61 protein-coding genes are annotated in these 57671 nt (G+C 36.9%); 46 read left to right on the top strand and 15 right to left on the bottom strand.

The genetic code is table 11. The features are described 5' to 3' along the window. Positions 1–49: 49 nt before the first annotated feature. The 26 genes from BMX83_RS02705 (at position 50) to BMX83_RS11100 (ending at position 23231) form a co-directional block, all read left to right on the top strand. Entirely contained in the window at positions 50–220 is a 171-nt protein-coding gene (locus tag BMX83_RS02705; protein ID WP_177170472.1) for a hypothetical protein, read from the top strand. After that, positions 192–395: a hypothetical protein gene (locus tag BMX83_RS02700; RefSeq protein WP_091632981.1), complete on the top strand. Its 204-nt coding sequence runs from the start codon at positions 192–194 to the stop codon at positions 393–395. Before BMX83_RS02705 ends, BMX83_RS02700 begins: the two co-directional genes overlap by 29 nt. 2 nt (positions 396–397) lie before the next feature. Beyond that, complete coding sequence (locus tag BMX83_RS10880) at positions 398–547, top strand: hypothetical protein (RefSeq protein WP_177170471.1); 150 nt, start codon at positions 398–400, stop codon at positions 545–547. An 88-nt stretch (positions 548–635) separates the two neighbouring features. Further along, positions 636–926 carry a hypothetical protein gene (locus BMX83_RS02695; protein ID WP_091632978.1) on the top strand — a complete coding sequence of 97 codons (291 nt, stop codon included), beginning with the start codon at positions 636–638 and terminating at the stop codon, positions 924–926. After that, positions 923–1807 (top strand): primase alpha helix C-terminal domain-containing protein, encoded by an 885-nt coding sequence (locus BMX83_RS02690; protein ID WP_091632975.1) that lies wholly within the window; start codon positions 923–925, stop codon positions 1805–1807. Before BMX83_RS02695 ends, BMX83_RS02690 begins: the two co-directional genes overlap by 4 nt. Continuing rightward, entirely contained in the window at positions 1808–3154 is a 1347-nt protein-coding gene (locus tag BMX83_RS02685; RefSeq protein WP_091632972.1) for a virulence-associated E family protein, read from the top strand. It begins immediately after the preceding gene. A gap of 224 nt (positions 3155–3378) precedes the next feature. After that, a complete protein-coding gene (locus tag BMX83_RS02680) occupies positions 3379–3633 on the top strand; it encodes a YozE family protein (RefSeq protein ID WP_091632970.1) in 255 nt (84 codons plus the stop codon). Continuing rightward, positions 3620–3844, top strand: a complete 225-nt coding sequence (locus BMX83_RS02675; RefSeq protein ID WP_091632967.1) for a hypothetical protein — start codon at positions 3620–3622, stop codon at positions 3842–3844. The genes BMX83_RS02680 and BMX83_RS02675 overlap by 14 nt, the downstream gene beginning before the upstream one ends. After that, positions 3828–4028 carry a hypothetical protein gene (locus tag BMX83_RS02670; RefSeq protein ID WP_091632964.1) on the top strand — a complete coding sequence of 67 codons (201 nt, stop codon included), beginning with the start codon at positions 3828–3830 and terminating at the stop codon, positions 4026–4028. The genes BMX83_RS02675 and BMX83_RS02670 overlap by 17 nt, the downstream gene beginning before the upstream one ends. A gap of 27 nt (positions 4029–4055) precedes the next feature. After that, positions 4056–4436 carry a replication protein gene (locus BMX83_RS02665; RefSeq protein ID WP_143059475.1) on the top strand — a complete coding sequence of 127 codons (381 nt, stop codon included), beginning with the start codon at positions 4056–4058 and terminating at the stop codon, positions 4434–4436. Further along, positions 4429–4617 (top strand): hypothetical protein, encoded by a 189-nt coding sequence (locus BMX83_RS02660; protein ID WP_091632959.1) that lies wholly within the window; start codon positions 4429–4431, stop codon positions 4615–4617. The genes BMX83_RS02665 and BMX83_RS02660 overlap by 8 nt, the downstream gene beginning before the upstream one ends. Before the next feature lie 192 nt (positions 4618–4809). Further along, the gene (locus tag BMX83_RS02655; RefSeq protein ID WP_091632957.1) at positions 4810–5232 is read left to right on the top strand and encodes a hypothetical protein; all 423 of its coding nucleotides are present in this window, start codon (positions 4810–4812) and stop codon (positions 5230–5232) included. A gap of 2 nt (positions 5233–5234) precedes the next feature. Next, a complete protein-coding gene (locus BMX83_RS02650) occupies positions 5235–5561 on the top strand; it encodes a hypothetical protein (protein ID WP_091632956.1) in 327 nt (108 codons plus the stop codon). Next, positions 5551–5811 carry a hypothetical protein gene (locus tag BMX83_RS02645; RefSeq protein ID WP_091632953.1) on the top strand — a complete coding sequence of 87 codons (261 nt, stop codon included), beginning with the start codon at positions 5551–5553 and terminating at the stop codon, positions 5809–5811. Before BMX83_RS02650 ends, BMX83_RS02645 begins: the two co-directional genes overlap by 11 nt. Further along, entirely contained in the window at positions 5811–6449 is a 639-nt protein-coding gene (locus BMX83_RS02640; protein WP_091632951.1) for a hypothetical protein, read from the top strand. Before BMX83_RS02645 ends, BMX83_RS02640 begins: the two co-directional genes overlap by 1 nt. Positions 6450–7060: 611 nt before the next feature. Then, positions 7061–8395 (top strand): FAD-dependent oxidoreductase, encoded by a 1335-nt coding sequence (locus BMX83_RS02635; protein ID WP_091632948.1) that lies wholly within the window; start codon positions 7061–7063, stop codon positions 8393–8395. Further along, positions 8385–9854, top strand: coding sequence for an AcpB/EbpR/MafR family transcriptional regulator (locus BMX83_RS02630; RefSeq protein WP_091632945.1), 1470 nt, complete (start codon positions 8385–8387; stop codon positions 9852–9854). The genes BMX83_RS02635 and BMX83_RS02630 overlap by 11 nt, the downstream gene beginning before the upstream one ends. A 208-nt stretch (positions 9855–10062) precedes the next feature. Continuing rightward, entirely contained in the window at positions 10063–11568 is a 1506-nt protein-coding gene (gene glpK, locus BMX83_RS02625) for a glycerol kinase GlpK (protein ID WP_091632942.1), read from the top strand. A gap of 24 nt (positions 11569–11592) precedes the next feature. Continuing rightward, entirely contained in the window at positions 11593–13428 is a 1836-nt protein-coding gene (glpO, locus tag BMX83_RS02620; protein ID WP_091632940.1) for a type 1 glycerol-3-phosphate oxidase, read from the top strand. Continuing rightward, positions 13429–14145 (top strand): MIP/aquaporin family protein, encoded by a 717-nt coding sequence (locus BMX83_RS02615; RefSeq protein ID WP_091632937.1) that lies wholly within the window; start codon positions 13429–13431, stop codon positions 14143–14145. A 1256-nt stretch (positions 14146–15401) separates the two neighbouring features. Continuing rightward, positions 15402–17063, top strand: a complete 1662-nt coding sequence (locus tag BMX83_RS02610; protein ID WP_091632935.1) for an ABC transporter substrate-binding protein — start codon at positions 15402–15404, stop codon at positions 17061–17063. A gap of 116 nt (positions 17064–17179) precedes the next feature. Beyond that, complete coding sequence (locus BMX83_RS02605; protein ID WP_091632932.1) at positions 17180–18121, top strand: ABC transporter permease; 942 nt, start codon at positions 17180–17182, stop codon at positions 18119–18121. After that, complete coding sequence (locus BMX83_RS10875; RefSeq protein WP_177170470.1) at positions 18114–19163, top strand: ABC transporter permease; 1050 nt, start codon at positions 18114–18116, stop codon at positions 19161–19163. Before BMX83_RS02605 ends, BMX83_RS10875 begins: the two co-directional genes overlap by 8 nt. 6 nt (positions 19164–19169) lie before the next feature. Further along, positions 19170–20249, top strand: a complete 1080-nt coding sequence (locus BMX83_RS10870; RefSeq protein ID WP_177170469.1) for an ABC transporter ATP-binding protein — start codon at positions 19170–19172, stop codon at positions 20247–20249. Beyond that, a complete protein-coding gene (locus tag BMX83_RS02595) occupies positions 20236–21198 on the top strand; it encodes an ABC transporter ATP-binding protein (protein WP_091632929.1) in 963 nt (320 codons plus the stop codon). Before BMX83_RS10870 ends, BMX83_RS02595 begins: the two co-directional genes overlap by 14 nt. Positions 21199–21596: 398 nt before the next feature. Then, on the top strand, positions 21597–23231 hold the full coding sequence (locus BMX83_RS11100; RefSeq protein ID WP_342707556.1) for an ABC transporter ATP-binding protein: 1635 nt from the start codon (positions 21597–21599) through the stop codon (positions 23229–23231). A 583-nt stretch (positions 23232–23814) separates the two neighbouring features. On the opposite strand, the gene BMX83_RS02585 is transcribed toward BMX83_RS11100, so the two are convergent. The 4 genes from BMX83_RS02585 to BMX83_RS02570 form a co-directional block, all read right to left on the bottom strand. Continuing rightward, positions 23815–24807: an ABC transporter substrate-binding protein gene (locus tag BMX83_RS02585; protein ID WP_091632926.1), complete on the bottom strand. Its 993-nt coding sequence runs from the start codon at positions 24805–24807 to the stop codon at positions 23815–23817. A gap of 691 nt (positions 24808–25498) precedes the next feature. Further along, positions 25499–26302 carry an ABC transporter ATP-binding protein gene (locus tag BMX83_RS02580; RefSeq protein ID WP_091632924.1) on the bottom strand — a complete coding sequence of 268 codons (804 nt, stop codon included), beginning with the start codon at positions 26300–26302 and terminating at the stop codon, positions 25499–25501. Continuing rightward, a complete protein-coding gene (locus tag BMX83_RS02575) occupies positions 26302–27216 on the bottom strand; it encodes an ABC transporter permease (RefSeq protein WP_091632922.1) in 915 nt (304 codons plus the stop codon). Before BMX83_RS02575 ends, BMX83_RS02580 begins: the two co-directional genes overlap by 1 nt. A gap of 13 nt (positions 27217–27229) precedes the next feature. After that, positions 27230–28222, bottom strand: coding sequence for an ABC transporter substrate-binding protein (locus BMX83_RS02570; protein ID WP_091632920.1), 993 nt, complete (start codon positions 28220–28222; stop codon positions 27230–27232). A gap of 612 nt (positions 28223–28834) precedes the next feature. Here BMX83_RS02570 and BMX83_RS02565 point away from each other — a divergent pair. Then, a complete protein-coding gene (locus tag BMX83_RS02565; protein WP_091632917.1) occupies positions 28835–29119 on the top strand; it encodes a hypothetical protein in 285 nt (94 codons plus the stop codon). Positions 29120–29183: 64 nt separating this feature from the next. On the opposite strand, the gene BMX83_RS02560 is transcribed toward BMX83_RS02565, so the two are convergent. The 3 genes from BMX83_RS02560 to BMX83_RS02550 form a co-directional block, all read right to left on the bottom strand. Beyond that, positions 29184–29543 (bottom strand): type II toxin-antitoxin system PemK/MazF family toxin, encoded by a 360-nt coding sequence (locus BMX83_RS02560; protein WP_091632914.1) that lies wholly within the window; start codon positions 29541–29543, stop codon positions 29184–29186. Then, positions 29533–29763, bottom strand: coding sequence for a type II toxin-antitoxin system PemI/MazE family antitoxin (mazE, locus tag BMX83_RS02555; protein WP_091632911.1), 231 nt, complete (start codon positions 29761–29763; stop codon positions 29533–29535). The genes BMX83_RS02560 and mazE overlap by 11 nt, the downstream gene beginning before the upstream one ends. Positions 29764–30032: 269 nt before the next feature. Next, positions 30033–30512 (bottom strand): hypothetical protein, encoded by a 480-nt coding sequence (locus tag BMX83_RS02550; protein WP_091632909.1) that lies wholly within the window; start codon positions 30510–30512, stop codon positions 30033–30035. Positions 30513–30765: 253 nt separating this feature from the next. Here BMX83_RS02550 and BMX83_RS02545 point away from each other — a divergent pair, with 253 nt between their 5' ends. From BMX83_RS02545 to BMX83_RS02530, 4 genes are all read left to right on the top strand, one after another. Next, complete coding sequence (locus BMX83_RS02545) at positions 30766–31131, top strand: DUF488 domain-containing protein (RefSeq protein ID WP_091632906.1); 366 nt, start codon at positions 30766–30768, stop codon at positions 31129–31131. Positions 31132–31677: 546 nt separating this feature from the next. Further along, entirely contained in the window at positions 31678–32634 is a 957-nt protein-coding gene (locus tag BMX83_RS02540; RefSeq protein WP_091632904.1) for a sugar ABC transporter substrate-binding protein, read from the top strand. Positions 32635–32688: 54 nt separating this feature from the next. Continuing rightward, positions 32689–34176: a sugar ABC transporter ATP-binding protein gene (locus BMX83_RS02535; RefSeq protein ID WP_091632901.1), complete on the top strand. Its 1488-nt coding sequence runs from the start codon at positions 32689–32691 to the stop codon at positions 34174–34176. A gap of 10 nt (positions 34177–34186) precedes the next feature. Then, positions 34187–35035, top strand: coding sequence for an ABC transporter permease (locus tag BMX83_RS02530; RefSeq protein WP_091632899.1), 849 nt, complete (start codon positions 34187–34189; stop codon positions 35033–35035). 222 nt (positions 35036–35257) lie between these two features. On the opposite strand, the gene BMX83_RS02525 is transcribed toward BMX83_RS02530, so the two are convergent. The 6 genes from BMX83_RS02525 to BMX83_RS02500 form a co-directional block, all read right to left on the bottom strand. Next, entirely contained in the window at positions 35258–36409 is a 1152-nt protein-coding gene (locus tag BMX83_RS02525) for an iron-containing alcohol dehydrogenase (protein WP_091632896.1), read from the bottom strand. Positions 36410–36422: 13 nt separating this feature from the next. Next, positions 36423–37121: a phosphoribosylanthranilate isomerase gene (locus tag BMX83_RS02520; RefSeq protein ID WP_177170468.1), complete on the bottom strand. Its 699-nt coding sequence runs from the start codon at positions 37119–37121 to the stop codon at positions 36423–36425. Positions 37122–37173: 52 nt separating this feature from the next. Then, a complete protein-coding gene (locus BMX83_RS02515; RefSeq protein WP_091632894.1) occupies positions 37174–38106 on the bottom strand; it encodes a carbohydrate kinase family protein in 933 nt (310 codons plus the stop codon). 386 nt (positions 38107–38492) lie between these two features. Further along, positions 38493–39584, bottom strand: coding sequence for a PfkB family carbohydrate kinase (locus tag BMX83_RS02510; RefSeq protein ID WP_091632891.1), 1092 nt, complete (start codon positions 39582–39584; stop codon positions 38493–38495). Positions 39585–39976: 392 nt separating this feature from the next. After that, positions 39977–40828: an IS3 family transposase gene (locus tag BMX83_RS02505; RefSeq protein ID WP_281242028.1), complete on the bottom strand. Its 852-nt coding sequence runs from the start codon at positions 40826–40828 to the stop codon at positions 39977–39979. Positions 40829–40860: 32 nt separating this feature from the next. Then, complete coding sequence (locus BMX83_RS02500; protein ID WP_080145561.1) at positions 40861–41121, bottom strand: transposase; 261 nt, start codon at positions 41119–41121, stop codon at positions 40861–40863. A gap of 240 nt (positions 41122–41361) precedes the next feature. Here BMX83_RS02500 and BMX83_RS02495 point away from each other — a divergent pair, with 240 nt between their 5' ends. The 14 genes from BMX83_RS02495 (at position 41362) to BMX83_RS02430 (ending at position 54445) form a co-directional block, all read left to right on the top strand. Beyond that, positions 41362–41577 (top strand): hypothetical protein, encoded by a 216-nt coding sequence (locus BMX83_RS02495; RefSeq protein WP_091632885.1) that lies wholly within the window; start codon positions 41362–41364, stop codon positions 41575–41577. A 96-nt stretch (positions 41578–41673) separates the two neighbouring features. Further along, positions 41674–42087 carry a hypothetical protein gene (locus BMX83_RS02490; protein WP_091632883.1) on the top strand — a complete coding sequence of 138 codons (414 nt, stop codon included), beginning with the start codon at positions 41674–41676 and terminating at the stop codon, positions 42085–42087. Between the two features lie 984 nt (positions 42088–43071). Next, on the top strand, positions 43072–43302 hold the full coding sequence (locus tag BMX83_RS02480; protein WP_177170467.1) for a DUF3892 domain-containing protein: 231 nt from the start codon (positions 43072–43074) through the stop codon (positions 43300–43302). 287 nt (positions 43303–43589) lie between these two features. Continuing rightward, entirely contained in the window at positions 43590–44324 is a 735-nt protein-coding gene (locus BMX83_RS02475) for a response regulator transcription factor (RefSeq protein WP_091632875.1), read from the top strand. Continuing rightward, complete coding sequence (locus BMX83_RS02470; protein WP_091632872.1) at positions 44321–45691, top strand: sensor histidine kinase; 1371 nt, start codon at positions 44321–44323, stop codon at positions 45689–45691. Before BMX83_RS02475 ends, BMX83_RS02470 begins: the two co-directional genes overlap by 4 nt. Positions 45692–45978: 287 nt before the next feature. After that, a complete protein-coding gene (locus BMX83_RS02465) occupies positions 45979–46260 on the top strand; it encodes a DUF3892 domain-containing protein (protein WP_091632870.1) in 282 nt (93 codons plus the stop codon). Between the two features lie 142 nt (positions 46261–46402). Next, entirely contained in the window at positions 46403–46972 is a 570-nt protein-coding gene (locus BMX83_RS02460; protein ID WP_091632865.1) for a hypothetical protein, read from the top strand. 11 nt (positions 46973–46983) lie between these two features. Beyond that, complete coding sequence (locus BMX83_RS02455) at positions 46984–49062, top strand: hypothetical protein (protein ID WP_091632862.1); 2079 nt, start codon at positions 46984–46986, stop codon at positions 49060–49062. 11 nt (positions 49063–49073) lie between these two features. Next, entirely contained in the window at positions 49074–49724 is a 651-nt protein-coding gene (locus tag BMX83_RS02450; protein ID WP_091632859.1) for an ATP-binding cassette domain-containing protein, read from the top strand. A gap of 119 nt (positions 49725–49843) precedes the next feature. Next, positions 49844–50053: a hypothetical protein gene (locus BMX83_RS02445; protein WP_091632857.1), complete on the top strand. Its 210-nt coding sequence runs from the start codon at positions 49844–49846 to the stop codon at positions 50051–50053. A gap of 199 nt (positions 50054–50252) precedes the next feature. Beyond that, on the top strand, positions 50253–52634 hold the full coding sequence (locus tag BMX83_RS02440) for a phosphoketolase family protein (RefSeq protein WP_091632854.1): 2382 nt from the start codon (positions 50253–50255) through the stop codon (positions 52632–52634). Between the two features lie 74 nt (positions 52635–52708). After that, positions 52709–53695, top strand: coding sequence for a ribose-phosphate diphosphokinase (locus BMX83_RS02435; RefSeq protein ID WP_091632852.1), 987 nt, complete (start codon positions 52709–52711; stop codon positions 53693–53695). 226 nt (positions 53696–53921) lie between these two features. Continuing rightward, on the top strand, positions 53922–54086 hold the full coding sequence (locus tag BMX83_RS10865; RefSeq protein ID WP_177170466.1) for a hypothetical protein: 165 nt from the start codon (positions 53922–53924) through the stop codon (positions 54084–54086). A 2-nt stretch (positions 54087–54088) separates the two neighbouring features. Further along, the gene (locus BMX83_RS02430; protein ID WP_091632849.1) at positions 54089–54445 is read left to right on the top strand and encodes a hypothetical protein; all 357 of its coding nucleotides are present in this window, start codon (positions 54089–54091) and stop codon (positions 54443–54445) included. A 124-nt stretch (positions 54446–54569) separates the two neighbouring features. Here the strand turns inward: BMX83_RS02430 and BMX83_RS02425 are convergent, their stop codons facing one another. Together BMX83_RS02425 and BMX83_RS02420 are read right to left on the bottom strand one after the other, a co-directional pair. After that, positions 54570–55280 (bottom strand): PspA/IM30 family protein, encoded by a 711-nt coding sequence (locus tag BMX83_RS02425; protein ID WP_091632847.1) that lies wholly within the window; start codon positions 55278–55280, stop codon positions 54570–54572. Positions 55281–55316: 36 nt separating this feature from the next. Further along, positions 55317–56363 carry a hypothetical protein gene (locus BMX83_RS02420; protein ID WP_218141912.1) on the bottom strand — a complete coding sequence of 349 codons (1047 nt, stop codon included), beginning with the start codon at positions 56361–56363 and terminating at the stop codon, positions 55317–55319. A gap of 219 nt (positions 56364–56582) precedes the next feature. Between BMX83_RS02420 and BMX83_RS02415 the strand changes: the two genes are divergently transcribed. After that, entirely contained in the window at positions 56583–57491 is a 909-nt protein-coding gene (locus BMX83_RS02415) for a nuclease-related domain-containing protein (protein ID WP_091632844.1), read from the top strand. Positions 57492–57671 lie beyond the last annotated feature (180 nt).

Here is a 57671-nt window from a genome sequence, read left to right as displayed (position 1 = left end):
GACTATGACTTTTTGGCTGGTACAGGTGCTATGGAAAGGCGGAAAAATAATGAAGAATGATGAAAAGGCCATGATTATATTGGAGCATATGGAAAAGTATCTCCAGATAGATTGGGCATTCGAAGAATTCTATATCAAAGGTATTATGAATGGCTTGAGAAAAATTGACGAAAAGGAGAAAGGAGAATTACATGGCGATAAAGACACAAGAAGAAATTGAAGTCATTGAAGAAACATTACAGAAGTTAATGGTATCAGTATCATTTTTGAAAGCGACAGGGAAAAGCTTCACTTCAGACTGGACTGCATTCCCAGCAGATGAAACAGAACTCCAGTTAGATTACATGATTCAACTTATTCAGAATCTCAATCGAGAATTAAAGGAGGTGCAATAGATATGATCGTTTTTGTATTCGTGGCAGTTGTATTTTTTATCAGTGGCATTTTTGCTAGAGAGATGATGAATGTAGCTATAAAAGAATGGAAATTGGAAACTGAATGCATAAAAAAAGCCAATGACATGGCAGTGTCAAAGGCGGAAAGATAGGTCTGCGATAACCTAAGGTGTAATTACATCTCTTTATAAATTATACCGAAAATATCGCTCAAAATCAACTAAAGGAGCGAATTTTAAAATGAATAAAAAGTCAATAATCAACGAATTAGAAATGGATCAGGTGGAATATTTAGACAGTCTTTTAAGCCAGCTACAAGATAACATAGATGAGCTGGACGATTTATTCATGCAATACGAAAAAACTAAGAACGAGAATGATTTGATGTTCTTCCTTTATGAATTCCAGCGGTTACGTAATCGACAAGAAACGATGTTCAATCTCTCTAAAAGAATGCTTTCAGAAATTAGAGGTAGTGTCGAAAATGCAAAGCGTGACCTCTTCAAACTGAAAGAAGTGAGCGATGATTGATTTATATATCAAAGGGCTATGAAACAAAGAACTTAACGCCAGTAAAATCGGAGTTAGATGACTTCGAAACGATAGTGAACAGCAAAATAACAACGTTTGAAGATGTTTCATCGGTGGACGTTATCAAGCGTCTGAGAGCTTATTATTTCATCTCTGGAGAGCTATCTGAACCGATAAGGAGTAATAAAACACTGTTAAGGAAAACACTCCTGGCCATTGATTATGATGGCCTGGATCTTACAGCAGAAGAGTTTGAATCTCATTTACTAAATAAAATAAACGCTCTGACTTTCTATGCTTATCCATCCATAAGGCATGGCATGGCTGGAACACGTTATCGCTTAATCATTAAGACAGATAGACCATTCACTAAGGAAGAGAACACTCCTCTAATAAAATTCGTTACCGATCATATCGGACTCCCATATGACCAGGCCAGCGAAACATGGAGTCAAGCAATGGGGCTAAAAGTCACGTTTGAAGATGAAGAATCATATCTTGATAAATGTATCTACAACGAGGGTAAAGGTGTTCTGAAAATCGACAACGCCATCGAGAAGATGGCAGAACGGACTGCAAAGAAGAAAGACAGAAGCAAGCCAGCTTTTACGGTGCAATACTCCAGGAAGCGAACCTTTACAGCTGAATTCTTAGAAAGCTTGATTGATCCAGTTGAGAAAGGCTCGAGAAATGTTCATCTTACTAAATTGATCGGCAAGATGTTTTCATTAGGCATGACAGCCGAAGCGGTTTATTCATACGCTTATATCATTAACGAATATAGCTTTGAAGAACCGCTCGATGATGAAGAGGTGAATAAGACTTTTCGAAGCATATTGAAAAAAGACGTTGAGAAAATGGAAAAGGAGGGAGCTGATTAAGTGCAGAAGAAAAAGAAACTTCCGAATGATTTAGCTAAAGAGGCGGAAAAACACAACGAAAAACTGAAAAATGCAAACAAAGTCCATTCTTTATTCAGGCTTAATCAGTATGGCGGAGTGAAGAAGTCCTTTGCTAATTTACAAATAGCCATCGAGAACACGCCTGGCATAGATGTGATTGGCTATGATGAGTTTAGACACCTTATAACATTTGGCGAAGAGAAAGAGCCGATTGATGATTCATTTATCCATTCAGTGAGGCTGAATATAGATAAACAACATGATGTGACTTTCTCAAAAGATGATGTACTGGCCATGCTGGAGTTAGTAAGCCGAAATAAAAAGGCCTACCATCCTGTCAAAGAAAAGATTGAAGCAGAAAAGTGGGATGGCGTGAAGCGAGCCTCTCGTATCTTCATTGATTATTTAGGTGCTGAAAATAATGAATACGTTAAGGAAGTAACTAAAAAATGGCTGGTGGGTGCGATCGCTCGTATTTATGAGCCAGGTGTGAAGTTTGAGATCGTACCAGTGTTAAATGGTAAGCAAGGGCGTGGTAAGTCAACGCTGGCCAGTAAGTTAGGCGGAGAATTCTTCACTGACAGCTTGAACGCTCTAGGTGATTCCAAAGATGATTACCAACAGTTAATTGGTAAATGGATCATTGAGCTGGGCGAACTCTCCAGCATGAAGAAAACAGATAACGACAAAATAAAGAACTTTTTGAGTGCGACAAGCGATGACATCCGACTTCCTTATGATCGTATAACAAAGAAATTCAAGCGTACGAGCGTTTTTATCGGCACAACGAATAACAATGAATATCTTTCCGATCTGACAGGGAGCAGACGCTTTTATCCGATCCCACTTGATAACGAACCAGTAAAAAGTGTGTTTGATATAACTGAATCGGACGTACAGCAGATTTGGGCTGAAGCCAAAACCTATTATGAATTAGGCGAGGAAATATTCATGAGTGGCGATTTTGAAACAATGGCAGAAGATTATAGACGTAATGCCAGCAAACAGGAGCTGTTTTATCAAGACATCGAGGACTATTTAGAAATGTTAGTACCGTTCGACTGGGAGCAAAAAACACTCTACCAGAAGCGAAGTTATTACAACAGGTATGTGAATGACAATGACACTGACAAAGGCACTGATGGCCTGGATAGAACAACAGCCAAAGAGATTGCTCGAGTTGTGTTTGATTTGGATGGTGGCGGTAGAGGAAGTAATGGTGTATTGAGCAAGATTAATCTTTATATGAGTAACTTGCCAGATTGGAAAAAACAATCAGTGAGAATTAACGGAAGAGTCATGAAAGGTTTTAAACGTGTAACCTAGCAGTTACGCAAAAGTTACACCGTTTAGCGTTGGTATGACGGCGTTTGTTGGGGTTTTGTAACTTGTAACCGTAAAATCAAAAGAAAAATAATAGACTGCATACACTGGGGCTGTTTGAAAAGTTTGAGAATATCGGTTACAAATTACAAACCTCTCTTAGCGTTGATATGAAAGCATTTAGGCTGGTTACAAAAGTGTAACTTGTAACCGCTGGAGGAGGAAAAATGGAATATATTCAGTGGCTAGAGAAACAGGAGTATGAATCATCATTAAAAAACATGGCTAAAGATATACAGATGGACTATTCATTCCCTCATGGTAAAGGGTTTGATGAAATGCTGGAATACTTCAAACAGTCGGACGTTGATCCTCGTATCATCTATTTGTTCACATGGTCGTATAGTGTGTATTTGGTGGAATTAAGAAAGAGGGTGGAACAGCTTGAAGAAGAATTTATCAGAGAGATTGAAGAAAATTGAGAAGCACACAATTAAAGCGAATACGCTATGGCTGGTAGACATAAAGAACGATGGCCGATTCATTCCTTATCAAGTTATTTCAGAAACAGGCAAAGAGATTAAACGACTTGAAGCCATGACAGGTGAAGAGTTTCTCCAGTGGCAGATAGATATTGGGAGAAGAGCATTGCCGATATTAGAAGCGGAGGTACTAGATGAGAATCAATCGTAGAATCAAGCGACTTGAGAAAGTGAAAGGCTCGAACGAAGTCAATGTGTACGTTGCATGGCCTGAAGAGGATGGTTACATCGTCAAGCGTAATGGCGAGCCAGACAAAGCGTTCACGTTCAAAGAGTGGGAAGCTTTCAAAGAAGAGAACCCAGAGGCGTACTGCTTAGAAGTTGATTGGACATAATTATTAAAATTTGTGCAGTTTTTAGAAATGGAGGTGAGATTCATAGGCGACTTAACACCGAAACAGGAAAAGTTTTTAATTGCATTGGCGACATCTGATTCCATTGAAGAAGCCAGCAGTGAGGTCGGAATTCATCGAAACACAGCTTACAACTATCTCAAGGATAAAACCTTTGCTGAAGCGAAGAAACGCCTTAGACGGAACACAATGGACGTTGTGAGCGGACGACTGCAACACGAAGCGATGGAGTCGATAAATGTACTTAAAGAGATTCGAGATGATCCAGACGTTTCTCCTCATACACGTTTACAGGCTTCAAAAGAACTGTTAGATAAGGCCTATAAATCATATGAGATTGATGACATCCTCGAACGTGTCGAAATATTGGAGGAGGCACTTGATGAATAGATTTAAAGCACGATTGAAGAAGCTGGAGGCAATCAGACAGCCGAACAATGATATTGCTGAACGAGCTGAAGCCATTGAACGTTATTTGAAAGATGGCACACCGATTCCAGAGTGTTTATTGGAAGATAAACAGCCGATGGGTGAACGCTGGAAGCAGATGATTAAGAAATATTTAGGTTGAGTTGTGTTAACTAAGTACGAACTATTCAGAATGCAAACGTTGTAGGTATAGCATCTATTAAAGGTTTTGAGTGTTCGAATATGGAACTTATGCATGGTTTGTTGATTTTTGACTTGAAAAAGGCGGTGTTTTTTCATAGAAGAGCATGAAGTCATTAAAAAATATTTTAGGTTATCAGATAGAATTCAGCAATTGGAAGAAGAGTTACTTGAATATGAGCGAGGCTTTTATGATCAGACATTCTCCACTCAAGTGCAATATACGTCTTTAGGAATTAATGTTGTAGCTTTCAAGGTGGAGCATGGTGTCTGTGATCATGTAATGGCTGGAGAGGCGAAACAGGAACGACTGAACGCTTTGAAATTCAAGCAGAAACACTTCAAGGAATATCTGAACTCCCTTTCCAGCAAGGAGCTTGAATATCTCGTACAGTATCATCTTGAAGAGTCAACAGCCAGCGAGCAACAAGCCATTGATGTAGCTATACTGGACGAAATAAGCGAGATAGAGGAGGCTTCAAGCTATCGGTACAAAACCACTAGAGCATACATGAAACCTCCTCCAGTCGCTTCAGAATTGACTGATGAGCATATGCTCGAACTATTGGAGGCGTGAAGATGGTGTATGTAGACCTGGATGAACTACCGATTCGGCCGATTTATTACTTGAATCAATGGTACAGGTACAAAGAGAACGTGCAGTATTTGACAGATAATTCAAAGCGTAATGCGATCCGCTTATTAAAAGCCTTGAACGAGCTGGACGAAAAAGAAAAGGAATTCCTTTCCATGAAGTTTGATCGAGAGAAGAGATTGACCGATGTAGAGGCTTCGGAACAATTAGGGCTGGAGCTGAAAGAATACAAGAAATACAAGCAGTATCTTATTAAAAAAGTTGGTAAAAAAATTCAAACATATATAAAGGAGAATGAGAATGGTAGATAAATATGAGATGTTAAAAGAGTATGTAAATGGTGTGGTTAATTATAAGAAAGACGATGGTACATTAAAAGAAATTAAAGATTTGATAGGTAAGTTGGATCAGACAGAAGAGGCGGAGAAAAAGAAAAAGGAGAATCTTATTTCCAAAACAGATTGGCATTCATTAGGATATAGCGAAAAAATCAAGATGAAAGAATCAAACCCAGAACGTTTTAATAATGCTATGGCTGGTAACTTCAAGGAGGAGAAATAATGATAAAAGGTGCAGATAAATTAATTCAGAAAGCAAGCAAACCAATTGCAGACATCTCAAAGAACATTGCTGATTTAGAAGCCGAAAAACAGCGTCTGATGGACTCTTTAGATACATCTGATAATCAGTTTAGCATGGACGTAGTAAAGAAGAATAAGGCAATTGAGGCTGATTTACACTTGATTAATAACACACTGAACAAAGCAAAAAAACGCAAAGAAGAATTACTCCTGGATAACGCTGGGGATGTATATGAAGAATCAAGGCGGTTACTGAATGAGTATAAGAAAGAAATAAATAATCAGCATAAAGTAGATAATCAGCGTATTGTTGAAGCGATTGATGAAGTGCGAACTATATACAGACAATTCAAAGAAGATGATAAGGAGTACACACAAGAAGTGGCTGAATTTGTCGAAGCAATCAAGCCATACTTAGATCCCCGTAATAAAAAAGAATATGGTGCGGTAGGTACACAGGCCAGACAGTTAGAGATGATGAACGAACGATTCAACAGCTCAACGTATCTGATGTGGCTGGAAATTACTAGAGAGGACTTCTTCGGCATTGATGGTCTTATTAAAGACTTCAAGGAAACGCCTATGAGTCAAAAAGAAAGAGCTAAATATAAAGGCTAAAACATGGAGGGTGGTAGTGGTTGGGTAACTTCGTTCTTTCCCTTGCTGGACGATGTAGTTAGTCCATGTTTGTAGTCATGATGGAGAGCTGATATATTCGGCTCTCCATCTCCTTTTTTTACTAACAGCTATTAGATGATTTAATATAGACATATAAAAAAGACCACTCCAAAGAGTGATCTCCATCCCCAGCCTATTGGTGCAATTAGTGTTGCATAGTATGACAGTATAGGTTATTCATTTTGTTTGATACCGATTAAGTGAAAACCATTGTTAAACCTTGATATTATGCTGTTTTTACCTATGTTTGATAGTTGAAAATGCTGGTAGTTGGTAACCAGTAGCGACCATACTATTTTTTATTATAAGCCTTAAAACGTTGATGCGAAAGTAATCTCACAACGTTTTAAGGCTTTTTTTGTATGCCAGTAACGAATACCTGTATATAAAGGGTCAAAATTAGCAAAGTAATTGGGATAACTGTCCTAATTTATTAGTTTTTTCCCTGTTTTTCTGTAATCAACACAATAATAGGGCCATTTCAAAAAGCGTCATAGAGTCCCTATTACTATGTTATACTAAATTAAAATGATTGAAAAAGGGGTAGCAGAATGAAAGTAGTCATTATTGGCGCATCCTTTGCTGGCGTAGCTGCAGCTTTGGAGACACGCAAACGACATCCCAATGCAAGAATCGTTCTTCTAGAGAAGCAAGCAACACTAGCCTATATTCCTAATGGGCTACATTTGTATTGGAAAAAAGAAATTGAGGATTTGAATAAAGCGCGCTTTATTACAGAAGAACAATTAGTGAAAAATCATATTGATTTTCATCTAGGAGCCAACGTTGAGAAAATTAATACGACTCAAAAAACCGTAAACTATAATTATCAAGAAAAAGAAGAGGTTATTACTTATGATAAGTTAATCATTGCGGCAGGATCAAAACAATTATCTGAAAAGATTAATGGCAGTGCGCAAGAGAGTGTACTTAAGTATAAGCGTTATGATGAAGCACAAGCCGCCTTAGCCAAAGTAAAAGAAAGTAATCATGTGACGATTATTGGTGGTGGACAAGTTGGGGTTGAGGCTGCTGATTTGTTGACTAGGCAACAGAAAAAGGTAACGATAATTGAAAGCATGGACTATGTAATGTTTAAATACCTGGATAAAGATATGATACAACCCATTCAACAGGCGATAAGTGACAGTGGGATTGACTTAAAGTTGGGGGAAACAGTTTCTACTATAGAGTCAAAAACAAATCATAAAGTGACTGTTAATTACGGTGAAGAGTCTGTAACGAGTGATGCCGTTATAATGAGTGTTAATGTAAGACCGCATCTCCCTTTTTTAGATGCACATATAAACTTGCATATTGATCAAACGATTGCTGTTGACCGCTATTTAAGAACTTCGGTAAAAGATGTTTTTGCCGTAGGAGATTGTATTCAACTATCTGGGCCAGACAAAGATAATATCTATATCCCTTTAATCAATAATGCTGTGAGAACGGGGATTGTTGCAGCCACTAATTTAAATAAACCTGAGATTGCATTTAAAGGATCGCTACGCACGATTGGGACGAAGATATTTGGCCACTATATTGCCAGTACTGGAATGACTGAGTCTGACAGTGTATTTTCAAATAAAACAGTAAAAAGTTCTCGGCAAAAAATACGATTAACGAGCCTTCCCAGTACTGAGACAGCCATAGTGAAATGGGTCTATGATGCTAAGACTCACGTGGTATTAGGTGCGCAGTTAATATCAACGGCCAACATTTTAGAAAAAGTGAACACACTGGCTTTAGCGATTCAAACAAAGCAAACGATTGAAGATTTGCAGCAAACGGACTACTTTTTCCATCCTTCTTATACCCAGATGATAGCTACAACTAATCTCGTATCCTGGATGGGTGAGGGGCTTTTCGACGATGAAAATTGAAGACTTTCTTGAGAAAAATGAAGTGAGAGAAATAACTATTTTCAAACAGCTTGTCTTAAATAATGGTAAGCTCACTTATTTTGATATGTTGGACTATCTTTCTGTTTCCAAAGCGTCTCTTGAGACAGATTTAGACTCGATTGCTGTTAAAATAGCTGAATGCGACCTGCAGGTTCATATTCATTATGATGGGCAAATCATCGCATTGGAAATGAGTGATACTGTCTCCTTACAGCATATATACCGTCATTATTTAGATCAATCTATTAAAGTAGAGATTATCAAATTTCTTTTTAAACATCAGAAATTTACAATCACTCAATTATCACAAAAATTAGTCATTAGTGAATCTTCTTTGTATCGTAAAATTAAAGAGCTGAACACACATTTAAAAGAGTTTGATATCAAGATTAGAAATGGTCAGTTGAATGGAGAGGAATTGCAGATACGCTACTTCTATTTTCAGTTCTATTATTATATAGAAGATAAAACATATTTACTCTCAAAGTATGCAGGAAAGCAAATGACTCAAGCAGTACAAACTTTGGAGAAGTTTTTAGATGCAGAGATTTCTCCTGAGAATAGGCAAAAGCTTATCATATGGCTAATTATAAGTAAGACACGAATCACAATTAAAGACCAACAAGTAGATAATTTACGCATGCAAATGAAACCTTACTTGAAAGATCCGCTATATCATAAGATACAAGTTATGGTTTTTCGTTACTTCAGTCGGTATTCAATCGAAGTGGACGAAGGGGAGGCAATGATACATTTCGCTTACCTCCTAGCTTTTTCCATACTGTCGGAAAATGACTTCCATGAGTATAGAATGATACGCGACAGGCATGCCCCAATCGCATCAGTAGACACTCAGGTAGCCGAAACGATTATTATTCATTTTAATTTTCGCAGATTACCTTATATGTTGGAGAGGGATATGTATTACCATTTAACTCATATTCACACGCGTTTGTACTTTTTTCAAGGAGACGTTGAAATTTATGAGTACCAAGAAATTTTATCTAATGAAAAACAGATTGTGGGCAGTCATTTGGTTTTCTTTGCTGATGAGTTATTGAAAGTGAGTACTGAAAAATTCAATCGTGAATCAAGTGAGAGTAATAGTCTGTTTAGAACAGAAGTACCGAAATATATCAGTTTACTTATTCTGATTACCTCTAAAACGGCTAAAGTCTTACAGGTTGGTATTGATTTAAAGATAGATGACTTGTATAAGGAAACATTCAGTCAGTTGTTGATGCGTAAAATGCGTCCGCTTAATGGTATTCAAACGGAAGCCTATGAGCCGAATAAAACGTATGATCTAATACTGACCAACGAAAGTCCTGAAAATCAACGTATTTATAAAGAAGCTAGGGTCTATATCCTAGCTAAAATTTTATCAGATTATGATATGGAAAATATTCAGCAAATTATTCTGGAATTAAATACATGAAAAAGCGCAGCTTAATGCTGCTGCTTTTTTTCATCAAATACCTTAATGCTGAGCTTTTTTATACATTTGAATGTGTAAAAAACAAAAAACTATCAAAAAATTTTAAAAATTAAAAAAAGCTGACATTTTTAATTAGAAAAAAACGGTTACAATAAAAGAGTAAAGAAACCGATTACAGATATCGGTTACAAATTAGGAGGAATATATTATGACAGAGAGTAAATACATTATGTCCATTGACCAAGGAACAACAAGCTCACGAGCGATTATTTATGACAAGCAATTAAATACAATTGGTAGTTCTCAAAAAGAATTTACACAAATTTTCCCACAGAGTGGATGGGTTGAACATAATCCTAATGAAATATGGAATTCAGTTCAGTCTGTTATTGCAGGAGCATTTATTGAATCAGGAGTAAAACCCGCAGAAATCGCAGGTATTGGTATTACAAACCAACGTGAAACAACCATTGTTTGGGATAAAGAAACAGGTGCACCTATCTATAACGCTGTTGTATGGCAATCGCGTCAATCAGCAGATATTGCAACGAAGCTGTATGATGAGGGTTATTCAGAAATGATCCATGAAAAAACAGGCCTCCTTATTGACTCATACTTCTCAGCAACTAAAATTCGTTGGATCCTTGATAATGTTGAAGGAGCACAGGAACGTGCTGAAAACGGCGAATTAATGTTTGGAACAGTTGACACTTGGCTCGTATGGAAGTTAACAGGTGGAGAATCATTTGTTACTGACTATTCAAACGCTAGCCGTACAATGCTATATAATATTCACAAATTAGAGTGGGATCAAGAAATTCTAGATTTATTGAACATTCCGCTTGCTATGATGCCAGAAGTTAAATCAAATTCAGAAGTTTACGGAAATACTGCAAACTACCATTTCTATGGAGCGAACACGCCTATCTCAGGAATGGCAGGAGACCAGCAAGCTGCATTGTTTGGGCAGATGGCATTTGAGCCTGGAATGGTTAAAAACACATACGGTACGGGATCATTTATCGTAATGAATACAGGAGAGACACCTCAATTATCAGAAAATAATTTACTGACAACAATTGGTTACGGTATCAATGGTAAAATTTACTATGCTTTAGAAGGAAGTATATTTGTTGCTGGTTCATCTATTCAATGGTTACGTGATGGCCTGCGATTAATCGAGAACTCTTCTGATTCAGAATGGTTAGCTCAAAAATCTGAAAGTGATAACGAGGTTGTTGTAGTTCCAGCTTTCACCGGACTAGGTGCGCCTTACTGGGATTCAGATGCACGAGGATCTGTGTTTGGCTTAACACGAGGAACAACAAAAGAAGACTTTGTAAAAGCAACATTACAGTCTATTGCCTACCAAGCAAGAGATGTTATTGACACAATGAACAAAGATGCTGGAATCGATATACCACTACTAAAAGTAGATGGTGGAGCGGCGAATAATGACTGGTTACTACAATTCCAAGCAGATATTCTAGGTACGAAGGTTCAACGTGCACATAACTTGGAAACAACTGCTTTAGGTGCAGCTTATCTAGCAGGTTTAGGTGTTGGCTTCTGGGAAAGCATGGATGAAATAAAAGACATGTATGAAGAAGGCGGAACGTTTGAACCACAAATGCCAGAAGAAGAAAGACAAAAACTGTATAAAAACTGGAAATTAGCTGTTAAAGCAACGCAAACATATAAACCTGAAGCTTAGGCAATAAATAAGGAGGATTTCGATATGGCTTTCTCAATAGAAACAAGAAAGAAAGATATAGAAGCACTAAAAAATGAAACAGTGGATGTACTGATCATTGGTGGTGGCATTACTGGTGCGGGGGCCGCGTTACAGGCCAGCGCATCAGGTTTAAAGACATGTCTCGTTGAAATGCAAGACTTTTCAGAAGGGACTTCTTCTCGTTCAACAAAACTTGTACATGGCGGCCTACGTTATTTAAAAAACTTTGACGTTGAAGTCGTTGCAGATACGGTACAAGAGCGTGCCGTTGTTCAAGGTATTGCACCACATATTCCAAAGCCAGATCCGATGATTTTACCAATATATGATGAAGCAAATACAACATTCTCCATGTTTTCTCTTAAAGTAGCAATGGATCTATACGATCGCCTAGCTGATGTAACGGGGACAAAGTATGCGAATTATACGTTAACTAAAGAAGAAGTATTGAAACGTCAACCACAATTGAAAAGTGAAGGCCTGTTAGGGGCTGGGGTCTACTTGGACTACCGAAACAATGATGCGCGCTTAGTGATTGAGAATATTAAACAAGCGGCTGAAGATGGCGGTCGTATGCTTAGCCGTACAAAAGTTGTTGGTATTACTCATGACGAAGAAGGTCGAGTATCTGGAGCAAAAGTTCAAGACTTATTAACTGGCGAAATGTTTACAATTAAAGCGCGTACAGTATTGAATACAACGGGGCCGTGGTCAGATACGATACGTCAAATGGACGATAAAACAGAAACAACACCGCAAATGCGTCCGACAAAAGGGGTTCATTTGGTTGTAGATAAAAAGAGACTATCTGTCGAGCAGCCAACCTATTTTGATACAGGTAAGCAGGACGGCAGAATGGTTTTTGTAATACCAAGAGAAGAAAAAACGTACTTTGGTACAACTGATACAGACTATAAAGGTGACTTGAAAAACCCAAAGGTAGAACAAGAAGATGTTGATTACTTACTTGATATTGTAAATAATCGATACCCATCAGTTAATATTACTATCAATGATATTGAAGCAAGCTGGGCTGGTTTACGTCCTTTGATTGCAACAAACAGTGGTTCTGACTACAACGGTTTAAGTAATCAAACCATTTCGGATGAAAGTATCGATACTGTTCTTTCTACTGTTGAACAGTACCAACAAGGTAAGGTTGAACGTTATGAAGTTGCTGATGTATTAAAAAATATCGAAAAATCAAATTCAGAAACTGGAACGGATCCGTCTAGCTTATCTCGAGGAAGTTCTCTTGAAATTGATAATGACGGGCTGATTACGGTAGCTGGTGGGAAAATTACTGATTATCGTAAAATGGCTCTTGGAGCTATCAAGATGGTTATCAAGATACTGGAAAGAGATTTCAATGCATCCTATAAGTTAATTGATTCAGCATCTTATTCCGTTTCTGGTGGAGATATGGATCCGAAAAAAGTAGATGAAGAAACAGAAAAATTAGCACAAATGGGTGTGGAAAAAGGTTTAAGTCCTTCTGAAGCGACGTACTTAGCTCATTTATATGGTACAAACACGCCTAAAGTTTACGCCTTACTGGATGAAGTCGAAAAGATAGACGGATTAACTCTAGCTGATTCTATCAGTCTCCATTACGCTATGCGAGAAGAAATGACCTTGAGTCCGAGTGACTTTATGGTTCGTCGTACAAACCACATGTTGTTTATGCGTGATACATTGGATGAAATAATTGATCCAGTTATTTCAGAAATGGCTAAATATTATAAGTGGTCAGATAAAGATAAAAATCATTATAGAAGAGAATTGGAAGAAGCCATTGCTGAATCTGATTTGAAAACATTAAAGGGAGATGTGAATTAAATGACAGGATCAACGTTAACGCTTTTCAGTGAGTTCTTAGGTACTATGTTTCTTGTTTTACTCGGTAACGGTGTCGTAGCCGCTGTTAGTTTAAAGAAAAGTAAGGCAGAAGGCGCAGGCTGGGTAGCTATTACAATGGGCTGGGGCGCAGCAGTTGCACTCGCCGTATATGTCTCAGGATTTATGGGCCCTGCTCATTTGAACCCTGCTGTGACACTTGGATTTGCCATTATTGGAGATTTAGAATGGGCAATGGTTATTCCATTTATCTTGGCTCAGGTAGCCGGAGGAATTGTGGGCGCAGTATTAGTGTGGTTAACGTATCTAGCGCATTACAAGGAAACAGATGACAAAGACGCTATTCTCGGAACGTTCGCAACGGGAACAGAAATTAGAGACAATACAGCCAATATTTTATCTGAAGTAATTGGTACATTTGTATTGGTATTCGTTATCATGATGTTTGGACAAAATTCCTTTACAGATGGATTGAATCCACTAGTAGTAGGTCTGCTTGTTCTTTCAATCGGCCTTTCATTAGGTGGATCAACCGGATATGCTATTAATCCTGCCCGTGATTTAGGGCCACGTATTGCCCACCAATTTTTACCTATTAAGCATAAAGGCGATTCTCAATGGAGCTACTCTTGGATTCCTGTTATCGCTCCAATGATTGGTGCATCTATTGCAGCATTATTATATATGGTTATTCTTTAAAGAACTTAAATATTTTAATTTGAAAAGAACAAGAGGCACCTCAAGTCATCTATCGTGATGGCTGAGGTGCTTCTTTTTACATTGTGTAAGTAACGTATTAATTTAAAATAGTTTTTATTACCATGAAAATACTTATTGAAAGTGGATGAAGTTGAAATGCGTGCCCTTCAGGAAAAGAGAAGAGTAGCGAAGGGCACGTAAAGTAGAAATGCGTGCCCTACAGGAAGAGAGAGGTTCGACGAAGGGCACGCAAGGTTGAGATGCGTGCCCTTTAGGAGGGGAGAAGAGTAACGAAGGTAACGCAAGGTTGAAATGCGTGCCCTTCAGTAGGAAAGAGGTGCGACAAAGGGCACACAAAGTAGGAATGCGTGCCCTACAGGAAGAGAGAGGTTCGACGAAGGGCACGCAAGGTTGAAATGCGTGCCCTACAGGAAGAGAGAGATGAGACGAAGGTAACACAAAGTTAAAATGCGTGCCCTACAGGAAGAGAGAGGTTCGACGAAGGGCACGTAAGGTTGAAATGCGTGCCCTTCAGGAGAAGAGAGAAGCGACGAAGGGCACGTAAAGTTGAAATGCATGCCCTTCAGGAGAAAAGAGTCTTACAAAGGGCATAAAAATACATAAAGATCATTATAAAAGGAAAAACCAAGTCCTCAGACTTGGTTTACCTCTTAAGCTTGTATGAGTGAAAGGATAAACGACGGGTACTATTAGTACAGTGGTCTTTTAAAGAGCTGTATATGTGGTTCATTATTTTTCTTGAGTAGCTTATAGAATTCATATCGTACTAATCGGTATCTTCTTTAGAATTTATTAAATATGAAACACACACTATTTCATCCCAATCTCCTTTTTCATAAGCATAAACTTTATTAGAATAGAGCAGAATGCTCCTTTTTAGACAAGAGCAATTTTAGCATATTACTGAATCGGCAAACACTTCACGAATTCCTCTGACGGTTGAATAATAAAAGCATATAAAGGTGAAAATAAAAATATGCCTTAAACCGGATACTATATTCTAAAATTAAAAATAGATGAGAAAATAAATCGATTTTTAATAGTAAACACCAATAAACATTATTATAAAATAGGAATAGAAAGAATTTCAAGTAAAAAATATAGCTTGTAAAGCGATTTAATTTCGTTTTTTATAAAAAACCCTTGCTATATAATGAGAATTAAATTATAATTCTATTACATTAGATTAAAAAATACTAATTTTAATCACGTGAACATATCTAGGGGGAGAAAAAATGAAAAAGCTAAATAAGAAATATCTTTGGCTTAGTGGTTTAGCGTCAGTACTACTATTAGGGGCCTGTAGTTCAGAATCGACCGATGAAGTTGAAGAACCTGTTGAAGCTGAAGGAAGCGAAACAGACGAACAGGTATTGAATGTCCAACTGGATGTGGAAGTAGCTTCAATGGATCCGCAGATTGCAACAGATGGTACGTCGTTTGAGGTTATAGCCAATATTATCGAAGGGTTATATCAAACAGATTCTGATGGGAAAGCTATACCAGCACTCGTTGAATCTGCTGAAAAAGGTGAAGATGGATTAAGTTATACATTTAAATTAAGAGAAGATGCAACGTGGTCAAATGGAGATCCTGTTACAGCTAATGACTTTGTTTATGCTTGGCGTCGACTAGCTGATCCTGATACAGGAAGTGAATATAGCTATATCATGGGGATAGCAGGACTTGTTAATGCGAATGAAGTGCTTGATGGGGAGAAAGCACCGGAAGAGCTCGGCGTACAAGCGACGGATGATTACACATTGGAAGTTCAATTGGCTAATCCGGTTCCTTATTTTGAAAGTCTCATGTCTTTCATTCCGTTTTTCCCAATGAATGAAGATTTCATGGATGAGGTAGGCGATTCATATGGAACATCACCAGACACCTTGCTTTCAAACGGTGCATTTACTGTATCAAGTTATGAGCCGGCAGCGACTTCTATTGAATTGGACAAAAATGAAGACTATTTCGATGCAGATAATGTTGTCTTAGACGGTGTTGATTACCAAGTAATTAAAGACTCGCAACAAGCGATGCTTTCTTATCAAAATGGAGAAGTTGATGTCGTAACGCTTGCAGGGGAGCAAGTGGATCTATTTAAAGATGATCCTGAGTTTGTCAATGTTCAAGCCGGATATCTTTGGTACATTTCACCTAATACCTTGGTTGAAGGACTTGAAAATGAGAACTTAAGAAAAGCGTTGGCAACGTCCTTTGATAAACAACAAATCACTGATACGATTTTGAAAGATGGATCGGTGCCCGCTGACTATATCATACCTGATGGCTTAGCTGTTGGTCCTGATGGCAAGGATTTCCGAGAAACGTCAGACACTTATCTGGAGTTTGACCCAGAAGCTGCTAAGGAATCTTTGGAAGCAGCAAAAGCTGAACTAGGGAAAGATACATTCACATTCGGGCTTGTGGTTGAAGATACTGAGAGTGCAATAAACGTTTCTCAAGTGTTGAAATCTCAAATTGAAAGCAACTTAGATGGTGTGACCATTGAAATAGAACAAATGCCTAAGAAAACAAGACTTGAACTTATGAAGCAAGGGGACTACGATTTAGGGTTAACACGTTGGGGACCAGACTATGCCGATCCGATGACTTATGCGGATCTGTGGGTGACAGATGGTAACAACAACGATGGATCATGGTCAAATGCAGAGTATGACGAACTTATCGCTTCTTCTATCAATGGCGAATTATCACTAGATAATGAGGCGCGTTGGGAAGCTTTGAAAGAAACAGAATCTATTTTAATGAATGAAGCAGGTGTTCTTCCGGTATACCAAAAAGGAAATGCAGTAATGATGCAAGACAATGTATCAGGTTTTGATTTCCATGCAGTGGGATTACCGCGTGTATATAAATTTGCTGTAAAAGAGTAAGCATAGTTTAGGAGAAGGCGTATGTGGAAAAAGTAAAGCTATTGGATTGTTTAGCTTTTACTTCTTGTCAGATACGCCTTTTTACTTTAATAAAATGAATTGAAAGGAACGTCGACATGAAGAAATATATTTTAAAACGTATAGGAATGTCTGTAGCTACGTTGTTAGTTATCGTCCTCGTACTTTTTATTTTGATGCAGTTGCTACCAGGTTCTCCTTTTAATGATGAACGACTGAGCATCGAGCAACAGCAAGTATTAATGAGTAAATATGGACTAGATGATTCAGTCCCTGTTCAGTTTTTTCGATATGTAAAAAATATGCTAACAGGTGATTTTGGAAAGTCTTATACGATTTCTAAGAATACAGATGTCTCCTTGCTCTTACAGAATCGCTTACCGACTTCTTTGCTTTTAGGAGGGCTTTCGATTTTACTAGGCTCTGTAGCCGGACTCTTATTAGGGGTAGCTGCAGCTTTGAAGCATAATAGTCTACTTGATTCCATGGCGACCTTTTTTTCAGTCATTGGTGTGTCTATTCCTTCTTATGTTTTTGCGCTTGGATTATCTTACTTATTTGGATTCCAACTGAGCTGGTTACCCATGCTTTATAATGCTGATGACGGGCTAAGAGCCTTTGCTTTGCCAGCAGTAGCGTTAAGTATGACTGTTATGGCAACGGTCGCGAGGTTTACACGTACAGAAATGATTGAGGTTTTAAATTCTGACTACATGCAATTGGTTGAAAGTAAAGGCGTATCGGGCATACAATTAATTTTTAAACATGCTCTGCGAAATGCTTCAATATCAATCATTACAATATTAGGTCCATTGGTTGTTAGTTTGATGACCGGGAGTTTGGTCGTTGAAAAAATATTTTCTATTCCAGGAATAGGGCAATTAATGGTTCAAGCCATTCAGTCCAATGATTATAATGTTATTTTGGCGCTAGCTTTTGTCTACAGTGCCTTGTACATTTTTGTCATGCTGGCCGTGGATATTTTATACGGTGTATTAGATCCGCGTATTCGTTTAGCAAAGGAGGGGGCAAATGGATAAGCCACTCAACCAAATTATTCAAAATAAAGTAGCTGATTTTACCTTTGTTGGTCAAAAGAATATCAAGGTAGTCGATGAAGTATATGAAGAGGATTCATATTGGAAACAGCTATTTAAACGTATAGCTAAGAATAAAGGCTCGGTATTCGGGTTTATAATGATTACACTGATTGCTTTTATGGCTCTACTTGGCCCAGTGATTTCAGGATATGATTTTGATGAACAAATAGCTGGTCACGAAAGCATGGCACCGCGCATTCCTGTGCTTGAAAATTTAGGAGTGTTTGATGGTTCCGAAACACTTAAGACATCAACAGGAGAATTGGTAGTCAATAAATATGAAACAATTGAAGGTGGGGAAGAGGTTTACCACTGGTTTGGAACAGATGTACTAGGGAGAGACCTCTTTACACGGACATGGATCGGGACACGTATTTCACTTTACATTGCTTTAGTAGCCGTAATCGTGGATGTGTTTATTGGTATGTCATATGGGATGATTTCAGGATATTACGGTGGAAAAGTTGATAACATCATGCAGCGAAGTGTTGAAGTTTTGAATGGCATTCCTAATTTGGTGGTTGTTACCTTACTGATTATTGTTTTGAAACCAGGACTTATGAGTATTACGCTGGCCATTGCCATAACGGGTTGGATTGGTATGAGCCGTGTTTCACGAGCCTCCATGTTGAAGTTGAAGGAAAGTGAATATGTGCTCGCCGCCAGAACCATGGGGGCAAAGGATATAAGCATTATGTACAAAGATATTCTTCCAAATATATTTTCGCAACTGTTAATTATGTCAATGTTCTCTATTCCAAGTGCAATCTTTACAGAGGCCTTTCTAGCTTTTGTTGGTATCGGAATTCCAGTACCAATGGCTTCTTTAGGCTCGCTGATTTCTGAAAACTTTAAGTCCTTGACGACGCATTTTTATATGATTGTTCCACCAGTATTGGTATTAGCTTTGTTAATGTTGAGCTTTAACTTGCTGGCTGATGGGCTTAGAGATGCCCTGGATCCAACAATGAAAGAGGTGTAATGAAAGATGAAAGAAAAAGTACTGGAAGTACGTGATCTAGCGATTACCTTCAACACCTCAGCGGGGAAAGTTAAAGCTGTTCGTGGTGTTGATTTGGATCTATACAAAGGAGAAACGGTTGCTATTGTAGGTGAATCGGGTAGTGGCAAGTCAGTAACGACTAAAGCTATTATGGGAATTCTTAGTAATAATGGGACAATTGATAGCGGTGAGATTCATTATACATTTGAAAAAGAGGGAGAAGAGGTAACAGAAAACCTTCTTAACTTCTCAAAAAAGCAGATGCGAAAAACAATTAATGGTAAGCATATTGCCATGATTTTTCAGGATCCTATGACGTCTTTGGATCCAACGATGAGTATTGGAAATCAGATTATCGAGGGCATGCGAACACACTATAAAACCAAGAAAAAGATTGCACAAGCCAAGGCTATTAAGCTTTTGGAACTTGTTGGTATTACAGATCCAAAAAGCCGAATGAAAAACTATCCGCACCAGTTATCTGGAGGCATGCGTCAAAGAATCGTTATAGCGATTGCCCTTGCATGTGATCCGGATGTCCTGATTTGTGACGAGCCGACAACGGCTTTAGATGTAACTATACAAGCTAAAATACTGGAACTAATTCAAGATATACAGAAGAAAATAGGAATATCTGTTATTTATATTACCCATGATTTGGGGGTAGTAGCTAAAGTGGCTGAGTATGTTAATGTCATGTATGCGGGTAAAATTGTAGAAAAAGGAACCGTGGACGATATTTTTTATGAGCCAAAACACCCCTATACTTGGGGGCTGCTGCTTGCTATGCCTGATTTGGAAACAAATACAGAGAAACTTGTCTCCATTCCTGGGAATCCACCCAATATGAGTCATGATATTGTTGGAGATCCCTTTTATCCAAGAAATAAGTACGCATTGCATATCGATAAAGAAATTGAACCACCGCTTATAGCAGTGTCGGAAACCCACTCAGCCGCTACCTGGCTCTTGAGTGAACATGGACCGGAGTACTCGCTACCTACTGAGTTACAAGCACGTATTACCCGTATGAAAGAGGAGGCGAAACATTATGCAGCAGGCTAATGAACCCCTTTTAGAAGTGAAGGATTTAAAACAGCATTTCAAAGTAAGCCGCAAATTTACAGTAAAAGCTGTAGATGGTGTTTCCTTTAAAATTTACCCAGGAGAGACGTACGGTTTAGTTGGTGAATCGGGCAGTGGGAAATCAACAATTGGACGCTCGGTCATTCGCTTGCACGAGCTTACGGATGGAGAAGTACTATTTAAAGGTAAAGACATATCAAAAAAAATGAATAAGGATACGGAAAGAGTATTGCGAACAAATATGCAAATGATTTTTCAAGATCCAATGGCTAGTTTGAACCCACGTAAAAATGTGCTGGATAGCGTTGCACAAGGACTGGATATTCATGGTCTGTATAAAAATCAGGCTGAAAGAAATGAACGGGTACTGGAAATTTTAGAACGTGTAGGCTTATCAAAAGAATTTGCTGGTCGCTATCCCAGTCAGTTTTCTGGAGGTCAGCGTCAGCGTATTGGTATTGCTCGTGCCTTGATTATGAATCCGGATCTCATTATTGCTGATGAAGCAATTAGTGCGCTAGATGTATCCATTCAAGCGCAAATTGTTAATTTAATGAAAGAAATCCAGGAAGAAACAAATGTTGCCTATCTCTTCATAGCACACGACCTGTCAATGGTACGGTATATATCAGACCGTATTGGCGTTTTACATCTTGGGCATATGATTGAAACAGGAACGACAGAAGAAATCTTCTCGAAGCCTTTACATCCATATACCAAGTCTTTACTCTCGGCTATTCCGCACCCGAATCCAATCATCGAGCAGAAGCGAACAGCTTTGAGCTATGACTATGCAACGAGTGGTTTGGATTATTCAGAAGGGTCCTTACACAATGTTGGAGGGACACATGAAGTTTTGGGTACAGATGAAGAAGTGAACAATTGGTTAAACAAGTATTCAATGAAGGAAGTCATTGGAGTGAGGTAATGAAATAAAAAATTTAGAGCTGTATAAATAGCTGCTGTTTCCTTTGTTAAAGTGAAAAAAGGGGATGGGGATAGGTAAAAGAAGCACCTCAGATCATCTGAATGGATGTCTGAGGTGCTTCTTTTTAACAAGATATTGTCAAAAAATTATTGATTCAACGTAACATCTCTTAACATCAAGATGCCAGTTGGGTGTTGCCATAAACCTTCAACATCTTCGCTTACACCAAGCAGGAACTCAGAGTGGTGAACGTAAGACATTGGCGCTTCGTCAACAAGTATTTCTTGTGCTTGACTATATAATTCTAGACGCTCGTCATCGTCTGAACTACGACGTGCATCTTCTAGTAAACCATCAAGCTCATCCGTTGAGAAGAATGTACGGTTACCAGCTGTACCATAGTTATCAGACAGACTTTGGGAATTGTAGGGGAATCAGGAAGTGGGAAAAGTGTTTCTGCCCGTTCGATTATGCAGCTTTTAGGAAAAAATGCCATTGTAGGTGAAAAGAGTAGCATACGATTTAATGGTGAAGAAATCACAGAAAAAACAGAAAAAGAAATGAGAAAGATTAGAGGAAAAGACATTGGTATGATTTTCCAGGATCCGATGACATCCTTGAATCCGACAATGAAAATCGGTGAACAAATTTCAGAATCGATTCAAATTCATGAAGAAGTATCCAAAAAAGAAGCGGCGAAACGTACAAAAGAAATCATGGATTTAGTTGGGATACCGGATGTTAACGAGCGATTCGCACAATACCCCCATGAGTTGTCAGGTGGAATGCGACAGAGAATCGTTATTGCGATTGCTTTAGCGTGTCATCCTAAACTACTAATTGCGGATGAGCCGACTACAGCATTGGATGTAACGATTCAGGCACAAATTTTAGAGTTACTGAAAGATATTCAGGAAAAAACTGGGACATCTATTTTACTGATTACACATGATTTTGGTGTTGTTGCTAATATGTGTGAAAATATTGTTGTTATGAATCAAGGTAAAGTTGTTGAAACGGGTAGTACGAAAGAAATTTTCACTAATCCTAAAGAAGACTACACTAAAAGGTTGCTTGCTGCTATACCAAATCTTCATGAACAGAAAACACGTGAAGCTAAAGAAAAATTAATAAAAATTTATTCTGGTACGCAAGAAAAAATACTGGAAGTTAATGGATTATCTAAGCATTTTCCATTGGGAAGAAACGCGACACTAAAAGCAGTAGATAATATTTCATTTGAAATTTTCCGTGGAGAAACATTGGGACTTGTTGGTGAATCTGGCTCAGGAAAATCAACAACAGGACGTGCTATATTACGTCTTCATGAACCAACGTATGGTGAAACAATTTTCAATGGACTGGATATCAATCGCTTTAAAAACAGACAGATGAAAAACATGCGTAAAAAGGTCCAGTTTGTATTTCAAGATCCCTATTCATCATTGAATCCGCGTCAGAAAGTGGAAGACATTATTGGAGAAGCATTAGATATTCATAAGCTGGCAAAAAGTAAATTGAAGCGTAAACAGCGTGTGGAGGAATTACTTGATTTAGTAGGGTTGGATCGCTCATTCAGCCAACGCTTTCCACATGAGTTTTCTGGTGGGCAACGACAACGCATTGGTATTGCCAGAGCGCTTGCTGTAGAACCTGATTTTATCGTTCTAGATGAACCATTATCTGCATTAGATGCGTCAGTTCAAGCCCAGATTGTTGACTTACTTGAAGATTTACAGAAAAAACTAAACTTAACTTATTTATTTATTGCGCACGACTTAGCAACGGTTAAGAAAATTTCCGATCGTGTAGCTGTTATGTACAAAGGGAATATAGTAGAGTTAACTGATTCAGAGGAACTATTTGAAAATCCTATTCATAACTATACCAAAAAGCTTTTATCAGCGATTCCTGTACCTGATCCACATTATGAAGCTACTGGTGGACAGGTCTCACCTGATGAAGAATTAGAAATCACTATCGAAGGACAAGAACTCACAGAAGTGAAACCAAATCACTGGGTCCTTCAATAAATAAACTCATATATGAAGAAAACACAAAGTCTTTTCGTCCATTTTGACGTAAAAGGCTTTGCGTTTTTCGTATAGAAGTTTATTCTTTTATATATTACGGATAAGTATAAAAAGAGTAATACGTGCCCTTCGCGATGAGGAGATTGAGTTGAAGGTCGCGCAAGTAGAGTATTTGTGCCCTTCGCTGTAAGCAGATTGAGGTGAAGGTCACGCAAGTAGAGTATTTGCGCCCTTCGCTGTAAGGAGATTGAGTTGGAGGTCACACAAGTAGAGTATACGTGCCCTTCGCGATGCGGAGATTGAGCCGAAGGTCACGCAAAACTATATAAAAAACAAAAGATTATAAAATGAAAGATGCTGAGACGAAAAAGTCTCAGCATCTTCTTTATGAGAGTAATAATAACTATTCCGACAGATTACTTTCACAGTTTAATTCGAGTAATTCTATTAAAAATGGAATAGAAAGGTTTCTCATTTTTAGATGTATTATGCGGCGTGCATCTAGTATTCAACACAATTTACTATGCCTTTTATGTTATGCAGACTATGAAAGAGAGGGAGAGTAACCCTGTCCAATTCATTCTTAATCTGTTGAAAGTGATATAGACTCTGGATCAATACCTAGGGCTTCAGCCATATCTTCATTAACAAAAAGTTCCAGTTCTTCGGATGTTTCTACAGCTAGTGTTTCAGGAGATGCACCATTTTCTAGAATTTCCAAAGCCATTTTTGCTGTTTGACGACCTAATGATTCGTAGTCGATACCGTAAGTAGCAAGACCTCCTGCTTCAGTGTGCTCGATTGACCCTGCCACAATCGGCACCTGGTATTCAATAGCAATTTCTCCTACAGTATCCGCTGTACTCGAAAGTGTGTTATCTGTTGGAATGTATAAAGCATCGATATCTGAAATCAAACTGGTAGCGACTTGCTGAACGTCATTCGTTGAGGTCACAGTTGCAGTTTTGGCTTCTACACCAGTAGCTTCTAATTCTTCAATGGCTAAATTAGCTTGTATTTCTGAATTAGGCTCACTTGAGTTGTAAATAATTCCGACAGTTCCAGCATCCGGAACAATCGATAAGAGTAATTGAATCTGTTCTTCAATCGGAACCATGTCACTAGTACCAGTTAAATTCGTTCCCGGTGTATCATTGCTTTCAACTAAACCAGCATCAACAGGATCTGTAACGGCCGTAAATAAAATGGGCTTATCTGGTTCTGTTGTAGCTAATGCTTGTGCCGCGGGTGTTGCGATAGAAAGCATGAGATCATTATTTTCTGACAACTGTTCACTCATAGCTTGAAGATTTGATTGATCGCCCTGTGAATTCATAACGTCGAAATTAATTGATGTATCATCTGCGTAATCAGAATTCTCTATTTCAGAGATAAAGCCGTCTTTTGCAGAGTTCAAAGCATTATGTTCTATAAATTGCAAAATACCAATATTTACATCCTCTTGCTCTCCCGCTTCGCTTTCACCACTATTTTCAGAACCACAGGCTGCTAAAGTCAAACCTACTAGTCCAGTTATTGCTATACTCATTGCTTTCTTTGTCATTGATATTGTCATCTTGTTTTCCTCCTATAATTTCCTTGGTTTTATCGTCCAGCTATTTAACCCTAATCATTCATAGAAAAAGTGATTCACTATCAGCTAATACATGTATTTAGCAAAAGAAGGAAACTTGTGCACTAAGCTCCTCGAGTACTATTCAATCACGTATTAAAATTGATCGCTTTAAAATATTTCTAAGTAAAATAGATTAACGAGATCAAATAGCTTTTTTATAAATAAAAACACCCATCTAGATATAGATAATCTAAATGGGTGTACCCAAAGTTCGCACGTATGTTAGCCACTTAGATTATTTCATCTATGGGCTAAATTTGATCAACTCAAAATTCCTTAGCCATCACAGATACAAAGTCAGTTTTTATGCTGAAGTTTGTATCCACGATGTCAATCATGTGTCTACAAACAGTATCGATAATAGCTAAAGTAGAAGCGATTTAATTGTTTAGTATGAATTGTAGTCATTAACATTTTCGTCACTCCTGTAAAAGTTGATACTCCTAGAATACGAGATAAAGGAGAGAGAGTCAAGAGTAAAATTGAAAATATTAAAATTATACATTGATTACTACGTAAAACATCCAAACCACGTGTTCTTAATAAAAAAATACAGAGCACATAAAATTTATGCAAAAGGAAAAGGGACTTACAAAACAAAAAAACCAAGTCATATGACTTGGTTTTCCTTTTAAGAAAGTAAGAGAGCGTCTTCTGACACTTCGCTACCACTATTCTTTTTAAATAATGTAAGTAAATCGGGAACAGTTAGACTTTCTTTTTCTTCTCCGGATACATCAACAACGATACGTCCGTTATTCATCATGATCAAGCGATTTCCATAGTGTATGGCTTGTTCCATATTGTGTGTAATCATTAAAGTCGTAAGGTTCTTCTCATTAATTATTTGAGCAGTCAAGTCTAGCACCATCTGGCTTGTTTTGGGGTCGAGGGCAGCGGTATGCTCATCTAAAAGGAGCAACTTTGGCGTAACCAAAGAAGCCATGAGTAATGTCAACGCTTGGCGCTGTCCACCAGAAAGTAAACCAACATCCATTTTCAAACGATTTTCCAAACCTAGTCCGAGTTTTTTTAATTCTGATTGATACATATCTTTCTGCTGTTTACGAATACCTCGTCCAAGACCACGCTTTTTACCGCGCTTCCAAGCAATCGCTAGATTTTCTTCGATGCTTAATCGAGAGGCTGACCCCATTTTAGAATCTTGAAAGACTCGACTAATATCAGCCGCACGTTTATAGGCAGAATCCTTTGTAATATCCACACCATCAAGTAAAATCTCACCCTTATCAACAGGGAAACTGCCTGCAATACTATTTAAGAAAGTGGACTTTCCGGCACCATTACCTCCGATAACCGTAATAAAATCACCTTTATTTACTTTAAAGTCAATGCCTTTTAGAACGTGATTCTCATTCACTGAGCCAGCTTCAAATGTTTTATGAATATTCTTAAGTTCTAATGTTTTAGCCATTATAAAAGGCCTCCTTTCTTGGATTTCTTCATTTTACCTTTAGTTTTTTTGGGTTTAGATAAACGATCTTGAACAGCAGGTAGACGTAAAGCCAATGCCAGTAGAATCGCAGAAAATAGTTTCAAGTCCTGTGGATTCACATTCATTTCCAAAACGACTAAGATAAGTAATCTATATATAACTGAACCTAAAACAACGGTCAGTAAACGTTTTGCGATTGATAGGTTTCGGAAGAATACTTCACCTATAATAATCGAAGCTAAACCGATAACGATTGTACCAATACCCATACTGATATCTGCATACCCATTGTTTTGGGCCAATAGCGCACCAGATGTAGCAATCAAACCATTACTTAACATATAACCAATGACTTTCATAGCGTTGGTGCGAATACCATTAGCTTCACTCATTTCATTGTTATCACCTGTTGAGCGAATAGCGAGACCTACTTCAGTATGAAAAAACATGTGTAAGAGTAAAATAACTAAACCAACAGCAAGGGAGCCGACAAGCAGAACAGCATTCGTTTTGTTTAAACCAAAACCTTCGACTGTTCGAATGAGGGTGCCTTCGCCAAGAAGTGAAATGTTCGCTTGACCCATAATGCGCAAGTTAATAGAATATAGACCTGTCATTGTAATGATACCTGAGAGTAAAGCAGGGATTTTCCATTTTGTATATAAAAATCCGGAAACAAGTCCTGCAGCCATTCCGCCAGCTAAAGCGATTAGTACGGATAACCAAGGTGCTACGCCGTTGACGATTAAACTCGTACTAATTGCAGCACCGAGCGGGAAACTACCCTCTGCTGTTAAATCAGCGACATTCAAAATTCTAAATGTTAAGTAAACCCCGATTGCCATAATTGCCCAGAGTAAACCTTGTGAAATACTTGATAATAATAAAGCCATGTAAAAATTCCTCCTACTCTTTTGAAAGCGAAATGCTATCTGGATCAATACCCAGAGCATCAGCCATATCTTCATTGATAAATAGTTCTAAATCATTAGATTGTTCAACAGCCAAGTTATCAGGGGAGGCTTCGTTCTCTAATATGTCCAAAGCCATTTGGGCTGTTTGTCGTCCCAAAGCTTCATAATTAATACCGTAAGTGGCTAAACCTCCTGCTTCAACCTGATCAGTTGCACCGGCAACGACTGGTAGTTGATACTCCATTGCGATTTCACCAACGGTATCTGCTGTACTTGCTAGCGTGTTATCTGTTGGAATGTACAAAGCATCAACATCTGATGCGAGGCTTGTCAAAACTTGCTGGACATCATTGGTCGTTGTCACAGTGGACACCTGGGCAGTGACATCAAGAGCTTTCAGTTCCTCGATTGCCATATCTGCCTGGATTTCTGAATTAGGTTCACTTGAATTGTAAATAATGCCCACTGTTTCAGCATCCGGTACGATGGACAAAAGTAACTGTATTTGTTCTTCAATAGGAACCATATCGCTTGTTCCAGTCAAATTAGCACCTGGTGACTCGTTACTTTCGACTAGACCAGCGTCAACAGCATCAGTGACAGCTGTAAAAAGAATGGGTTTTTCCTGTTCCACTGTAGCCAATGATTGGGCAGCGGGTGTTGCGATAGAAAGCATCAAGTCATTGTTTTCAGATAGTTGCTCACTCATACTTTGAAGATTAGACTGGTCACCTTGGGCGTTCATGACGTCAAAATTGACTGAATCCCCCTCTACATATCCGGCATCTTCTAATTCGGCAATGAACCCGTCCTTGGCAGCGTTTAAAGAGTTATGTTCCATGAATTGTAGAATGCCAATATTAACGACTTCCTCACCATCAGCTGCATTATCTGCAGAATCATCAGAGCCACAGGCAGCTAAAGTTAATCCTAACAGCCCCGTTGCTGCCATACCTATTACTCTCTTTGTTATTGATTTTGTCATCCTTTTCTCCTCCTATGATCTATCTTCTTTTTCTTGTCTAGCTATTTAATCCCGACCGCTCGTGAGAAAAATGAATGAACCCTATGCACAGTAGACAAACTGACGCATGCACTCAACTAGATTGCTAAAGCAATCAGTTTCGGTGTACTTCCTTATTTTTAAAGGAGATCATTCGGGCTTAAACAGTCTTTATCAAAATAAAAACACCCACTTAGATATAAATAATCTAAATGGGTGCACCAAAAGTTCACGCGTATGTTAACCACTTAGATAATTTCATCTATGTGGCTAAATTTGATTAACTCAAATTCTTTTAGCCATCATAGATACAAAACCAGTTTTTATGCTGATGTTTGCATCCACGATGTCAATCATGTCTACAAACAGTATCTAAAGTAGCTAAAATAGAAGTGATTCAATTGTTTATTCTGAAGCTTTGTCATTAACATAATAGTCACTCCTGTAAAAGTTGATAGTCTTACATTACGAGATTGTAAAGAGTAAGTCAAGAGAAATATAAAAAAAATCGTTTTATACGTATGAAAATTATCGAACGAATTGAATTAAATCTAAATAACAAGTAAACTATAGAAAACTAGAGGGGGAATGACTATGTGGCTGTTATTTGGTGGTATCGCTATCATAGCAACGATCACTAATTCATATCTCTACAAGACAGGAAAAGATTACACGTGGGCCATGGATTTAGGGTTATCATTCACTGCACTGACACTGGTGGCGGAGTATAGCATGGTGTCTGATTGGGTCAAAGGAGAAGATTGGGCGGCCCTGCTTGATGTCGTCCCTACAATGACGATGACACTGTGGATTTTAGTTATGGGATCGATCATATTAAACATAGCGCCAGTCTTTTTAGAACGACGAGTCAAAAGTTAAGTCAAAAAATAAAATTAAAAAAAGTCAGCTAACGTATGGTTCATATGGCGTTAGCTGACTTTACTTATAACTGGAAGGCAAAGTTATATAGAAATTTTTGTGCGATACGATAAAATTGTTCTTCTTCTAATGTTTCAACAAACTGAACATTTCTATTCGCACGTTCAGAATAGTCCAAAGAATAAACTTGATTCGTATTTACTTTGCTCTCGTATTTAGCAGATAAACTTTCTACAGTGATTGGGACCAAAAAAGGTTTTTTCTTGTTCGTTGAAGTAATCGGACAGACAATAATCATGTTTGTGGATACATTATATTCATCTCGGCTCAATATAAGTGCTGGTCGCCGTTTTTTTATCTCGTATCCTTTAGATGGTTCAAAGTCGATTATGACAATGTCACGTTGTTTTGGCTCATATTTCATCTAGTTCTTCTCCGCTGGGGACATAACCGGCATCTAATTCAGGTAAATAGTACTCACCTGGTGTAGTATTTTTAAAATGATCATTTTCTTTTGGGATAAGTGTGATTGCACCATTTTCTTTTCTTATAAAGAAAAATTCTGTGCCTGCTTCGACTTCTAAAGAACTAGGGATAGTAATCATAATTGAATTACCTTGTTTTCTTGCCTTAACTGTTGCCATAGTTTAGCCTCCTTTTCTTAATTTATTATATCAGTAATTACTACCCTTTACAAATTGATTGTAGAAAAATAAACCGAACTGAGAGAATAATCAAAGATATAAGACTAATAGATTATGATGATATGCATTAAAAAGTCAGCATAATATATTTAAGTCTAATAAAATGACTGAAAAAGGGCGCTTAGAATATTGGCACTCTTATTTAGTGATGCGTTTTATAGTGTAAACCAATTGAGCAAAACGGTGAAAACAATTCACTATATATTTATCTATTCAGCATTCCAATTTTCAAAATTGGTAGAAGAGTTGATCATGCCACTGATACTCCATTTCCAATTATGTTTATTTTTAAAGAAACGTTGTTGAATTTTTAATACCAGATACCAAAAGATGTATATCACTGCAATAGACAGAAGTATGCTGTAAATATTGGCATAGTAACTGTTCTCAAATGATATACCAATAAAATCCTTCAGTACAGGAGTAATAGCTAGCACTTGTAGACTCGTCAAGGAATATAATATAAGTGAATCCGCTAGCCAGTCAGTGAATGAGTAGTTCTTTTTTTCATTCAATAAACCGTAAAAAAATAAGCTGATAACCGTTGAACTTGCAAAAACAATACAAATGAAAAGATAGTTTACTTCTAGAAGGGTTAATAAAAAAAGCAATACAGAAGAAGGGAAATCCATTGTCCAACGATATCTTCTTCTTTTGTCTTTTGGCAATAATTCATTAAAATTCAACAAATAAAACACCTCTTTTCTTAATTCTATTTTAATAAAAAGGGAATGTAAAGAAGAGAGTATAGTTTTAAAAAATAAAGCTAAATTGGTTCGTAAGGAGAGTAAATACTTTAATGCTAATTTCAATATAAAGATCATGATCAACAAAAAGTATATAACACTGAGGCACAATCTTCCTTTTTGAAAGTTGGTTTTGTAAGCGTTAAAATAATTAGTGAAGATACAAATATCTAAGTGTAGAAAGTGAGTGGTAAGCATGTATAAAATAAAATTGCGCAGAGCCTATGATGAAAAAGGAACGGATGATGGCTATCGCGTATTAGTAGACCGGATGTGGCCACGAGGAATAAAAAAAGAGGATTTAAGCTATAGCTGGTGGCCGAAAGAAATTGCCCCATCCAAAGAATTAATAGAATGGTTTGGTCATGATCCAGATAAGTTTGATTCTTTCAAAAAGGATTACAAAAAAGAGCTGGAAAAGAACGAATTAAAAGACGAATTTATTGATAAAGTTGAAAAGCAATTACAAAAGCACAATGTGACCTTTGTTTTTGGAGCTAAAGATACTGAGCACAATCAGGCAGTCGTTTTAAAAGAGTGGATGAAAGAAAAACTGGGATAGTCGCAACACTATTTTTTTTATTACACTATTTAATTCTTTTAAGATAAATAAAGACACGTGAATATTTCTTTGCTTATTGAAATCTAAATACAGAGAGAACACCATTCTTTTGGCTAAGTTAACCGGTCTAAAATGAAAAGAGAAGGGTGTTCTCTTTTGGTGTTTAAATGATTATAAAAGTAAAAAAAGAGATATAGTGTATACGGATTATGAAAAATAGCTTACAAAAGTAAAGTAACATTTGTTATACTTTACTTATTGGCTGTACTAAAGTAAAATCGGTATGGTTTTTTGAGTTGAATATAGCTCTTAGCTCCAATAAAAAAGAGTAATTATAATTAAAGAGACTTTGAAAGTTATTTTGATGCTGGATTTTATAATGAAAAGACTCAAAAGTTATATGAAACTCAAATTTGCGTAGCCAAGTTGAAAAGAGGAGATAAAGTCATAGATAACGGTTCAGGTATAAGATACGTGCTTTCATAATAAAAAAATATAAGATTTTAGAACAACCTAATTAATTGCACACAGGAAGGGAAATTAAAAATGAAAAAAATACTTTTATTTGTAATAATGCTTTCAGCTTCGCTAGGACTTATTGCGTGCGCGCAAGATGGAGAAGATGGGGCTACAGAAGAGAAAAATGAAAACATTAGAGTGGGATATATCACAATGGATTTAGGGAATCCCTATTTTGTGAAATTAATAGATGGAATGGAAGAAAAAGCTGAAGAGTTAAATATAGATCTCAGCATTCATGACGGAGAAAATGAAGTAGAGCCACAAATCCGAGCGATGGAAGATCTAATAACCCAACAAGTGGATGCTATTGTGCTTAGTACTAATGATTCGGAAGCATTAAACCCTATGGTCAAAAAGGCCAAAGATGCAGGGATAAAAGTTATCGCAGCTAATGCTCCTGTAGAAGAGCCAGATGCATTTATTGGATCTATAGAATATGACAATGGCTTTCAAGCGGGTGAAATAGCCGGTAATTATATAGCCGAACAGCTAAATGGAGAAGCTAAAGTAGCGATCCTCCAACTGTCAACCATACCAGCCGCCCTTGAGCGAACAGAGGGGCAAAAAGAAGGTTTACTATCACTGGCTCCCAATGCGGAAATTATTGCAGAGACCGATGCCAGTACAAGAGAAGGTGGCTTAACTGCTATAGAAACACTCTTGCAGTCTCATCCAGATTTGAATGTCGTACTTGGGATAAACGATGATGCCGTTCTTGGTGCTTATCAAGCAATGAAAGCTGCAGGAAAAGAAGGAGAAGATGTCGCGTTAGTCGGTTTTGATGCGATAGAAGAAGCTTTGTTGAAGGTGAAAGAGGGCGGAATATATAGAGGGACAATTGATATAGCGCCTTTTGAAAGTGGGAAGGTTATTATAGAAACAGCTCAACGAGTATTAGAAGAAGGACCCATTGAAGAACTGATTGAATTCCCGGTTACAAAAGTAACAGAGGAAAATGTAAATGACTTTTTAGAAGAATAACAACAAATTAACCTCCAGTTTAAATGGAGGTTAATTTATAGCTTGGAGGATTAAATGAACGAGTATATTTTGACACTAGAAAATATTACAAAGGAATATCCCGGCGTAACTGCTCTAAACAATATAAATATCTCATTTGAAAAAGGAAAAACACATGGCCTAGTAGGAGAAAACGGAGCGGGAAAGTCAACACTCATCAAATTACTCACGGGGGCTATAGATAATACTACTGGAACTATTTTCTATAAAGGAGAAGAGCTTAAACAAAACAGCCCTATAAAAAGTTTAGATAGGAAAATCATCCCGGTATATCAGGAATTAAACATGATCCCTACACTTTCAATATGCGATAATATCTTTTACGGTCACGAGATGACTAAAGGAGTTGCTTTAGATAAGAAACATATGAGAGAAAAAACCTCCGAATTACTTAAACAAGTCGGCCTAAAAATAACACCTGAAACGAAAGTGAAAGAACTGGGTATCGGCAATCAACAACTGATAGAAATAGCAAAAGCGCTCATAAAAGACGTTGAAGTGTTGATATTGGATGAACCCACAACCTCTCTTACTGATGTAGAAAAAGAGAACCTCTTTAGTATTATAAAGGATTTTAAAAAAAGAGGGATTAGCATTATCTATATTTCACATAGACTGGATGAGGTTCTCCAACTTTCAGACACCATCACAGTTTTAAGAAATGGTGAAGTTATCGATACCAAACCAGCCTATGAACGTAACGAGGAAGAATTAATCAAGAGTATGGTTGGAAGAAATCTATCAAGAAGTGCACGAAGTGAAGAAAATATAATAAAAAAAGAAAAAGTACTTGAATTAAAGAATGTCAGTACGCATAAGATAAAAGAGGTGTCTTTTCACTTATTAGAGGGTGAAATACTTGGTGTTGCAGGTCTCATGGGCTCTGGAAGGACAGAACTTGCCGAAGCAATATTTGGAATAGATCAGAAGATATCTGGGGAAGTTTTTATCAACCAGGCATTAAAGAACATTCATAGCCCTAAAGATGCTGTAGATGAAAACATAGCCTTTATAACAGAAGATAGAAAAAGTCTAGGCCTCATGCTTGATTTATCAGTGCTTGAAAATGTCACGTACGCTTCTTTAGAAGGTGTGACTAAAAAAGGTATTATAAATAAAGATGAAGAAAGACAAGTAGTAAAAGAGATATTGGAAAAATTAAATGTTAAATATGCGTCATTAGATGAAAAAGTTGTAAACTTAAGCGGAGGTAATCAGCAAAAAATTGTTATAGCGAAGTGGTTGCTTACAAATGCATCCATACTTATATTTGACGAACCTACTCGTGGGATAGATATCGGTTCTAAGGAAGAAATATATGGCATATTAAGAGATTTAGCTAAAGAAGGCAAAGCAATTATCTTAATATCTTCAGAAAATGAAGAAATAATGAATATAACAGACAGAGTCTTGATAATGAGTAACGGTAGAATAGCCTCAGAATATAAGTCTGAAGAACTTACCGCAGATACACTTTTTAAAGATTCAGCACGCTTATTATAGGAGAATAAAAATGAATAAAATTAAAAGAACTGGAATTTTCACATATGGCATATTGATATTTTTGATTGGTTTATTTATTATTTTGTCATTTAGTAGTCCCTACTTTTTTACACTAGCTAATTTGACAACCGTCTTACGTCAAGTAGCGGTAGTAGGTATAATTACTGTGAGTATGACAATGATCATATTAACAGGGGGAATTGACCTCTCTGTCGGGTCAATGTTAGGACTTTGTGCCGTTGTGTTAGCTAAACTTATGGTTTCAGGAGTCAACATGGTTCTGGCTATTATTATAACGCTCCTTGTAGGAATGATGCTTGGCATTTTTAATGGTTTCTTGGTGAATGAAATAAAGATATCCCCCCTTATATCTACTCTTGGAACAATGACTATATTCAGTGGTCTTACCTATATGATAACAGAAGGGAAAGGGATTTTTGGATTTCCTGATAATTTTTCTTTTATAGGTCAAGGTTACCTACTAGGAATCCCTGTTCCGATACTTATTCTTGTGGCTGTCTATGCCTTTGGATTCTTTATATTAACTAATACAAGATATGGGAGGTATCTTTACGGCATAGGCGCTAACGAAAAAGCTTCAGTTTTATCTGGTGTAGATGTTAAAAAGGTAAAATACATTGCGTATATGACTTCCGGTCTATTGTCGGCGTTGGCAGCAGTCGTTATGCTCTCAAGGGTGAATAGTGCTCTTCCAAATCTTGGAGAAGGCTTAGAATTTGACGTTGTTACAGCTGTTGTTTTAGGTGGTATCAGTGTAAACGGAGGAGAAGGCAGACTCCAGGGGGTTGTTATCGGTTTACTCATAATCGCTGTATTATCAAATGGAATGGTTTTGTAAGGTGTAGGAAATTACTTCCAGGCTGTAGTAAAAGGACTCGTCCTTCTCATAGCCGTTGGAATAGATAACATATCAAAAAGATAATAAAACAAAAAAAGAAACAACTGGAGAGAACTTATTAAAAAGCAAGACACTCCCACTTTTTGGACGTATAGTCTAATGGTGGGGGGGTCTTGCTTTTTATCATAAGTTTTACATTTTCAAGGTGAGACTACTATTTACTCAACCAAATTGGTTTAATGTAAAAGATACAGCTTTGGGTGTCACGTCAAAAGGACTATTAGCTGCGAAGCGTTCATTCAGAACATTCTCTTTCAGAGCCAGCAGCTGTTCACGTGTAATCTCTTGTTGTTCGAAAGCAGGCAGACCCAGTATCTCATCTCGAAAGTTTTTATATCCTTCAGCCGTGAGGTCGCCAATGTCAGTACGTGTTGCATTTTTTGGAAAAGTGACATTCAAGATATTTCCAATTTCTCTTATCTTTTTGGGATCTACTTCAGCAGTCAATGAAAGCGTAGCGGGTAAAGCATAAGCAGCTGCCATGCCATGGGGAATCCCCATCTTAGCTCCCACTACGTGTGCCAGTGAATGCCCCAGATGTGTCCCGCCATTGTTAAGGACCCAGCCACCTAAGGCAGCAGCGACCATCATACGTTCTCTTGCTTCCAGATTTTCTGGATGATTAACAGCAGCTGGTAAATATTTAACAACAAGGAACATAATTTTCTCACAAATAGCATCGACAACAGGGCTGGAGAGCTTGGATGTATAAGCTTCTGCTGCGTGAGAGAAGACATCCAGTCCGGTTATAATCGTCATGTTCTTAGGAACCGTCGTCACCAAACGAGGATCCAGTACAGCATATTCACTGACAGCATTATCTGCTAATATAGCTAGTTTTTCTTGTGATTTTGTATCGGTCACAACTAAAGCATTAGATAATTCACTACCTGTTCCTGAAGTCGTTGGGACTGAAATCAGGCCTGGGCAAAGCGAAGGGACGTCCTTGTCGTATACATAATCTTTGATGTTTCCGCCAAATAAACGAACGATATTAATTCCTCTTGCCGCATCAATGACACTGCCTCCGCCAATAGCGATGATGGCGTCACAGTTGTTTTGTGCAAACAATTCTGCTCCTTCATCAATTAATTCGATGGGAGGATCAGGCACAATTTTATCGTAAATGTAATAAGAGAAGCCTTTCTCATTCATATTCTTTAAAAAGTTTTGGATAATAGATGAACCCAGCAAGAAGCTATCGACAACGATCATAGGCTTTTTGTAGTTCGTAAGCTGTAATAGATCGACTAAGTGGTTACTGATATCGTGAGTAACGGTTACTTTAACATTCTGTTCTAGTTTAAAATCCACAGTTTTCGCTCCTTTAACTTAAATTCAATTTTTCAGACATCGCATGAGCTTTTTCACAAAACTCTTTTACTTTCGGGATATCTTTCTCGATAACGCCGTCCCTAAATTTCGTAGATGTTTTTGAAAGAGAATCAACACCATACGGTCTGATTTTTTCAATACATTCTTCGACGTTATCCGGGCCAAGACCTCCAGCTATAATGACGGGTATGCTGACTGTTTCTACAATTTCACGGTCAATATTCCAATCATGCGTTTTACCGCTGGCGCCAATCCCTGTGTCCACTGCTAGTCCCGTATCAGTTAAAAGATAATCACAATATTTTGCATATTCTTTGGCTCTTTCTAAAGCACCAGGACCATCGACGAGGACAGCCTGCATAAGTTCAGTACCTGGGCACTCTTTGTGCAAACGGTCTGCAAAAGCTTGATCTGCCGTATAATCCATGCCGGCAATATGAACGATATCAGGGTTCAATCGTTTAATAATAAAGAACATTTCTTCAACATCTTTGTTCAGCATGATGGAAATGGTTTTGACGCCGCGACGCTTTGCTTCTGCGTAGATTTTATCGATAACGTCATAAGGAACACGGTGAGCTGGAATGCCCCCTGTTTGCATAGGTACAAGGCCGATGTGATCTGCGCCTGCATCCATGACCTGCACTGCTTCGTTATAATTTACAATAGAATAAATCTGTGTTTTCACCATTTGTATGTCTCCTCAATATTAGTTTTTGTTTATAGTTTAATACTTTTTTAACTTAGATATTTTCCTGGGCTCTATGCACAACGTTTCTAATACTTAAATCAGGGGATACTGCCGATCGTGATTCGAGAGTGATACTTGCAGCCGCCTGGGTGAGCGCGCCAATTTCTTCTAGAGGCAAGGCATCGCCGTAACTAAATCGTGCCCATACGATCGTTGCCATCGTACAGTCACCTGTACCATTGGTGCTGATAATGGTTTTCGCATAAGGACGAACGATGTGAACTTCCTGGTTTCTGGAACACAAAATACCTTTAGAGCCTAATGATATAAAAACATTTTTAACACCCATCTTATTAAGGGCTTTAGCCGCATCACGCGCGGAATCTTCATTGAACACTTTGATTCCAGTCAGCAGTTCTGTTTCATGCTCATTAGGCTTTAACGTGTCGATTTTATCTAAAATATTTTCTATCCGAGAAACCTTTGCGACGGAAACAGGGTCAATAAAAATAGGAACTGTCAGATGATCAGCGAGCCATTCAATCGATGTCTGTGGAATATTGCAGTCGATCACAACTATTTTAGCTTTATTCATGAAGTCTAATCGTTTTTCAAGAAATTTGGGTGTGATGTTCTCGATAATTTCCATGTCGTTTATAGCTGTAACGAGATCACCTTCGTTATCGTTGACATAAAGGTAAATAGAATGATGTGAATCTTTGATCTGCTTTGAATAGTTGAGTTTTATGCCGTTTTGTTTACATTTATCTTTTGCGATTTCTCCAAAATGATCGTCACCGTAAACACTTATCAAATGTGTCGGCACTTCTAATTTAGTCAAATTATGAGAAATATTCTGTCCCACTCCGCCAACATCAAGTGAAACCTCTCCGATATTCGAATCTTTTTCTCTATATAGAGGTCCAGATAAACCTGCGATGTCTATGTTTAACCCACCCACGACAACCACGTAATCCTCTGACAATTAAACCAGCCCCTTAGGTTTGATACATCTATTATATCGATTGATAATGGTTTAATCAACTATAATCTGTAAACTAAACATATGTTTATATAGATTGATTATCCAAACATAAACCAGCTCGTAAAAAGTATTTTTTAAACAAGTGATTACTTACTGGTACAGTTTGGACTTAAACACGTATGATCAGAATGAAATGAGTCACTGAAAGGAAAAAAACTAGAAATCAGGATATGTCCTAATTTCTAGTGACTGATACTGCCTTATAAAAATAATCGATAAAGCGATAAAAAGATAGCCTAAGCATTAATGTTTTTGTGACTATTTATAAAGAATACGTTTTGTTGCTCATTACTTGATTGGTCGTACAAAGAAAGGAGGGTGTACATTTACTTCTTGAAAAGCCTCTTTTCCTCTGCCATTAATTCTGTAGCCGACAATAACGGACTGACTGGTTCTCTACTCTTAACCGAAAGGATAGCGGCACTATAAGAAAACTTGAGGATCTGATCCCAATCCAAATTATTATGGAGTCCCCACACGACCGTACTTAAAAATACAGCACTCGTTCCGCTAGTATTAATAACCGTGCATGGAATCGTATTTAAACGAATTTTGCCAGACGTATTCATAAAGAAGAGGCCTTCTTTTATGGAAAAAACTATAAGATTAGTGACATTTTTACTTAATATAAATCGGGCGGCTTGCTCTAAATCCGTATAAGGCTCACCGTAAGACGCTAACAATTCTTTTAACTCTACGGATGTGGTGATCAACGTGTGTATGTTTTGATATGGACTTATTAATCGAGCATTTTTATTAATGGATGTCGTTTTAATTAGTATAGGGGCTGTGACATTTTTATAGAGGTACTCAAGACTTTCAGCAGGCAAATTAGTATCAGCTATACAATACTCCGACTGGTTGATTAATTTTAAATAGTTAGCCATAAAATCAGGAGTCATGTTATCAAAGATACCCATATCGTCAATGCCCATTGTTTTAGTTCTACTGATATCATCGATATAAAGGAAAGAGGACGTCCGTTGACCATTAATTCTCTCACAATACTGAATGTCTAACTCTTTTTTATTGCTGTCATTTACAAACTTTTCCCCATTCATGTCATCGCCATACACAGAAATCAAGTAACTGGGAATATTTAATTGTTTCAAAGACAAAGCAATGTTTCTTGCAGCACCACCAATAGTGAAATGGATTTTACCTGGATTTGAGTTGTTGTCGATCAATTCACCATCAGGAATACCTATAATGTCTATGTTGATTCCTCCAACGACAGTGACAAAATTTCTTTCACTCAAAACATAGCCTTTGCCTTTAATGTACCCCTTTTTCATTAAATTATGAATATGTGTCGCTACCCCAGAACGAGATATGCCTAGCATAGCCGCCAGTTCGTCCTGTGAGATCATTGGATCTTCTTTTAAAATATTTAAAATTTCTAATTCCCGATTTGTCATAGTGTCTACCTCGTTTTCTAGAGTTCAGTTTACAAAGTTTAAGTTGTTTACTCTTTTCTAACATCCTCTTCATAGTCATTCTACAAGATATAAAATGTTAAAGATCAATTATATATATAATGAGCATTACTCAGTGAATAAAAGTGGGGGCAAGCAACTTTTATCTATCATAACACGTTTAAGATACCTCTGATAGAATGTAAATAAACTGAATGGTATTACGTCAATATCTTGGACACGATTTAAGAGAATTTCTTAATGAAATATGGACCCGTTTTGAGGCCTCAAGGTTTCGGTAAACGTTCTAACCGCTGACGCTTTTTAGAACATTTACCGAAACCATGAGGAAAGCTAAAGTTTTTCTATTTAACCGTCCTATGATTCCGTCTAACTTAAATGACTGCTTGATCTAAGTATGCTTGCTCAATGGCTAGGGGCGTTCGGTTCCCAAGTGCCGAGTGGATTCTCTTCCGATTGTAGAAGGCTTCAATGTATTGAAATAATTCTCTATAAGACGTATCGAAATCAGGATAATTCTTTTGGTAAACTTCTTCCTTTTTTACGATAGAATGAAAGGGTTCGATTACGGCATTATCGTGAGGACTCCCTTTCCGACTGAAACTATGACGAATCCCTTGTTTTTCCAGCGCAGATTCATACGCTTCACTTGTGTACTGCGAACCAAGATCAGAATGGAGAATGAGGCCTTCGGCCGCACCGTATCGTTGGGTTGCCTTTGTTAAAGTATCTAAGACCAGATCCACAGTCATCTGTCGGCTAAATGACCAAATGGCTTTCCGTGAATATAAATCAATAATCGTAGATAGATAACTCCATTCATCTTTGCCTGTCCAGATATAGGTGATATCCGTTACCCATACTTGGTTCAATCCGGTGGTAGAAAAATCTTGATTTAACAAGTTTACTCGATCGTCTGGCACAGGATCAGCGGACCTGTGTGGCCGCCATTTCTTTTGTGTAATGGAACGAATACCTTGTTTATGCATCAGTTTTTGGACACGTTTGAGACTGCAGTCTTCGTTTTCGTGAGTAACCAAAAGTGCGTGAATTTTCGGGGCACCATACACACGCCCACTTGATTCCCATATGCGTTCAATTTTTTCAAGGATACGCCGATTTTCACGCTCTCTATGCGATTCCTCGCGATTAATACGTTCATAAAAACTTGATCGTGGGATCTCAAACAATTCCAGTGTTCGCTTTAAATTGATGTCGTCTTTGATTGCGTCGAGTTCGAAAATAAAGTCATCGCGGTCTATTTTTGAGTGAACATGGCTAAGACCTTTTTTAGGATATCATTGTCTGTCTTAAGACGGGCATTCTCTGCTTTGATTTTTTCGATATCTGCTTCAGAATACCCGGTTTTTTCATCCGTGGAATATTTTTTGATCCACCGATAAATGGTTTGTTCTGCTATGCCATGTTCCTCACTTAAATTCTTTACTGAATGACCATTTTCGTACAAACTGACTAGCGTTTTCTTATAGTCGACATCATAGGTTCTTCGGTTTGACATCGATAGACACTCCTTTTCGATAGTTTATATTCTATCAAAACGTGTCCAGGATTTTATACTAACATCAGAAGTAGAGTATTAATAAACGATAAATTCTTATGAAAGGCAGTTCGTGTAAAAGTAACGGTGAATATGTGGTATTTCACTCTATTAATTATAGTGAATTGATGCGTATGTAATGTTAATAAGTGAGCAATGAGCTCGAAATTAATGTATACTAAAAATAAAAGGAGTGATTATTTGACATTTTTAGAGCGGTCACTTGAATTAAATTGGCCTTATCTTTTATTCGAATCCATTTTTCTAATTGGGGGGATAGCACTTATTATAGCAGGACATAAAATCAGAATAAAAAGTAAAACGACTAGTGTGGTAAGTATAATTGCGGGAATAATGATCGTTTTGATAGTACTATACGTCATGTATTCAACCTTGGTATTTCGATTGAACTCGTAACGAATGGTGGGAATAGTAAACGGATATTTTCTGGTTTTAGATATACATTGGAAATTTTTAAAAAAATTTCAATGACTCTATATGAGGGGGATGAACGTGTTTGAATCATCAAAAATTATTAGTTCGCTAGTTGTTGCTATACTTTATATTTTGATTGCTTTCAGTCTCAGATTACCTGTCAAATATAAGAAGAAAGTTCGGATATACTCCGTAGCAGTCAGCCTTCTATTCGTGGCACTTGTTGTAGGCTTTTCTCTATACTCGGACTATTCTATAGCCAATCAAGGAATAGCGTTCTACTACGATGGGCTAGCGGCATCATATTTTTCAATGTTTGTGCCTCTCGGTGCGTTAATGATACTAATGTTTAGTAAAGTCGTCATGAATGCAGATATTTATTTGAATAGTTTAAAGTATTCAATTACATTTGGAACTGCTGTTGTAATGTTAGGAGCAATTGTTCTGGGGTATTCCTTATTCATGCTGACTTTCTATGGTTTTGCACCTTAGAATGTGAATAATAAAATGGTCTAAGCAGAAGTGAGAGATAAAGTTTTCCGTCATTTGAATTTCAAGAGATAAAGAAATATTAGATAGTGATACAAAAAACTACTACTAGTCATTATAGAGAGAACAATAGATAAATGGGAGAAGCCACTGATATTATAGTTAATCAGTGGCCTTTTTTCATAATTAAATTATGTTGGATCGATGTATAATTTCATAACGATAACTCTTTAGTGTTTTAATTTATAGCTTTGTCGTTAGCTAAGTTCTATCCTAAAATTGACACATATTTCAATATCAGTGTAATACCAGATATAACTATTATAGAACATATAAGGAAATATTTGGTACAATAACTTCAAAAGGAGGAAAATAAAATGAAAATACTGTTATCATATTTCATCATACTAATTCTTTTCGGTACACTTTTGATCTTTCTAACAAAGAGAATAAAATATTTATCACTTATAAAGAAAAAAGGTGTCCTACACTCTAAAAAATTTGTGTTTAATTTATATTTATCGATAATTGCGCTCATAGTTTTTGTAACGTCATTTATTGTCAATATATTGTTCTACACGAGAATCCTCCAAACTGAAATTGTTACAGGTAATACTGCTTCTATATCGTGTTTCGTATTCCTACTTATTTTCTTAATTTCTAATCGTCAGGTCACAAAAAATAATCACATTTTATTTGAATTGTAACTCCTTAATGGAATCATATAAGTAAAGAATCCTTACAAAATAATTTGTTTTAAACTAAACTCACTCTGATAAGAAGCTGGAGTAAGTTTTACACTAACGTAAAATAGAATGCTAATAATATAATTTTCAAATATGACAATTATCTTAATATAGTTCTATAGTATGCTAACCTAAATGTAGTAGAGTTATTGAAACCAATAGATGACGAAAAAAAGAGTAAGGGTGATCAGTGTTGCTTTATGCTACGAAAATAAAAATGTGTTCAGGATGCGCATACTCTTTGTGCTGCCAAGATATCGAGTCGATTTGTCTCGAAGGAACCGATGGTAAAACTCTTCATTTAAAAGAAACTGTGCATGCTTTACTTAAATATAACCCCAAAACTGTGATAGTGGAGTATGAAGAAATGTTTATACTTGAAGGGGCCACAAGTCCTTCAGGAGAACAATATGTTCGAACAGCAAATTGTCCAAAGAAAACCGATCCCCTTTTGTCTTTACCTCGACTATGAAGTTTAAAATCACAGTGATAACCATGCTCTCTTAATATCAATCAAACTAAAAATAAAGTAAAGGGAACCTCGAATGTGATAAAATCCCTAATGAAAACTCCCTTTTAAAAGGGAGTTTTTATGTATAATAATTGCTAATAAACAAATGACTAAAAAAATTGTATTGGAATTTAGTATGTCAATCTTATAGTATTGAATTAGATAGAATATTTTTTTACAAAAGTATAGGAAACGTTAGCATGAAAAAATGATAGGATGAAATTACGTTAAAATGAGAGGTGAAAACTATGTTGAATCTAAATTCCTCAGAAATGTCAAAAAAAAGAATTTTACTGGTCGACGATGAGGAAGACATCCTTATCTTATTAGAGACAGTTTTAATTAAAGAAGGATTTAAAAATATACATAAAGCCACTAATGGAGTTACAGCTATTAAAGTAGGGAAATCAATTGAGCCAGATATTATTGTACTTGATATTATGTTGCCAGATATGGATGGGTATGAAGTTTGTAAGCAATTGAGAGAATTTACTTATTCTCCAATTATATTTCTTTCAGCAAAATCTGATGATATCGATAAATTATTAGGCTTGAGTGTGGGAGGCGACGACTACGTTACAAAGCCATTCAGTCCCAAAGAAGTTGCTTATCGAATAAAAGCACAGTTTCGAAGAGTTGACCAGATTAAGCAAAATAAAACCAGTGAGGTAAAATTAATCAAATTTGGAGATATAGAAATTGATGAAATTAAAGCGGAAGTCACAAAGAACAATCAATTAATTAATTTGACTGCAAAAGAATATCAACTACTTTTATTTTTAGTTAAGCATCCTAAACAGATTCTGAGTAAAGAGCTTATCTTGGATAGGGTATGGGGCAAAGGCTACGAAGGACATTTGAATGCGCTTATGGTTCATATACACCATTTAAGACAAAAAATTGAGAACGAACCGTCAATGCCAGAATACCTTTTGACTCAAAGAGGATTGGGCTACAAATTTGTTCCCGGTGGAAAATCATGAGAACAAAATTGACTTTTAGATATATTTTAATGATTGCTGTATCTGTTATTATTTTACTGGGTTCTGCGTTTATGATTCTAACTTATGTAGAAAATGAAGTCGATAATAACGATACAGCAATACCAGCTGTTTTTACTTATAATTTTGTGGACGAGATCGAATCGACAGATAACGGAGAAGTCATCATTTCAGAAGACGGGAAAGCAGCTTTACTAGAAGAGAATGGCTGGATACAAATTCTAAATACAGAGGGGTATGTTACTCAAGGATTTAATGAACCAGACAATGCTGCGAAACATTATGCACCCACTGAGCTTATACTTAATTACTTGTTTTCTGGTTATGAAGAGAATTATTTTTTTGATGTTGGAAAAACAGTGGATAACATCGAGTATGTAGTAGCAATGCCAAAAGGAAATTGGAATCGCTATATATTTGAAATGGATCAAGAAATGATTCAAAAGTTTTTATTTATTATGTTTATTCTTGCAGTAATAGTATTTTCTCTCATGGGCTTTATCTTTTCACAAAGAATAGCAAGTCCGGTTGCGGAAGTTATCGGTGGGGTAGAAAGGTTGTCTGCTGGAGATTATAAAATAAATTATAAAGAAAACGGATTATATAAAAAGGTCTTTGCGAGTTTGAATCATTTAGCTGCACGATTAAAAACTAGTGAAACAGAGCGGGAAAAGACGAAAAAACAAAGAGAAAAATGGATTTCAAATATTTCCCATGATTTAAAAACGCCTTTATCAACAATTAAAGGTTATTCAGAGATTTTATCCGACACAGAATATGACCTTTCGCCAGAGGAGATAAAAAAATATTCAGAAATAATCCTGACGAAATCAGTATATATGGAAGATATGATTGAAGAGTTACGTTTAAATGAGAAGCTTATGCATAATGGTATTCATTTGGATAAAGAAGCAGTAAATCTTACAGTTTTTATAAAAGAAATGATTATCGATATATTAAACCATCCAAGTTATTCAGATAGAAACGTTGACTTCCATTCAGACGATAAAAATTTAACCTTTAATTGCGAAAAAGACTTGATGAGACGTGCTATTGAAAATTTAATTTATAATGCTTTAATTCATAACGATAGTGATACAAAATTAGAAATTAGCATATCAGAAGCAAACAGAGATATCTTGATTGACATTAAAGATGACGGTCGAGGTATGTCAGACGAAGAACTAGACAATCTCTTTAATCGTTTTTACAGGGGAACGAATACAAAAGATTACAAAGGTTCTGGTTTAGGTATGTCGATTGCAAAAGAAGTAATTGAAGCTCATTGTGGCGAAATAGAGGTTATAAGTAAATTAGGTAAAGGAACACAAATCAAAATAAAATTATAAATATTTGGAGATAGTATTTTCAGTACTATCTCTTTTTGTATGCAAAACTTAAGGAGAACTTAAGATAGAGAAAAGAAGAGATTAAATGTTGTCTGATAAGCTTTACGAAAGAGAGGAATAGAGATCTTGAAAAAGAGAATCACACTTTCATTACTTGTTACTTTAGGCATATTTTTAATTTTCAAATATGACAATTATCATAGTATGTTCTAATAGTATGCTAAGTTTTATATAGTAGAGTTTTTGAAACCGATAGATGAAGAAAAAAAGAATAGGGGTGATCAGTGTTGCTTTACGCTACAAAAATAAAAATGTGTTCAGGATGCGAAGATTCTTTGTGTTGTCAAGATATCGAGTCGATTTGTCTTGAAGGAAATAATGTTAAGACGCTTCACCTAAAAGAAACCGTGCATGCCCTGCTTAAATATAATCCAAAAACCGTGATGGTACAGGATGACGAAACGTTTATGCTTGAAGCAGCAACAAGTTCTACAGGAGAAACATATGTACGAACAGCAAATTGTCCAAAGAAGACAGATCCCCTTTTATCATTACCTCGACTAAGATAATTAAAATGAAAGTCAAGTTAAAAAAGCTGTCTATAATTTTATGACACTTTATCACATAATATGGTAACCTTTACATAACAAAATCGATAGTATAAAGAATAGCAATTAATATTATAAATATAAATAATGGAGGATGAGATAGATGATTTTAAAAACACTTTTGTGTGTTGCTGTACTTTCATTAACAGCATGCAGTAGTTCAGAACAATCGAGTGAAGGAGAAGAGACTAGTCAAACTGAGGATACAGTTATTGAGTTAGATAGTAATGAAGAAGGAAATGAAAGCGTTAATTTTAATAAGAACAGTAATATCGAATCAAACATATATAGAGACTTCTTTTTTTCGAAAAAGCTCCTGGAAAAAGGTCGAATGGAATCAGATGAAATAGGCAATACAAAAGTGGCTGAAGGAAATCAATTACCTGTTAGTACGGAGAATTTCCCTGAACCTTACTATATGAATTATATGTTCAATACAGTCGAAGAAAAACTGGAACTTGCTCTGATATTGACTGAAGGTTCCGTTGTTAAGGAAGAAGAGTTAACCGAAGATGTTTTTGTTCATTTAGAATACAACATTAAAAATGATTCACTTGTTAATGTTACTAAGGAAAACACGAACGGCAACAATGTAGATCAGTTTGATTTAACAGAGGAAGAATGGGGAGAAGTCGCTAATAGATATATAAGATTTGTAGACTCGATAAATTAGGAGGAAATTTTATGAAAAAAGTTTTTGGAATAATACTCCTTGCAATATTTAGCCTCCTGTTTTTTGTTGTATTAAATATATTCTCAGAAAATGATCACTATAATGTTTATAATGGATTTGGTTTTAATGACCAATATAAAAATCTATCAATTAGCTTTTTAGATCCTCTGCAAGAGGATGAAAAGCTGAAAGTGATTGAACGTGTCGATGAAATGGTCAACGAGAATGAACTAGCTGTAACAGTTACTAACTATATTGAAGAAGATGGACAGATAAAAGGGATGAAAAACTATGTGGCAGGTAAGAATCCTTTCATTTTAGACATGTTACCAAACACTATTAAATTGGAAAAAGATTTTTATAATGGGGAACAATATATCAGTAATGATTCTGAAAAAGATAAAAATAAAATCGATTTGTTCACTTTTTATAAGGGATTAACTTATGAAGTGATTCCTTTTCACTATTTAGAAGATAATTTAGATACACTCAAATATGATTTGAACGTTTATTTCAGTGCAAAAGACCGAGTCCTAGCAGAAAGTGTTATTCGAGATAAGTTTTCAGATGTGAATATAAACGTAAACACTCTATCTCATACTTTTTATGATAGGGATGAAGAGCTAGAAAAGAGTATTATATTTATCTCTGTCATTGCGTTTATTCTTTTTGTTTTGTTCATTCTTTTTACCATATCTTATAGGATAAAGGACATTGCGGTATTAAAACTAAATGGATTTAAAATGACAAATATTCTGTCGTACATATTCAAGGCTGATTTAGTGTATAGCGCACTCGCAGCATTACTCATTCCAATAGTTTTAAGTGCGCTTATATTTAGAACACTTAACTTAAGAATTGTTGCGTTTAATTTTGTTAATATCGTTGTCGGATTTATATTGGTTCTAATTTTTATTGGTCTAATCATCTTGTCAACTCTCGTGATAAGTAGATATCGACTGAGTGATTTCATAAAAAATAAAAACATTAATGCCTCTCTTACAACGATCACTTATGGATTGATAATTCTATCAACACTTGTAATTCTACCAATGATACAAAAGCCTATGAACGAATTAATTGAAACTGTGAGAGTCTATACTCAAATAAAAATAAATGCTAAAAATATAGAACATGTTCAAGAAATTAGATTCAATGATGATTCTAGGCGATGGGAATTTGATCAGTTCGCTCAATTAAATAATGAACAAAATAAAAATAATCAAAAACAAATGGATTTATATGATGATTTAGATCAAATGGATGCAATTTATTATTTTGATCCAACCGTAATCACTCCGCAGAGTATAGATTTTGAAGAATATGAAGATAATCTTTATTCAGCATATAGAATTAATGAAAAGTATTTTGAAGAGTCGAATTTCTTGATCAATAGTGAAAGAATAGAGATAGAGGATAGCAGTCATCTCAATGTTCTGATGGATGTACAAACTTTCGAAAGTTATGACTGGAAAAAAGAAGATTTTTTAAACAATACAGAAGATGCGGTTATTTATCTTTTTGATAGTAGTGATTATTTAAATATTGAAAATGACACAATAGAAGACTATAAAAACAAAAAAGCACCTATCTTCTTATACACTAAAAATGAAAGTCTGTTTATGAAAAATCTCTCTGACGGCGGGTTCTATATTGATGATAGGAATATGGAAGAAGTAAATCAGTACCTTGCTACTGAAAATCTAGAAGATGAGGTTGAATTTAATAAAGTAAATGCTAGAGAGGACCTCTATACAGAAGGATTAATTCTTTCTTTAAGGGATGCTGGAATCCAAGTGTTGCCTCGCTTAATCAGTTTGTTGGCGGTTTTCGTATCATTCACAAATTTTCACAGCTTAGAGAAAAATAGAGAAATGAAAATCCTCAAAAGTATGGGATATAAGACTCTAGCAATTTCCAAAGACTATATTGGAAAAGTTTTTATAGTGAATATTATCTTTATACTGTACTCATTATTGACAAAAAATAACACAAACTTAAGTTTACTACCCTATTTATTTGTCTTGTCGGTTATAATGATAATCGTATATATCCGTAAAATAAAAAGAGCCAGAATCAACAAAATATGAGGAGGTTTAGAATGAAAGTAGAAGCGAGGAATATAATGAAAAAATTTGGGGATAAGACTCTATTTCAAGATTTAAATATTGAAATCAATGGAAAAGACAGCATTGTCATTACAGGAGATTCGGGTTCAGGTAAATCTACACTCTTAAACATTTTAAGTCTAATTGAAGAAACAGATAAAGGGACGATCACTTGGAATGACAACCAAATAGAGAAGATCAATAGCAAAAAAGTAAACAAAATAATTAGAGAAGAGATTGGCTATATTTTCCAAAATTACGCACTAATTGAGAACAAAACAGTCTATGAAAATGTTCTGATTGGTGCAAAATATAATGATTCAATAACTACTAGAAATAAAAAAGAGTATATCTACGATGCAATCAAACGAGTTGGACTCACTGGACTTGAGAACAGAAAAGTATACTCATTGTCTGGAGGAGAACAACAAAGAGTTGCTTTAGCGAGAATAATCGTAAAACCCTGCAGCATCATATTTGCTGATGAACCCACAGGAAATCTGGATGACGAAAACGCGAATAAAATTATTGAAATACTTTTCGATTTAAATAAAGAAGGAAAAACGATTGTCGTAGTCACACACGATCGATCGATTATTTCCAAGTTCGACAAACATGTACACTTAACTGTCAAAGAGAAGTAACGTATAGTTTCCCCCAAATAATAGAGAAGAAAAGCTTGTACCTTATCGTCATCGTTCTTCTAATTTACGTTTATTTAATTCATGGAGATAAAATATCATAATACGAGGGAGGGAAAGTTGTGGTTCAAGATTCAATGAGTTTATACTTTTTATTTAATGTGTTACATAGTATTATTTCTGTATTCTTTAAAGAAACTATTTTGGTTGTTGCGTTCTTTTTCTTGTTGAACAAAACATTCGAGAATGAACATTTGAAAAAAGTATCTGCATGGATGATTGGAATTATTACTTTAATAATACTTGTTTTTGCGGTGATGATTTCTTATTAACTCATATACTAAAAACGTTCTGGTCACTTTTGATCAGAGCGTTTTTACAATATTGGGATCTATTCGAGTCTGATATCAAAACTATCCACTGATAAATTTCAACGATAGCTATTTGTGGAGACAGCCACCTGCTTATGCTAAAGTTTAGTTGTGAAGGAAATTAAAACATAACACGAGAAATAGGAAAGGAATGACGGATATGACGAAGGAAAAAGAGTATTCATCAGCTGATTATTTACAAAAAGTGGATGCCTGGTGGCGCGCGGCCAATTACTTGTCTGTTGGACAGATTTATTTGAAAGACAACCCCTTGCTCAAACGTCCACTTAAAGAGGAAGACGTCAAAGTAAATCCGATCGGACACTGGGGGACGGTTCCTGGACAAAACTTTATTTATGCGCATTTAAACCGTGTGATAAATAAATATGATTTAGATATGTTCTATATTGAAGGGCCGGGCCATGGCGGGCAGGTTATGGTTTCCAATGCTTATTTAGACGGCAGTTATACTGAAATTTATCCGGATATTACAGAAGATGAAGAAGGAATGCAAAAGCTCTTCAAGCAGTTTTCTTTCCCTGGAGGCATTGGTTCGCACGCAGAGCCTTCAGTTCCGGGATCGATTCATGAAGGGGGCGAATTAGGTTACTCTTTGTCTCATGCGACAGGCGCAGTGCTTGATACGCCCGACACGATTGCGGCCGTCGTGGTCGGTGACGGCGAAGCAGAAACAGGTCCTTTAGCAGCATCCTGGTTCTCAAATGTTTTCATTAATCCTTACACAGATGGGGCGGTTTTACCTATCCTGCATTTAAATGATTACAAAATTGCCAACCCAACGATTTTAGCTCGAAAATCAAATGAAGAGCTGCGTCATTACTTTGACGGTATGGGATGGGATCCATTATTTATTGAAGGAGAAAATCCCAATAACATGCATCCTGAGATGGCGGAAGTGATGGATGAAGCCATCGAAACGATCCAGAATATCCAAAAACATGCACGCAAAAAATCTGCACAGACTTTAGGAATGCCTAAGTGGCCTGTAGTAATTTTAAGAAGTCCTAAAGGCTGGACGGGGCCTGAGGTGTGGGATGATGAACCAGTCGAAGGCACATTCCGTTCGCACCAGGTGCCGATTCCGGTTGAGCAGGAGAAAATGACACACAGTCAAGCACTGGTAAAGTGGATGAAGTCATACCGGCCCGATGAGTTATTTGATGATCAGGGTCGGCTGAAAGAAGACATCAGAGGTATTGCCCCTAAAGGCATGAAACGGATGGCATTAAACCCGATCACAAATGGCGGTAAAGACAGAAAAGAACTGAAACTGCCGGACTGGCGCCAGTATACATTGGATATCGAAACGCCTGGAGCAAAAAAAGGAAAAGATATGTTCGAGTTTGGAAAGTTTGCTCGAGATATCGTTGAAACAAATCCTGACAACTTTCGTATCATTAGTACGGATGAACTGAAGTCGAATCGCTTGAATGCGGTGCTGGAAACGACGAACCGTCAGTGGATGGAAGATATTGAGGAGCCCGAAGATGAAGCACAGTCTAGAAGCGGACGAGTCATTGACTCCCAGCTTTCTGAACATCAGGCAGAAGGGTGGATGGAAGGATATACGTTAACTGGACGGCATGGCTTCTTTGTGAGTTATGAAGGGTTTCTTCGAATCGCCGACTCCATGCTCACTCAACATTTCAAGTGGTTGCGTAAGGCAGATGAACTGGACTGGCGCAGCAAATATCCATCGCTCAATGTGATTGCTTCGTCAACGGTTTTCCAGCAGGACCACAATGGCTATACGCACCAGGATCCGGGTATCAGTACGCATCTGGCAGACAAAAAACTTGATTATATCAGAGAATACTTCCCGGCTGATGCCAATACATTAATGGCGGTGATGAACAAAGTATTGAAGTCTAAGCAAAAAATCAATTTGATCGTGTCCAGTAAGCATCCGCGTCCACAGTTTTATACAGCTTTGGAAGCTGAGACTTTAGTAGAAGAAGGCTTAATGGTCATTGATTGGTCGAGTACTGATCAGAACCTTGATCCGGACATTGTGATCGCTGCCGCTGGAACAGAACCGAATCTTGAGTCACTGGCAGCGATATCGATCCTGAATCAGGAATATCCTGACTTGAAGATACGCTTTATCAATGTAGTGGACCTGCTCAAATTGAACAGTCCTGAAAATGACAAGCGCGGACTAAGTGACGAGGCCTTCAATGAATTGTTTACAACAGACAAGCCAGTTCTCTTTGCCTTTCATGGTTATGAAGGACTGCTGAAGAATTTGTTCTTTGACCGAGAAAACCGGAACTTGATTCCACATGGCTACAAAGAAAATGGTACGGTGACTACACCTTTTGATATGCGAGTGGTGAATGAAATCGACCGTTTCCATCTAGTCAAAGAGGCGGCAGGTGCTGTATACGGTGACGAGGCAAGGGATGTAAAAGAGAAAATGGATAGACTGCTTGAGAAACATCGTCAATATATTAGAGAGTACGGCGACGACATACCAGAGGTCAAAAACTGGAAATGGCAGCCTTTAAAACAGATAAAATAGCGCTTGCATTTTTTCTGTATTGTGTATACGATTAAAATAATAATAGAAGTACAGGTCACCAATTGGAGGCAGCTATGGCTAAGCACATAAACAAAACAGGTGTTAAAATTTTTGCAATGAATTCCAACCCCAAGCTGGCGGCAGAAATTGCCCAAGAGGTAGGGGTCGAATTAAGTAAGGCTAACATTGATAAATTTTCTGATGGAGAAATATCCGTAAATATCGAAGAAAGTATCAGAGGAGACGATGTTTACTTAATTCAGTCAACTAATGATCCGAGTAATGACCACTTGATGGAGTTGCTTATTATGATCGATGCGCTGATACGAGCAAGTGCCGGCTCGATAAATGTTGTCATGCCTTATTACGGCTACGCACGCCAGGACCGTAAGCCAAGACCGCGTGAAGCGATAACAGCAAAAGTTGTAGCGAATATGCTGGAACATGCAGGAATCGATCGCTTGATAACCGTTGATCTGCACGCCCCTCAAATTCAAGGCTTTTTTGATATTCCTGTGGACCATTTATCTGCAACAGCACTCTTAGCAAATCACTTTGCACAAAAAGGCTTGGATGGAGAAAATATAGTCGTTGTTTCACCAGATCATGATGGAGTGAAGCGCGCACGTGAAATAGCTGAACAACTAGATTCACCCTTAGCAATTATTGACAAACGCTTATACGAAACAACGAAACCCAATACTTACGACCTTGTTGGAGAAGTTGAAGGGAAAGATTGTGTGCTTTTTGATGACATCATGGATACTGCCAGAACGGTAACAAAAGCAACTCAATCACTAAAAAAAGCAGGAGCCAAGGATGTATACGTCTGTATCACACACGCGGTTCTTTCGGATAATGCGATGGAACGCCTGATGAAGTCTGACGTGAAAGAAGTTATTGTTACCAATACAATTAATTTGTCTGAAGAAAACAATACAGAATTAATTAAATTATTGAGTGTAGCACCTATTCTAGGTGATGCAATCAATCGTATCTCAAGTTACCAATCTATAAAACCATTGTTTGAAAAAAGTTATGTAAAAAAATTGATGAGATAAATCAATGTAGCCTTTAATTAAGTAAAAATTTTTATAAAATGATTCCTTAGTCTGCAGAAGATTTAGAACCTATATATGTCTATAAACGATTCTATATTTATCATACTCATCAAGTTGAAACTTAATTTGAAACAGATAAATTTCTGTATATTAAGTTTTTTGATCAGTTCAATTTGAATCGATTGGGTATATTAAACAATGATGTTCCTAATATAAGTAAAAAATGATGCAAAAACTCGTGGGTGCAGTGAATAATAGTAAGAGTATTCTACAAGCAGATGAGTTTAAATTGTATTTTAATGAAATGAGTAAAATTGACGAATCTGGAGAGTATGCGTTAATGGATCCGGAACAATTCAGAAAAGAAGTAAACTCTAGGGAGAAGGTTTAACATTGCAAAAAAAGCTTACTAAATTTATAATTTGGCAAAGTATTGAACCTCCAGAGAATACTTTTAGTAAAATACTTACAGGTGTTTTCTGGTTGTTTACTGTCTTTTTGATTTCTATGTTTTCAGTATTTGTTTATGGATTAGAGATAAATATGGTAATTAGAGTTCTTCTAATAGCATATTTGGTGCTAAATATTTTATTTACTGGATCAGCATGGGAAATAGCTGGCTATGAGAATAAAGATTTTTCGGCTAGAAGATGGTTTGTATTCGGAAAATATGCCTTCCCTTTCTATCTCTGGTATGCTGTCTATTATTTAAAAAATCCCGAAAAATTTAGTTTAAATAATTCAAAATAATCAAAGTGAAATGTAATCAATGTTCCTTTTTAATACCTTATTGAAGGTAAATATATAAATAAGCACCGTAGGCTAAGTGTATGACTTAGTCTACGGTGCTTTAAGTTTGAGTGAAGGTTATTAATTATTCTGTTTCGGTCGTTTTCTTAGATGAGGAAAGCCCCATTTGCTGTTTCATACGCTCTAGTTCCTCTTCAACTGCTGCAGATCCAGTTTCTTCAGCATATTTTTCTTCAAGTTTTTGAGCTGAATCCTTTGGTTGTTCATTAAGTTCTGCCATCGCATCTGCTTCATCCAAACGACGAGACGCCTTTTCTTCCATACGTTCAAAGTTGCTCATGGCTCCTTTAGATTTACCTAGAGAGGAATCCACTTTATTCAATTTTTCTTGTGTATCAGCAACTGACATCTGCGTTTTAATCATTGAACGACGATTTTTCAATTTGTTTATATCTGAAGCTAGTTTATCATGCATTTTGCGCATTTTAGATGCATTTTCGTGTGCTTTGGCATAAGCATTTGCAAGGCCAGTACCAGTATCTTCGAGCTCTTGTTTTTTTGAAAGGAAAACGCGTGCGTCCGCATCATTTCCAGCTTGTAAAGCTTTCTGTGCATAGCGCTCATATTTTTTAGATTCTGCTTCGTTCTCATCGACTAAACGTTTTGCACGTGTTTCTTCCGCCATGACGCTTGCCGTATTTTTCTTCACTTCTGCCAAGTCTTCTATCATATCTCTTAAGTATTGATCAATCATCTTTTCTGGATTTTCCATGCGATCAATGATTGCATTAACATTTGCACTGATAATATCTGTAAAGCGGTCTAAAATTGCCATATTGTTTCCTCCTAAAAATTTTGTTTTTAATTTCAATTAATTAGTATGATCATCATCATATTTCTTGGCCAGTTCATCGGCTTCACTTGTTCCAAATGTTTCAATAGGACGGTTGAGCATTTCTTCTGTTCGTTCAGCTTCTCGTTTTTTACTTAATTGTCGCGACTTCCACCATTTATAAACAAGGAAGAGTATAGCTAAGCTTCCCAAAATTATAAATACCGGAATCCACGGTGATGTCGTTACTTCCATGATTCGGTCAGCTGCATCTTTAAATGATTGGCTGAAATATTCCTCATCACTAAAACTTGTATTCGAATAGTTTCTATCAAGATAATCGAGTAGGATGTCGCCAGCTTCTGTATCGATAACTGAACGTGCTTGTGAACCTGTGACATAATGCATTGCATAACTGTCAGGTATGGGTTCATAAAAAACGAGTAGAAGATGCGCTTCATCTGTAAAGCGTTCGTCGTATTTATTTTTGGCGAAGGCTTCCATTTCTTCGGAAGTCGGTTTTCCTTCTACAGTCGGTTCACCTTCGATGCTGATATCATCAGTTATATAGACATGTGGTTGAACGCCTGTCTCATTATAAAAGTACTGCAAACCATCGACCATTTGCGTGTGATTACCTATCCAATTTAGTTCATCAGTATAGTAGTCCGATTCATCCACTGAACCAGCTGGCAAAGGTTCACGTTCCACTGTTGAAGATGTGACGTTAGATGATTTGTCATTACCTAAAAAATTATCGAAGTTTGTGAAGAGACTGAAAATGATGAACATAAAGATGACAGCTGTGAAAATACCGCCACATCCGCCTCTGCCCCCGCCGCCAGGAGAGTAGCGTCTTCGACCAAAACTGCCGCCGAAGAATACTGGACCCATTCGCGGCCGTCTGTTATTACCAGAGCGATGATTACTACCACCGCCGAATAAGCCACCGCTGTTGTTTCCGCCTCCACGACCAGAGTTAAAGCCGCCGCCCATACGACCACCACCGCCTCGTTGACCACCGAAACCGCCGCCACGGGAACCACCGCCGCCAAAACCGCCACCACGGCCGCCTCCTCTACCCATATGTATCATCTCCTTAAAAATCTAGTGATTAGGTTAATCTAGTTATTTTGTCAAAATATTGTACTTAATAATATTATAGCTTACATATAATTAAAAACATAGAATATCGCTTTTCACCGATTTTTTTAAAGAAATAAATGTTTTTGAAGCAAAAAAGTCAATTTTTAAAGGAATAGACAATATAGTAATTAGAATATAAAAATAGTGGAGGGTGTTCAAATGATTATTAAAGAGCGAGAATTATCGACACAACTGAAAAAACTATTTGCACTAGATAAACGTAGCAAATTATTAAATCCTCAGACGAACAGTATTGAGTACCGAATGAAAGGTTACAAAGGAGAATGTCAGTTTGATGCGTTAATTAGAACGTTAAAATGTGACTGTCTTGTTTTAAATGATTTAATGTTGAGAGTGAACGGACAAACGTGTCAAATTGATACGTTAGTCATAACCAGTAAGGGCGTCACGATATACGAAGTGAAAAATTACGAGGGACAGTTTGTTTATACTGAGGAGAAACTTAAAATACTTACGACAAATAAGGAGATTTCTAATCCAGTACATCAATTGAATCGAACGACGAATCTTTTCCGACAATTAATGCAAGAACAGAAGGTTAGTTTTCCTTTGAGCGCTCATATTGTATTTATAAATAATCGCTTCACACTTTTTCAGGCACCAATTGCTGAATATTTTATATTTCCGACAATGTTATCGCATCATTTAATGAAGCTAAATAATATTCAGAAAAGCTTAAACCAAAGTCATCATAGATTTGCTGATATGTTGAAACACCTTCATATTGCTGATGTTAATTATACGAGTCTACCTGATTATAACTTAGAGGATTTGAAAAAAAGAAATTTTTGTAAGGTGTGTATGTCAGAGTTAGAGCATAGTCACGGAAGAATTTGGAAATGTAGAGACTGCAATACTGACATCGTATCGCATAAAGTTATTCTTGATCAGATTGAAGACTTTCGCTTACTTTTCTCAGATAAAAAGTTAAAAACAGGAACTATTTATGACTGGTGCGGAAAAGCCTTTTCTAAAAAGAGCATACGAATCGTTTTATCAAAAAATTATGAGTTAAAAGGGCAGAGTAAAGCTAGTTATTATGAATGAAAAAAATATTTAAGGTATTGCGTGCCCTCCAGGAGAAGAAAAGAGTCGCGAAGGGCACACAACGTGTGAATGCGTGCCCTCCAGAAGAAGAGCGACGTCGCGAAGGTCACGCAATGTGTGAATGCGTGCCCTCCAGGAGAAGAAAGGTGTTGCGAAGGTCACGCAATGTGTGGATGCGTG

The organism is Alkalibacterium gilvum (assembly GCF_900109085.1).
GTDB classification, from domain to species: Bacteria; Bacillota; Bacilli; order Lactobacillales; family Carnobacteriaceae_A; genus Alkalibacterium; species Alkalibacterium gilvum.
This window is presented reverse-complemented; position numbering and strand designations above follow the sequence as displayed.

Excerpts from the sequence above, each read along its gene's own strand:
- BMX83_RS02705 (WP_177170472.1), top strand. The coding sequence starts at position 50 with ATGAAGAATGATGAAAAGGCCATGATTATATTGGAGCATATGGAAAAG.
- BMX83_RS02700 (WP_091632981.1), top strand. The coding sequence starts at position 192 with ATGGCGATAAAGACACAAGAAGAAATTGAAGTCATTGAAGAAACATTA.
- BMX83_RS10880 (WP_177170471.1), top strand. The coding sequence starts at position 398 with ATGATCGTTTTTGTATTCGTGGCAGTTGTATTTTTTATCAGTGGCATT.
- BMX83_RS02695 (WP_091632978.1), top strand. The coding sequence starts at position 636 with ATGAATAAAAAGTCAATAATCAACGAATTAGAAATGGATCAGGTGGAA.
- BMX83_RS02680 (WP_091632970.1), top strand. The coding sequence starts at position 3,379 with ATGGAATATATTCAGTGGCTAGAGAAACAGGAGTATGAATCATCATTA.
- BMX83_RS02670 (WP_091632964.1), top strand. The coding sequence starts at position 3,828 with ATGAGAATCAATCGTAGAATCAAGCGACTTGAGAAAGTGAAAGGCTCG.
- BMX83_RS02665 (WP_143059475.1), top strand. The coding sequence starts at position 4,056 with ATGGAGGTGAGATTCATAGGCGACTTAACACCGAAACAGGAAAAGTTT.
- BMX83_RS02660 (WP_091632959.1), top strand. The coding sequence starts at position 4,429 with ATGAATAGATTTAAAGCACGATTGAAGAAGCTGGAGGCAATCAGACAG.
- BMX83_RS02650 (WP_091632956.1), top strand. The coding sequence starts at position 5,235 with ATGGTGTATGTAGACCTGGATGAACTACCGATTCGGCCGATTTATTAC.
- BMX83_RS02645 (WP_091632953.1), top strand. The coding sequence starts at position 5,551 with ATGGTAGATAAATATGAGATGTTAAAAGAGTATGTAAATGGTGTGGTT.
- BMX83_RS02640 (WP_091632951.1), top strand. The coding sequence starts at position 5,811 with ATGATAAAAGGTGCAGATAAATTAATTCAGAAAGCAAGCAAACCAATT.
- BMX83_RS02635 (WP_091632948.1), top strand. The coding sequence starts at position 7,061 with ATGAAAGTAGTCATTATTGGCGCATCCTTTGCTGGCGTAGCTGCAGCT.
- BMX83_RS02630 (WP_091632945.1), top strand. The coding sequence starts at position 8,385 with ATGAAAATTGAAGACTTTCTTGAGAAAAATGAAGTGAGAGAAATAACT.
- glpK (WP_091632942.1), top strand. The coding sequence starts at position 10,063 with ATGACAGAGAGTAAATACATTATGTCCATTGACCAAGGAACAACAAGC.
- glpO (WP_091632940.1), top strand. The coding sequence starts at position 11,593 with ATGGCTTTCTCAATAGAAACAAGAAAGAAAGATATAGAAGCACTAAAA.
- BMX83_RS02615 (WP_091632937.1), top strand. The coding sequence starts at position 13,429 with ATGACAGGATCAACGTTAACGCTTTTCAGTGAGTTCTTAGGTACTATG.
- BMX83_RS02610 (WP_091632935.1), top strand. The coding sequence starts at position 15,402 with ATGAAAAAGCTAAATAAGAAATATCTTTGGCTTAGTGGTTTAGCGTCA.
- BMX83_RS02605 (WP_091632932.1), top strand. The coding sequence starts at position 17,180 with ATGAAGAAATATATTTTAAAACGTATAGGAATGTCTGTAGCTACGTTG.
- BMX83_RS10875 (WP_177170470.1), top strand. The coding sequence starts at position 18,114 with ATGGATAAGCCACTCAACCAAATTATTCAAAATAAAGTAGCTGATTTT.
- BMX83_RS10870 (WP_177170469.1), top strand. The coding sequence starts at position 19,170 with ATGAAAGAAAAAGTACTGGAAGTACGTGATCTAGCGATTACCTTCAAC.
- BMX83_RS02595 (WP_091632929.1), top strand. The coding sequence starts at position 20,236 with ATGCAGCAGGCTAATGAACCCCTTTTAGAAGTGAAGGATTTAAAACAG.
- BMX83_RS02585 (WP_091632926.1), bottom strand. The coding sequence starts at position 24,807 with ATGACAATATCAATGACAAAGAAAGCAATGAGTATAGCAATAACTGGA.
- BMX83_RS02580 (WP_091632924.1), bottom strand. The coding sequence starts at position 26,302 with ATGGCTAAAACATTAGAACTTAAGAATATTCATAAAACATTTGAAGCT.
- BMX83_RS02575 (WP_091632922.1), bottom strand. The coding sequence starts at position 27,216 with ATGGCTTTATTATTATCAAGTATTTCACAAGGTTTACTCTGGGCAATT.
- BMX83_RS02570 (WP_091632920.1), bottom strand. The coding sequence starts at position 28,222 with ATGACAAAATCAATAACAAAGAGAGTAATAGGTATGGCAGCAACGGGG.
- BMX83_RS02565 (WP_091632917.1), top strand. The coding sequence starts at position 28,835 with ATGTGGCTGTTATTTGGTGGTATCGCTATCATAGCAACGATCACTAAT.
- BMX83_RS02560 (WP_091632914.1), bottom strand. The coding sequence starts at position 29,543 with ATGAAATATGAGCCAAAACAACGTGACATTGTCATAATCGACTTTGAA.
- mazE (WP_091632911.1), bottom strand. The coding sequence starts at position 29,763 with ATGGCAACAGTTAAGGCAAGAAAACAAGGTAATTCAATTATGATTACT.
- BMX83_RS02545 (WP_091632906.1), top strand. The coding sequence starts at position 30,766 with ATGTATAAAATAAAATTGCGCAGAGCCTATGATGAAAAAGGAACGGAT.
- BMX83_RS02540 (WP_091632904.1), top strand. The coding sequence starts at position 31,678 with ATGAAAAAAATACTTTTATTTGTAATAATGCTTTCAGCTTCGCTAGGA.
- BMX83_RS02535 (WP_091632901.1), top strand. The coding sequence starts at position 32,689 with ATGAACGAGTATATTTTGACACTAGAAAATATTACAAAGGAATATCCC.
- BMX83_RS02530 (WP_091632899.1), top strand. The coding sequence starts at position 34,187 with ATGAATAAAATTAAAAGAACTGGAATTTTCACATATGGCATATTGATA.
- BMX83_RS02520 (WP_177170468.1), bottom strand. The coding sequence starts at position 37,121 with ATGGTGAAAACACAGATTTATTCTATTGTAAATTATAACGAAGCAGTG.
- BMX83_RS02510 (WP_091632891.1), bottom strand. The coding sequence starts at position 39,584 with ATGACAAATCGGGAATTAGAAATTTTAAATATTTTAAAAGAAGATCCA.
- BMX83_RS02500 (WP_080145561.1), bottom strand. The coding sequence starts at position 41,121 with ATGTCAAACCGAAGAACCTATGATGTCGACTATAAGAAAACGCTAGTC.
- BMX83_RS02475 (WP_091632875.1), top strand. The coding sequence starts at position 43,590 with ATGTTGAATCTAAATTCCTCAGAAATGTCAAAAAAAAGAATTTTACTG.
- BMX83_RS02470 (WP_091632872.1), top strand. The coding sequence starts at position 44,321 with ATGAGAACAAAATTGACTTTTAGATATATTTTAATGATTGCTGTATCT.
- BMX83_RS02460 (WP_091632865.1), top strand. The coding sequence starts at position 46,403 with ATGATTTTAAAAACACTTTTGTGTGTTGCTGTACTTTCATTAACAGCA.
- BMX83_RS02455 (WP_091632862.1), top strand. The coding sequence starts at position 46,984 with ATGAAAAAAGTTTTTGGAATAATACTCCTTGCAATATTTAGCCTCCTG.
- BMX83_RS02450 (WP_091632859.1), top strand. The coding sequence starts at position 49,074 with ATGAAAGTAGAAGCGAGGAATATAATGAAAAAATTTGGGGATAAGACT.
- BMX83_RS02440 (WP_091632854.1), top strand. The coding sequence starts at position 50,253 with ATGACGAAGGAAAAAGAGTATTCATCAGCTGATTATTTACAAAAAGTG.
- BMX83_RS02435 (WP_091632852.1), top strand. The coding sequence starts at position 52,709 with ATGGCTAAGCACATAAACAAAACAGGTGTTAAAATTTTTGCAATGAAT.
- BMX83_RS10865 (WP_177170466.1), top strand. The coding sequence starts at position 53,922 with ATGCAAAAACTCGTGGGTGCAGTGAATAATAGTAAGAGTATTCTACAA.
- BMX83_RS02425 (WP_091632847.1), bottom strand. The coding sequence starts at position 55,280 with ATGGCAATTTTAGACCGCTTTACAGATATTATCAGTGCAAATGTTAAT.
- BMX83_RS02420 (WP_218141912.1), bottom strand. The coding sequence starts at position 56,363 with ATGGGTAGAGGAGGCGGCCGTGGTGGCGGTTTTGGCGGCGGTGGTTCC.
- BMX83_RS02415 (WP_091632844.1), top strand. The coding sequence starts at position 56,583 with ATGATTATTAAAGAGCGAGAATTATCGACACAACTGAAAAAACTATTT.